This window comes from Oryzobacter faecalis (assembly GCF_046764005.1).
Lineage (GTDB): Bacteria > Actinomycetota > Actinomycetes > Actinomycetales > Dermatophilaceae > Oryzobacter > Oryzobacter faecalis.
Window position 1 is genome coordinate 1 of sequence record NZ_JBKOFW010000010.1, and the last position, 57671, is coordinate 57671.

Genomic DNA, 57671 nt, shown 5'->3' on the forward strand with positions numbered 1-57671 from the left:
ACGTCTTCTACCCGATCGGCTGGGACGACAACGGGCTGCCCACCGAGAAGCGGGTGCAGAACTACTACGGCGTCCGCGGCGACGCCTCGCTCCACCACGACCCCGGCTTCGAGCCGCCGTTCCGCGGGGACGCCCGTAGCACCAAGGCCGCCGACGAGCTCCCGATCTCGCGGCAGAACTTCATCGAGCTGTGCGACGAGCTGACGGTCAAGGACGAGGAGGCGTTCGAGTCGCTGTTCCGCCGCATCGGCCACAGCTACGACTGGACGATCACCTACCGCACCATCGACGACCACTCGCGCGCCACCGCGCAGCAGGCGTTCCTGCGCAACCTCGCCCGCGGCGAGGCCTACCAGGCCGAGGCGCCGGGACTGTGGGACGTCACCTTCCAGACCGCGGTCGCCCAGGCCGAGCTCGAGGCCCGCGACTACCCGGGCCACTACCACCGCGTCGCGTTCCACCGCACCGACGGCGGCGGCCCCGTCCACATCGAGACCACGCGCCCCGAGCTCATCCCCAGCTGCGTCGCCCTCATCGCCCACCCCGACGACGAGCGCTACCAGCCACTGTTCGGCAGCACCGTCACGACGCCCCTGTTCGGGGTGGAGGTGCCGGTGCTGGCCCACCCGGCCGCCGAGATGGACAAGGGCGCCGGCATCGCGATGTGCTGCACCTTCGGCGACCTCACCGACGTGCTGTGGTGGCGTGAGCTGCGCCTGCCGACCCGGTCGGTCATCACGCGCAGCGGCCGCCTGCAGACCGAGGTCCCCGAGTGGCTCGTCGGCACCGCCGGCGAGGCGCTGTGGACCGAAGGCCTGGCCGGGAAGACCGCGTTCGGCGCCCGCGAGGCGGTCGTCGCGGCGCTGCGCGAGTCCGGCGACCTCGAGGGCGAGCCGACCCCCACCAAGCGGATGGCGAACTTCTACGAGCGTGGCGAGAAGCCCCTCGAGATCGTCACCTCCCGCCAGTGGTACATCCGCAACGGGGGCCGCGACGCCGACCTCAACGCGGCGCTCGTCGCCCGTGGCGAGGAGATCGACTTCCACCCGGCGTTCATGCGCTCGCGCTACGCCAACTGGGTCAGCGGCCTCAACGGCGACTGGCTCGTGTCGCGCCAGCGGTTCTTCGGCGTGCCGATCCCGGTCTGGTACCCGGTCGACGCCGACGGGGAGCCGGTGTACGACACCCCGATCGTCCCCGACGAGGCGTCGCTGCCCGTCGACCCCGCGGCCAACCCCCCGGCCGGGTACACCGAGGACCAGCGCGGTGTCCCCGGCGGCTTCGTCGGCGACCCCGACATCTTCGACACGTGGGCCACGTCGTCGCTGTCCCCCCAGATCGCGGGCGGATGGCGACGGTTCGATGGCGCCGAGGGTTCGGAACCGCTGTGGGAGAAGGTCTTTCCCTTTGACGTGCGCCCCCAGGGGCACGACATCATCCGCACCTGGCTGTTCTCCACCGTGGTGCGCGCCCACTTCGAGCACGGCTCGGTCCCGTGGACCGACGCCGCCATCAGCGGCTGGATCCTGGACCCCGACCGCAAGAAGATGAGCAAGTCGCGCGGCAACGTCGTCACCCCGGAGGACCTGCTCAAGGAGCACTCCGCCGACGCCGTCCGCTACTGGGCCGCCAGCGGGCGCCTCGGCACCGACGCCGCCTACGACACCGGTCAGATCAAGGTCGGCCGGCGCCTCGCCATCAAGGTCCTCAACGCGAGCAAGTTCGCGCTGTCCTTCGGCGACGTGCGGGGCGACCTCGCGTCGCAGGTCACCGAGCCGATCGACCTCGCCCTCCTCGCCGGGCTGCGCGACGTCGTCGCCCGCGCCACGGCCGGGTTCGAGGCCTGGGACTTCACGCGCGCCCTCGAGGTCACCGAGCAGTGGTTCTGGTCGTTCTGCGACGACTACCTCGAGCTCGTCAAGGACCGCGCCTACGGCGGGCACGGCGAGGAGGCCGCCGCCAGCGCGCGGGCCACGCTGCGGATCGCCCTCGACGTCGTCCTCCGGCTCCTCGCACCGGTCCTCCCCTACGTCACCGAGGAGGTCTGGTCGTGGACCCACGAGCCCGGCGACTCGGTGCACCGGGCGAGCTGGCCGACCGTCGACGAGCTGCCTGCCGGCGGTGACGCCGCCCTTCTCGCCTCGGTCGGGGCCGCCCTCGCCGCGGTCCGCAAGGCGAAGTCCGAGGCCAAGGTCGGCATGCGCGCCGAGGTCCCCCGGCTCACCCTCGTCGGCCCCGAGGCCGCGCTCGCGCACCTGCGTGCGGCGGAGGGCGACCTGCGGGCCGCGGGCAAGCTGACCGGCAGCCTCGACCTCGCCGCGGGCGAGGAGGTCGCCGCCCGCGACATCGAGCTGGTCCCGGTCGCCAAGCCCACCGCCTGATCCCGAGGCCGCCGCCCACGCCCACCCCCGTCCGCGCGTGCGGGGTCGGGCGGGCCCTACGCCGGGGCCGGGCCGAGCTCCGTGGCGTACGCGCCGACACGCACCGGCCGCAGCCCGACCGGGCGCACCGCGATCCACGGGACGTCCCACCCGCTGAGCCGCAGCCTGCGCTGGACCATCGTGTCGCGGCGCAGGTGGTCGACCCGGCCGCTGCCGGGGTCGTAGACGTCGAGCATCCGGTCGCCGTCGCCGGGGAGGACGAGGACGACGTGCCGCGGGAGCAGCCGGTTGCCGACGTAGAGCAGGGCCGGCTCGCCGTCGCCGACGACGTCGACGAGGAGGTCGAAGGCCGCGACGAGCGCGTCCTCGCCGCCGGAGCGCATGACGTCGACGGTGTACGTGGTGCCCCGCCGGGCGGCTCCCAGCTCGAGCTCGCGCCGCGCCCCCCACGGCGGGGTCCCGAGGCCGCGCGGCCACGGCACGTTGAGCGGCTGCCCCGGCGTGTACAGGGCGTTGGTGCGGCGCATGACGACCCGCTCGTAGGCCGCGAACCGCTCGGCCTCGGTGCTCCCGGACGGTGACCCGGGCAGGCGGGGCAGGCCCGTGCGGACCCACGAGGCGAAGAGCGGGTCGACGAGCATCCGGGCGACGGTGAGGCAGGCCGAGCCGCACGTCACGGGCGACTGCTGGACGGGTCCGGTGTCGCCGGCGCGGAGTCGGTAGGCCATGACCACGACCCCATCGTCACCGCTCCACGGCGTCAGGGCCAGCACTGCATGTGGTTGGGTGTGTCCCGTGCTCGACGTCCGTGCCCTGCTGCTCCGGCTCCGCCGGCCCCGGGGGGTCCTGCTCGTCGGCGCGCTGGCGGTGCTCGTCGCGCTGTGGGCCTCCGCCGTCCCCCGACCGCCCGGCACCGTGTCCGGCGCCGTGTTCGGCGGACCGTCGGACCAGCAGGGCTACGACGACACCGAGAACCCGACCGTCAGCGAGATGCTCGGCAACGCGTACCGGGGTCCTCGCGAGGGGGCCTCGGTCCTCGAGGGGATCCTCGGGTACGCCGTCGTCGCGATGCTCGCCGCGATCCTCCTCGTGTGCCTCGTGCTCGTCGTCAAGGCGTTCGTCGCGACCCGCGACCGCCCGGCCCCACCGGCCGACGAGGCCCCAGACCTCGACCTCGAGGCGCTCGCGGTCGCCGTGGCCCGCGGCTCCGACGACCGGCTCGCGGCGCTGTCCGCGGGCACTCCGGCGGAGGGCGTCATCGCGGCCTGGGCCCACCTCGAGGCGGCCCTCCACACGGCGAAGGTGCCGCTGGCGTCCTCCCGCACGTCGACCGAGGTGACCCTCGACGTGCTGCGGCGGTTCGACGTCGACGACGCGACGGTCCGCGGGCTCGCGGCGCTCTACCGCGAGGCCCGCTGGTCACGCCACGAGCTCACCGAGGCCGACCGGGCACGGGCCGCCGCCGCCTACCGCGACCTCGAGGCGGCCGTCCGGCTCGCCACGGCGACGGTGCCGGGAGCCGGGGCCCGTGGCTGACCCCCGACGCCCGGCCTCGGGCGGCCGCCGCTCCTGGCTGCTCACCGGTGCGCTGCTCGTGCTCGTCGTCGTCCTCGTCCTGGCCCGCGGCCCCGTGGCGCTGCTCGCCGCCGCGTCCGTCGCCCTCATCGCCGCGTTCGTCATCGGGCTGCCGCCGCTGCTCCGCCCCGACGGCATCGACTGGGACTGGCGTCCGGGCCGGGCCGACGAGGTCGTGCCGGAGCCGGGGATCGCGGCCATCCGGCGCCTCCTGGCCCCCGCGAAGGGCGATGACGAGGCCGTGGCGCGCCTCCACGAGGTGCTCGGCGCCGTCGCCGCCGACCGGGCCCCGCGCGGCCTCCCGGAGGACAGCCGGCTCGCGGCGTACCTCGCCGGGCCTCCCCGATCCCTCTCGACCGACGAGGTCGACGCCCTCGTGACCGAGCTCGAAGCCCTCTCCCCGAAGGAGTCCCCGTGACCGACATCCCCACCGCCCACCGGCGGGTCACCGCGATCCTCGACGAGGTCGACACCGTCGTCGTCGGCAAGCGCGCCGCCACCGAGGTCGTCCTCGCCGGCATCCTCGCCGGCGGGCACGTCCTCATGGAGGACTTCCCCGGACTCGGCAAGACCCTGGCGGCCCGCACCTTCGCGGCAGCCCTGGGCCTGGACTTCACGCGGGCCCAGTTCACCCCGGACCTGCTCCCCTCGGACCTCACCGGCTCCTTCGTCTACGACCAGGGGCAGGCCCGCTTCGAGTTCCGGCGCGGACCGGTGTTCACCGGGCTGCTCCTCGCCGACGAGATCAACCGGACGCCCCCGAAGACCCAGGCCGCCCTCCTCGAGGCGATGCAGGAGCACCAGGTGACGGTCGAGGGCCAGACCTTCGCCCTCCCCCGGCCCTTCCACGTCCTCGCCACGGCCAACCCCGTCGAGTACGAGGGGACCTACCCCCTGCCCGAGGCCCAGCTCGACCGCTTCCTCGTCCGCGTGGCGTTCGGCTACCCGGGCGCCGAGGACGAGTGGGAGGTCCTCGGCCGGCGGATGGAGCGGCGACGCGAGGAGGCCACGGCACGCCAGGTCGTCGACGCCGCCGAGCTGCTCGAGCTCCAGGCGACGATGGAGGACGTCACGGTGGCGCCCGAGGTCGGCCGGTACTGCGTGGCGCTGGCCCGGGCCAGCCGCGAGCACGAGCACGCCCTCATGGGAGCCTCCCCGCGTGGCTCCCTCGCCCTCCTCCTCGTCGGCCGGGCGTACGCCGTCATCCGGGGACGCGACTACCTCACCCCCGACGACGTCAAGGCCGTCGCACCCTCCGTCCTCGAGCACCGCGTCGTCGTCCGACCCGAGCTGTGGATGAGCGAGGTGTCCTCGGCGAGCATCGTCGCCGACCTGCTCCGCACCGTGCCGACGCCCCGGACGCAGGTGCGCGCGTCGTGACCTCGCGCTGGCGCCCGACCCGGGCGCTCGGCCGGGCGGCCGTCGTCGGCCTCGTCCTCCTCGTCGCGGGCGCCACCCTCGGTCGGGCCGACGTCGTCGTGGCGGTCGTGCCGCTCGTCGGGCTCGTCGTGTGGTCGCTCGTCACCCGTCCGAGCAGCGACCCCCGGACGTGGAGCCGGGTCGACCGCCGGCTCGTCACCGAGGGTGAGGAGTCGGCGTGGCGGGTCGACGTCGAGGCGGTCCCCGGGCTGCGCGACGTGGTCGGACACCTGCCCGGCGACCTCTGGACGACGACCCGGCCGGCCCACGGCCACGTCGCCGGCGCCGCGACCGGGGCCGCGACGGCTGCGCTCGCGGTCGTCGCCCGGAGCGACCGGTGGGGCTCGCGCCGGCTGGGTCCGGCCCAGGTCGGCGCCCTCGGCGACTTCGCCTCCTTCGTGTGGCAGTGGCCCGAGCAGCGCGTCGAGGCCGTCGCCACCGTGCCGACGCCGGGCACCTTCACCTCACGGGCGGGCCTGCCGCACCCGGTCGGCCTCGTCGGGCAGCACCGCTCACGGCAGCCCGGCAGCGGCACCGAGCTCGCCGACATCCGTGCCTTCCGGACCGGCGACCGGCTCCGGCGCATCCACTGGCCGGTGTCGCTGCGCACCGGCCACCTCCACGTCACGACGACCCACGCCGACCAGGACGCCGAGGTCCGCCTCGTCGTCGACGCCGTCCGCGACCTCGGCGACCGGGACCGCGAGGCCGGGCACCGCACGAGCCTCGACGTCGCGGTCGAGGCCGCGGGGGCGCTGGCCGCCCACTACCTCTCCACGGGCGACCGGGTCGGCCTGTCCGTCCTCGGTGGTGCCGGCCACGTCGAGGTGCCCGCCGTCGGTGGCCACCACCAGCTGGCCCGCGTCCTCCTCGGCCTCGGACGGGCCGAGCCCAGCCGCGGGACCGTCGGCGAGGAGCGCGCCATGCGCGCACAGCTCGCCCGCCCCGTGCCCCCGGGCGCCCTCGTGGTCCTGCTGTCGGCGCTCGTGTCGCCCGAACCCCTCGCGCACGCGGTGCGGCTCTCCCGCAGCGGGCACGACGTCATCGTCGTCGACACCCTGCCGCCCGCGCTCTCCGGCGGCGAGGCACCCGCCGCGGTCCTGCGGTCCATGACGGGCCTCGATGACGCCCGAACGGCCCGTCTCGTCTGGCGCCTGCGGCTGCTGGAACGCGAGCGGGAGGCCCGCCGGTGTGCGACGGCCGGCGTGCCCGTCATCGCGTGGCGGGGCCCCGGGTCCCTCGACGTCGTCCTGCGCGGCGTGGGCCGCCGGGCGCGCGCCCCCCGGGTGGGGGCCCGATGAGCGCCGCGGCGGTCGAGAGCCGCACGTGGCGGCGCACCGCGGTCGCCACCGTCGTCGTGGCCGACGTCGTCGTCCTGCTCGCGGGCGGCGCGGCGATCGCCGGCTTCGTCCCCTTCGCGGCCGGCGCCCTGGCGCTGTTCACCCTGCTCGCGCTGCGCCGCCCGGGCGGGCACGCCGCGCTCGGGCTGCTCCTCGTGCAGGTCCTGGCGGCGACGGTGCCGTCCGGCGCGCCCGGCGACCTGCGCGGGTGGGCGCTCGCCGCGGCCGTGGGGACGGCCGTCCTCGCGACGCACCTGGCCCTCGCGCTCCTCGCGGCGTGGCCCGTCCGGGCGGCCCTGCCCCGCGAGACGCTGCGGCGCTGGCTCGCCCAGGGCGCGGCGCTAACGCTGCTCGGGGTGGCCGCGGCCGGTGCCGGTGCGGCGCTGTCGCTGACGCCGTCGGCATGGGGTCCGTGGGTGGCGGCGGGCGCCCTCGCCCTCGTCGCGGCGATGGCGTGGACCGTGCGGGAGGCGACGCGCCGCGGTTGACGGCGCCGGTGGTGGCGCCCGGCGCGCTCGAAGGTCAGGCGGAGCGCTTGCGCGGGGCGCGCTTGCGGCCCGTCTCGTCGTCGTGACGGACGATCGTCGGGTTGACGTTCTCGAGGACGACCTCGCGGCTCACGACGACCTTGGCGATCTCGTCGTCGGAGGGGACGTCGAACATCACGGGGAGGAGGACCTCCTCCATGATGGCGCGCAGGCCGCGGGCGCCCGTGCCCCGGGCGAGGGCCTGGTCGGCGACGGCCTCGACGGCGTCGTCGGTGAACTCGAGGGCCACGCCGTCGATGTCGAACATCTTCTGGTACTGCTTGACGAGGGCGTTGCGCGGCTCGGTGAGGATGCGCACGAGCGAGGCGTTGTCGAGGGGCGCGACGGTCGTGATGACGGGGAGGCGGCCGATGAACTCGGGGATGAGCCCGAACTTCATGAGGTCCTCGGGCATGACCTCGTGGATGCTCTCGGCGAGGTCCTTGGGCGTGTGCAGCTCGGAGCCGAAGCCGAGCCCCTTCTTGCCGTTGCGCGACTCGATGAGCTTCTCGAGCCCGGCGAAGGCCCCACCGACGATGAACAGCACGTTCGTCGTGTCGATCTGGATGAACTCCTGGTGGGGGTGCTTGCGCCCGCCCTGAGGCGGCACCGACGCCGTGGTGCCCTCGAGGATCTTCAGCAGCGCCTGCTGCACGCCCTCACCGGAGACGTCCCTGGTGATCGACGGGTTCTCCGACTTGCGGGCGATCTTGTCGACCTCGTCGATGTAGATGATCCCCGTCTCGGCCTTCTTGACGTCGTAGTCGGCGGCCTGGATCAGCTTGAGGAGGATGTTCTCGACGTCCTCGCCGACGTAGCCGGCCTCGGTGAGCGCTGTCGCGTCGGCGATGGCGAACGGGACGTTGAGCATCTTCGCGAGGGTCTGGGCGAGGTAGGTCTTGCCGCAGCCCGTGGGTCCGATGAGGAGGATGTTCGACTTGGCGATGTCGACGTGGTCGGGGTCCTTCTTGCCGAGGGCCGACTCACCCGCCTGGATGCGCTTGTAGTGGTTGTAGACCGCGACGGCGAGGGCCTTCTTCGCGACGTCCTGACCGATGACGTACTGCTCGAGGAAGTCGAAGATCTCGCGCGGCTTGGGCAGCTCGTCCAGGCCCAGCTCGGAGGACTCGGCGAGCTCCTCCTCGATGATCTCGTTGCACAGGTCGATGCACTCGTCGCAGATGTAGACGCCGGGGCCGGCGATGAGCTTCTTGACCTGCTTCTGCGATTTGCCGCAGAAGGAGCACTTCAGCAGGTCGCTGGTCTCACCCACGCGTGCCACGGATGCACCTCTCCTCGCCTCGGACGGACGTGGCCGACGCTACCTGTCGAGGTGCCCGGCTGTCCCCATTGAATCCCCGAGCGGGCGGGCGAGTCGCGCTTGTCCGCTGTCAGCGCAACGGGGCGCGTGAGGGCTCTCAGCGGGCGAGGCGGCGTCGCCGGAGGGCGAGGAGACCGAGGGTGACCAGCGCGGACGCCGCGGCGACCGGGCCCCAGAGGAGCGGGGAGCCGAGGACGTCCCGGGCGCCCGCGCCCACGAGCGGCACCTCCGCCACCCGCTCACCGCCGGACGGCTCGCGGGCTGGCCCGACCAGGTCGAGCTCCCCACTGGCCACGACGTGCTCGCGGGTTCCGCCGCACAGGTCGGCGCGCAGACCCTGGGCCGAGGCGCGCGCCACGACCACGTACGTCCTCCCCTCCACGACCTCGAGCCCGCAGGAGGCGCCCGACGCGGCGGTGAGGACCTCGGTGACCGCGGAGGCCTCGCCCTTGCGGACCTCGCTCACCTCGAAGCGCTTCGCGACGAGGTCGCTGCTCGAGAACACCCCGCCCGGGACCGCGCTCCCCGGGTTCCGGTGAAGGTGCCGACGAAGACCGCGTCGGCGGCCGCGGCGGCCTCGACCGGCGTGAGGGGTGCGGCACACGAACAGGCGCTGCACGAGGTGGCGGAGGCGGTGGCGAGTCCCACGAGCGTCAGGGCGGCGACGACGGCACCACGGGTCAGCAGGCGGGGCATGCCGCTGCGACGGGACGCGCGCCCCATCGGTTCCACCGGGGCCCGCAGCGGTGTCGCGCGACCCGCGTGCCGGTCACCCGGTGACGACCGACGCCACTCGGACCGTGGCGCGACGACGCCGCCCGCACCTCGGTGGGCGCGGGCGGCGTCGGCGTCGTGCGGACAGGACGGCCCGGCGTCAGCTGGAGGCCTTGCGCGAGCCGAGCACCTCGTCGATGAGCCCGTACTCCTTGGCGGCCTCGGCCGAGAGGATCTTGTCGCGCTCGATGTCCTTGCGGACGAGGTCGACCTCGCGGCCGGAGTGCTTGGCGATGGTCTCCTCCAGCCACTCGCGCATGCGGATGATCTCGTTGGCGTGGATCTCGAGGTCGGACGCCATGCCCCCCGTGCCCTCGATCGCCGGCTGGTGGATGAGGACCCGGCTGTTCGGCAGGGCGAAGCGCTTGCCCTTGGCGCCCGCGCCGAGGAGCACGGCCGCCGCGGAGGCCGCCTGCCCGATGACGAAGGTCTGCACGTCGGGGCGGATGTACTGCATCGTGTCGTAGATCGCGGTCATCGCCGTGAACGAGCCACCGGGGCTGTTGATGTACATGAGGATGTCGCGGTCGGGGTCCTGGGACTCCAGCACGATGAGCTGGGCGATGACGTCGTCGGCGGACGCGTCGTCGACCTGCACGCCGAGGAAGATGATGCGGTCCTCGAACAGCTTCGTGTAGGGGTCGAGGCGCTTCATCCCGTAGGAGGTGCGCTCCTCGAACTGCGGCAGGATGTAGCGGCTGCTGGGGCCGGGCACGTGGAGGCGGCCGGTCAGGTCTGCGTTCATGTCTCTCTCTCGCGTCGTCTCGGCCGTGGTCAGGAGGTCACCGGGTTGTCGACCCCGGCGCCGGCCATCGTCGCCTTGGTGATGACCTGGTCGACGAAGCCGTACTCCTTGGCCTCCTCGGCGGTGAACCACCGGTCGCGGTCGGAGTCGGCCTCGATCTGCTCGACGGTCTGACCCGTGTGCTGCGCGATGAGCTCGGCCATCTGCTTCTTGATGTGGAGCAGCTGCTCGGCCTGGATCTTGATGTCGGACGCCGTGCCGCCGATACCGCCCGAGGGCTGGTGCATCATCACCCGGGCGTGCGGGGTGGCGTAGCGCTTGCCGGGCTCGCCCGCCGACAGGAGGAACTGCCCCATCGACGCGGCCATGCCCATGGCGACGGTGGCGACGTCGTTGGGGATCCACTGCATGACGTCGAAGATCGCCATGCCCGCGGTGACCGAGCCACCGGGGCTGTTGATGTAGAGCCAGATGTCCTTCTCGGGGTCCTCCGCGGCGAGGAGCAGCATCTGGGCGCAGATCGCGTTCGCGTTGTCGTCGCGGACGTCGGAGCCGAGGAAGATGATCCGCTCCTTGAGGAGTCGGTTGTAGATGTGGTCGTCCAGACCGGCCTGGGGGCCCGGGCCGGCGGCGACGATCTCGGTGCTGGTCACGCTGGAGACGCTCCTCGCTCGAATCGGGTGCTTCTTGTCAGTGACCCTAACGCCCGGTTCCGGCACCCCACTCCCCGGTCGGCGCCGTGTTCGCCGTGAGCACAACACCCCGGAACCGCGCCTCCTGCCCCCGCCGCCCCCCGGCTCCGCACCCCGTCACGGGAGCCTGCCGCGACCTACCGCCTGGTCAGTGTCGCGATCGCGACACTGACCAGGCGGTAGGTCCGGCCGTGGGCGGAGGGAGAGCCTCGGCGTGGTCAGGCGGACGCGGCGGTGCGCGGCCGCGCGTCGGGCTCGCGGACCGAGGGGACGACGCTCAGGGCGAGGATGGCGAGGGCGCCGACGACGAGGAGGGAGTGCAGCACGCCCACGCGGTCGCCGAGGAAGCCGAGCAGGGGCGGGCCGGCGATGAAGGCGACGTACCCGATCGTCGCGACGACCGACATCCGGGCCGCAGCCCGCTGCGGGTCGTCGGCGGAGGCGCTCATCCCGACCGGGAAGCCGAGGGCCGCACCGACGCCCCACACGGCGGCGCCGACGAACGCCATCCAGTCCGAGCCGAAGATGACGAGCGCCGCACCCGCGACGGCCAGGGCGAAGCTGACCCGCAGGACCGGGACGCGGCCGTGGGTGTCGAGCAGGCGGGTCCCGAGCAGGCGCCCGACCGTCATGAAGGTGAGGAAGGTCGCGAACCCGAGGACGCCCTGCCACTCCTCGAGCTCGTGGCCGTCGACGAACGCGACCGAGAGCCAGTCGTTCGCCGTCCCCTCCGTCGCCGCGGCGGCGAAGACGACGACGCCGATGAGGAGGGTGCGCGGCTCGAGCCAGGCCGACCGGCCCCGCTCCACGGGCCCGGGGGCGGCGTCGGCGTGCTCGGCCTCCTCCACCGCGCGCGGGAGGAAGGAGCGCAGGGCCCACAGGCCCAGGCCCGCGGTGATCGCGGCGGCCGCGGCGAAGTGCGCGAGCAGCGGCACCTCGGCCTTGGACATCCCCGCCCCGATGAGCGCGGAGAGGACGGTGCCGCCACTGAACGCGGCGTGGAAGTGGGGCATGACCGACGTGCCGAGCGCGTGCTCGACCGCCGCGCCCTCGAGGTTCATCGCGACGTCCCAGAGACCGACGCCGAAGCCGAGGAGGTACAGCCCCGCGGCGAGCAGCGGCCGGGGCCCGGTGGTGTCGACGACGACCGCGACGAGCAGGAGCCCCGTCAGCGACACGCCGCCGCCGACGAGCACCGTGCGGGCCGCCCCGATCCGCTCGCTGACCCGGCCGGCGAGCGGCAGGCCGCTCACCGACCCGGCACTCATCGCCAGGAGGACGAGCCCGAGCTCGCCGAGGGTCAGGCCGAGGAGGGACTTGGTGTCCGCGATGCGCGACGCCCACGAGGCGAAGACGAGGCCCGCCAGCGCGAAGACGACGAAGACGGCGGTGCGCGCTCCCGTCACGGTGGCGCGCGGGAGGGCGGGGGGCGAGGTCGTGGTCGGGGCGGCGGTCACCGGTGGCTGTCCTTCGGGGTGTCGTGGTGGCGCGGGGCGCGCGGAGGGCGGGTCGGGCACGGTCGGGGCCACGGCGCTCGTCCTCGGGTCGGCGGTTCGATGCGGTCCGGTGGGCTCGACGGGCCCGGTCGACGTTCCCGCTGCGGCCGGGGCGACGGTCGAGACTACCGTCGAATCGATTCGATCGAATCGATTCGACTATGGTGTCACCCGTGGCCGCCCCCCGTCAACCGCGCCCCGACCGACGCCCCACCCTGCGCGACGTCGCCGGGCGCGCCGGCGTGTCGACCTCGACGGCGTCGCTCGTCTTCAGCGGCAAGGGCCCCGTCGCCGTGGCGACGGCCGAGCGCGTGCGGGAGGCCGCGGCCGACCTCGGCTGGACCGGTCCCGACCCGCTCGCCAGCTCCCTGCGCCAGGGCCGGGTCGGAACGGTGGCCGTCGTCGTCGAGGGCCGCCTCGGCAGCGCCTTCCACGACCCCTTCGCCCTGGGGGTGCTCGACGGCCTGGCGCAGGAGCTCGACGCCGCCGGGCGCTCGATGCTCCTCGTCGCCCAGCCGGTCGACGACCCCGACCGCGCCGTCGCCCAGCTGGCCACCATCGCCGTCGACGCCGTGGTCTTCCCCCTCTGCGGCGCGGCCGAGAACCCCCTCGTCGACCCGCTCGTCGCCCGCGGCGTCCCCCTCGTCGGCAGCGGTGCCCCGCAGCGGGCCGAGGTGGCGCACGTCCTCACCGACGAGGAGGCGGCGATCGGGCTGACGACGCGCCACGTCCTCGACCTCGGCCACCGTCGCGTGGCGCACCTGTCGATGCACCTCTCCCCCGGCGCCGAGACCCGGTCGGTGACCGAGGAGGACGTCACGGCCGCCCACTACCCGGACGCCGCCGGGCGCGTGCGCGGGTTCCGTGCGGTCGCGGGACCGGACGCCCCGGTCGTCCAGGCGCGCGACCTCACCGTCGAGGCCGGCCGCGAGGCCGCTCTCCTCCTGCTCGACGTGCCCGTCCACGAGCGCCCGACGGCGATCGTGGCCCAGGCCGACCTCCTCGCGGCCGGGGCGGTGCGGGCCGCGGAGTCGCTCGGGCTGCGCGTGCCGGAGGACGTCACCGTCACCGGGTTCGACGGGGTCGACCTGCCGTGGCTCGACCACACGCTGACGACCGTCCTCCAGCCGGGCACCGACAAGGGCCGGGCGCTCGGGGCCCTGGTGCGCCGCGCCCTCGACGGCCTGCCGGTCGGCGACGAGCCCTTCCCCGTCTCGCTGCGCGTCGGGACGACGAGCGCCCCTCCCCCGGCCTGACACGACGAGACCCCGCTCGCGCCGGGGCGCGGGCGGGGTCTCGAACCGTGCGGGAGGGCTCAGGCCTTCGCGGTCTCCTCGGCCTCGTCGGCAGCGTCGGTGGCGTCCTCGGCCGGCTCGACCGCCTCGACCGACCCGGCCTGCGGCACGAGCTCGTCGAGGTCGATGGCGGTGCCGTCGGTGTCCGTGACCTTCGCGCGGTCGAGGACGGCGGCGAGCGCCTTGCGGCGGGCGACCTCCTGGACCATCGAGGGGATCTGGCCCTGCTGGTCGACCGCCTGCGCGAACTGGTTGGGGTCCATGCCGTACTGCTGCGCCGACATCACGAGGTACTCGATGAGCTCGGGCTGCTCGACGCGGACCTCGAGCTTCTCGGCGATGGCGTCGAGGAGGAACTGGGCCTTGAGCGCCTTGCGCGTGCTCTCCTGGACCTCGGCGCGGTGCTCGTCGTCCTCGAGGCGGTTCTCGCCCTCGAGGTGGCTGTGGACCTCGGCCTCGACGATGCCGTCGGGGACGGGGATCTCGACGGTGTCGAGGAGGTGCTCGAGGAGCTTGTCGCGCGCGGCGATGCCCTGCTCGTACTTCTTGGCCTGGTCGGCCTGCCGGGTGACGTCGGCGCGCAGCTCGTCGAGGGTGTCGAACTCCGAGGCCAGCTGGGCGAACTCGTCGTCGAGCTCGGGGAGCTCGCGGACCTTGACCGACTGTACGGTGACGGTGCACTCGGCGTCCTGGCCCTCCCGGTCGCCACCGGCGAGCGGGGCGGTGAAGGTCCTGGTCTCGCCCGCGGTCATCCCGAGCAGCGCCTCGTCCATGCCCTCGAGCATGTTCTTGGTGCCGACCTCGTAGGAGACGCCGGAGACGGAGTCGATCTCCTCGCCGTCGATCTCGGCGCGCAGGTCGATGGAGACGAAGTCGCCGTCCTCGACGGCGCGCTCGACACCGACGAGGGTGCCGAAGCGCTCGCGCAGCGTGGTGAGGCGCTCCTCGACGTCCTCCTCGGACGCCTGGGCCGGCTCGACCTCGACGGCGATGCCCTCGAGCTCGGGGAGCTCGACCTCGGGCCGGACGTCGGTCTCGACGGTGAACTCGAGGTCCTGGCCGTCCTCGATCGGGACGGCGGTGACGTCGACCTCGGGCTGGCCGATGGCGCGGACGTTCTCGGCCTCCGCGGCCTCGGCGAAGAACTTCGGGAGGGCCTCGTTGACGGCCTCCTGGATGACGGCGCCACGGCCGACGCGCTGGTCGATGATCCGGTTCGGGACCTTGCCCTTGCGGAAGCCGGGGACCTGCACCTGCGAGCCGATCGTGCGGTAGGCCTCGTCGAGCATGGGCTTCAGCTCGTCGAACGGGACCTCGACGGTGAGCTTGACCCGGGTCGGGCTGATGGTCTCGACGGCACTCTTCACTTCGGGCACTCCACACCATGGGGGTTCGGGGACGGCTGTCCGGCGCCGGCGGGCCGGCCCTGGGGACCGGCGTCGCGACCGGGCCGCACGCGAGGGGCGGTTCCGGATCGGCACCAAGGACCCATGCTAGCGGGCGGCGCGGAGCCCTCCCAATCCGTGTCCGTGCGCTCCGGAGCCCCCACCGCGTCGCAGGCGCCGGTAGCGTCCCGCCGCAGTGTGCCCCGGACCGGGGCGCCCGTCAGGAGGGACCTCCACGATGACTTCCCCGCTCACCACCCCACGCCAGGTCGGTGTGGGTGCCGCCGTCGCCGCCGCGGCGGCGCTCGCGCTCAGCACGGCCGGCGTCGCCTCCCCCGCCGCCGCCTCGGTCGAGGCACCCGCCACGACGACCTCGGCAGTCGACTGCCCGCCGGGCCAGGTGCCCACCGGGTCGACGTCGGCCAAGGTCCGCGACGACGTCAAGGGCGCCAAGGAGCCGAAGCTCTACCCCGACAACGAGGCCAACGCCTACGGGGTGCTCCCCGACGCGCCCTACCTCGGCGACGGCGCGGTGACCGTGGAGACCGTGTTCCACATGATCGGCGAGGACGAGTTCACCGACGCCGAGAAGGCCCGGTGGAACCGGCTCATCGCCGACCAGATGACGGTGCTCAACAACTCCTTCTCCGGTGCCACCGCGCCCGGCGAGGCCGCCGACACCCCGTTCCGCTTCGAGCTCGCGAAGACGACGTGGACCGTCAACCCCACGTGGTACACCGTGACCCCCGGCAAGACCGAGCGCGACATGAAGGCCGAGCTCCACGAGGGCGACTCGCGCACCCTCAACGTCTACGCCGCGAACATCGGCGGCGGGCTCCTCGGGTGGGCGTACTTCCCGAAGGGCTACAACAACGGCCGTGGCTTCATCGACGGCGTCGTCCTCCTCGACGAGTCGATGCCCGGCGGGGTCAACCCCGACGACCCCACGAAGCCGTGGAAGTACGGCCTCGGCGACACCCTGACCCACGAGGTCGGCCACTGGCTCATGCTCGAGCACACCTTCGCCCACGGCTGCTCGGCCGCGGGCGACTACGTCGCCGACACCCCCAAGGAGGCGCAGCCGCAGTTCAACTGCCCCGAGGGCGCGGACACCTGCCCCGCCGAGGGCCTGGACCCGATCCGCAACTTCATGGACTACACGCAGGACTCCTGCATGGACCTGTTCACGAACGGGCAGGCCGAGCGGATGAGCGACGCGTGGGTCGCCTTCCGCGCGAGCGGGACCGGCGCGAAGCGCTGACCGCCCCCTCCGGCCGCTGACGCCGCGACGGGCCCCGGACCTCGCCGTCCGGGGCCCTTCGCGCGTCGCGGCCGCCCCGACCCTGCTGGGGGCAGACTGGGGCCGTGCTGTCGCTGCGCATCTCGGTCCCCGCCGACCTGACCGACGACGTCCTCGCCGTGCTCGAGGGCGCCGACCAGGTCACCGGGCTGGCCGTCATGCGCGGCGCCTCGGTCATCCCGCCCGGCGACGTCGTGACGGCCGACGTCGCGCGCGAGGGTGCCAACCCCGTCATCGAGGCGCTGCGCGGGCTCGGCGTCCACCGGGAGGGGGCGATCCGGGTGGAGCCGGTCGAGACCTGGCTCTCGCGCCCCGCCTTCGACGCCGAGGCCGAGGCACCCGGGGCCAGTGCCGACGCGGTGGTCTGGACCGAGGTCGGGAACCGCGCCTACGCCGACTCCGAGCTCAACTGGACGTACACGACCTTCATGGTCCTCGCCACGCTCATCGCCGGGATCGCGATCGTCCTCGACTCCCCGATCCTCGTCATCGGCGCCATGGTCCTCGGCCCCGAGTTCGGGCCGATCGCCGCCCTCGGGGTCGCCCTGGTCCGCCGCAAGGGGCAGCTGTTCGCCATCGCCGCCCGGACGCTCGTCCTCGGCTTCCTCGCCGGGATGGCGGCCACCTTCGTCGCGGGCGTCGCCGGCCGGGTCTTCGGCTGGGTCACGTACGAGGACATCGTCGGCGAACGGCCCAACACGGCGTTCATCTACACCCCCGACCGGTGGAGCTTCATCGTCGCGGTCATCGCGGCCGCGGCCGGCGTGCTGTCGGTGACGTCGGCGCGCACGGGCGGGCTGTCCGGGGTGTTCATCTCCGTGACGACGGTCCCTGCCGCGGCGAACGTCTCGCTGGGGGCGGCCTTCGCGGCGTGGCACGAGGTGACGGGGAGCCTGGCGCAGCTCGGTCTCAACCTCACCGGGATGGCGGTCGCGGGCTGGGCGACGCTCGCGCTGCAACGGGCCGTGTGGTCGAGGGTGCCGGCGCGCCGGGTCACGATGCTGCGCCGCCGGCCCGTGGTGGGCCGGCCCCCGGAGTGAGGCGCCCTCCCGGGGGCGACCCCACCGGGGTCGGTGGAGCGGGTGACGGGAATCGAACCCGCGTAGCCAGTTTGGAAGACTGGGGCTCTACCATTGAGCTACACCCGCGCACCTCGTCGGCGTGCACCGCGAGGGCAGCGATAGCCTAGGGCGCGCGCTCGCGGGATCCGAAATCCGACACCTCGTCGACCGGTCCGGTGCGCGTCATCGGGGTATGGCGCAGGTTGGTAGCGCGTCCGCTTTGGGAGCGGAAGGCCGCCGGTTCAAATCCGGCTACCCCGACGATCGGCCAGTGCGCGAAGCGCACTGCGCCGACGCCGGGGTACGCCGGATGCAGGGAGCCGGAGGGGGCACCGCGACGAAGGAGCGGAGGCCCCTCCGGCGGCGTCCGGCTACGCCGACCGACCTCTGACCTTCCGGAGGCCCTCCACGGAGGTCGAGCCGTTCGCGGTGGGATCCGACCGTCAGCGGGTCGTCCTTCACCTCGAGCCAGCGGGGTCGGCGGGTCAGGAGCGGAGGGTGGCGGTGAGCTCGGTGACCGCGCGACCGGCCCGCACGCCCTTGGCCTCGAACCCGTCGTCGGGGCGCCACGGCGGGCGCTCCCCCTCGACGACGTCCCAGCGGCCGTGGTGGGCCAGCTGGTCGCGGACGTGCTCGGCGTGGACGGCGTGGTCCGTGGCGAACCGCAGCACGCCGCCGGGGACCAGCCGCGACGCGAGCAGCGAGAGGGTGTGCTGCTGCACGAACCGCCGCTTGGCGTGCTTCTTCTTCGGCCAGGGGTCGGGGAAGAAGAGGTGCACGGCGGCGAGCGACCCCTCCGCCACCCGGTCGGTGACGAACGGCATCGCGTCCCCGGGATGGACCCAGAGGTTGCGCACGCCGGCGGACTCGGCGGCCGCGAGCATCCTCGCCACCCCGGGCACGTGGACCTCGACGGTGACGAGGTCGGCCTCCGGGTGCGCCCTGCAGAACGCGATGGCGGCCGCGCCGTGGCCCGAGCCGATCTCGAGCACGACCGGCCCGACGCGCCCGAACGCCTCCTGCGGCACGAGCGGGCCGTCGGGCAGCGAGCGCGACGGGAGCAGCGTCGCCATCCGTTCGTCGGTGAGGGGGCTGTTGCGCCAGCGGGGGGTGAAGGTGCGCACGCCCTCGCGGGGTGCGTGGTCGAGGAGCGGGTCGGAACCCACGGTGGAGCGTCCTCTCGAAGGGGTCAGAGACGGCGGACGGCGAGGGCCGCCCGGTCGTCATCCTCTCCCGAACGCGACGCCTCGCACACCTCGCGGGCGACATCACCGGCGCCGAGGACGGCCATCGAGGCGACGCCGAGCATGCGGTCGATGCCGTCGTCGAGGTCGCGGCCACGGGACTCGATGACGCCGTCGGAGTAGAACAGGAGCGCGTCGCCCCGCTCGAGCCGCCCGCTCTGCCGGGGGAAGGCGACGTTGGCGACGACCCCGAGCAGCGGTCCACGCGACCCCTCGAGCAGCGACCACCGGGCGCGACCGCCCGTGTAGCGGGCCGGCGCAGGGTGGCCTGCGTTGGCGACCGAGTACTCGCCGGTGCGCAGGTCGAGGTCGAGGTGCACGGCGGTGGCGAACCCCTCCTCCCACTCCTGCCGGACGAGGTAGTCGTTGGCCGCGCGGAGGAAGTCGGCCGACGGGACCGCGCCGAGCAGCGCGCCCAGGGCGCCCGACAGGAGGAGGGAGCGGGTGCCGGCCCGCGTGCCCTTGCCGCTGACGTCGACGAGGACGACCTCGAGGCGGTGCTGGGACGGGCTGAGGTGGGCCACGACGAAGTCCCCGGAGAAGCGCTCGCCGTGCGCGGACAGCACGCAGGAGTCGGTGCGCCACCCTTCGGGGAGGTCGGGCATCCGCCCCACGGAGGCGATGCGGTCACGCAGGTCGGCGAACATCCGGTCGCCGCCGAAGCCCCGGGTGCCGACCCGCGCGCGCGACTGGGCGGCGAGCGTCATCATCACCATGACGACGAGGATCGAGGAGACGAACAGGACGAGGCGCAGCGGCTCGAGACCAGCGCCGGGGACCCACAGGGTCACACCGACGAGGGCGAGCGCATAGACCCGCACGAGGCGCGTCGGCCCGAGGACGAGTCCCGAGACGACGACGAGCGGGAAGAGCAGCGAGATCGGGATGTCGGTGGGCCAGTACGTCGTCGCGAGGACGAGGAGGACGACGACGAGCGCCAGCAGGGCCTCGAGGAGCGGCTCGGACTCGACCGCCAGCCGGCGCAGGGAGGCCAGGCGACGGGCGAGGGGCCCGGGCCCTTCGCTGACCTCCAGGCGATCGGCGCCCGCCATTGACACCCCCTGGGATCGGTAGGGCGAGCGCCACCCTAGTGCGCGGCGCCGACCGTCGCCACCGGCTCGGAGCACCCGGTGGACCGTGGCCGATGCCGCAGGTCAGCCGGGTGCGGTCCGGGTCAGGCCGGCAGCGGGGGGAGGGTGCCGGCACCCTCGTAGGCCGTGACCATCGCGATGCGCCGGGCGTGGCGCTCGTCGCCGCTGAAGGGCGTCGCGAGGAACGTGCGCACGATCTCGCGGGCCTCCCCGACGGCGGTGAAGCGCGCACCGATCGAGACGACCCGGGCGTCGTTGTGCTCGCGGGCCAGCGTCGCCAGCTCGGCGGAGTACGCCAGGGCCGCGCGGATGCCGGCGACCTTGTTGGCGGCCATCTGCTCGCCGTTGCCGGAGCCGCCGAGCACGATCCCGAGGGACTGCGGGTCGGCGGCCACGGCCTCCGCCGCGCGCAGGACGAAGACGGGGTAGTCGTCGACGGCGTCGTAGCCGTGCGGGCCGTGGTTGGTGACCTCGTGCCCCTCGTCCTCGAGGAAGGCGACGAGGTCGTTCAGGAGGTCCCAGGCGGCGTGGTCGCCGCCGATGTGCACGCGCACCCTCAGGCCCCCGTGTCGAAGATCGGGCCGACGGTGCGGCTGCGCTTGAGCTCGAAGAAGCCGGGGGTGTTGGCGACGAGCACGCAGCCGTCCCACAGCCTGCCGGCGTCCTCGCCCTTGGGGGCGGGGCTGACGACGGGACCGAAGAAGGCGACGCCGTCGACGGCGATGACCGGCGTGCCGACGTCGTCGCCGACGAGGTCGATGGCGCGCTGGTGGCTCAGGCGCAGCTCCTCGTCGTGGTCCTCGGAGTCGGCGGCCTCGGCGAGCTCGGCGGGGAGCTCGAGCTCGGCGAGCGCGCCGGCGATCGCCGTGGGGTGGTCCTCGCCGCGGTGGTGGATCCGCTCACCGAGGGCGTCGTAGAGGGGCTTGACGACCTCGTCGCCGAACTTGTCGCGGGCCGCGATGACGACGCGCACCGGACCCCAGCCGGCGTCCATCAGCTCGCGGTACTTCTGCGGCAGCTCGTCACGGCCCTCGTTGAGGACGGACAGGCTCATGACCGACCACGTGACGTCGACGTCGCGGACCTGCTGGACCTCACCCATCCAGCGGGAGGTCATCCACGCCCAGGGGCAGAGGGGGTCGAACCAGAACTCGGCGGAGTGTCGCTCGCTCATGGCGCCATCCTGCCATCCGACGGGGACACGACCGGCGCCACGTCCCCCGTCTGAGAGGATGGTCGACGCCGCCGCCCGAGAGCGGGCGCGACCGCGCACGACCACCCCCCACGCCCCGCAAGGAGACCCCGTGCCCGGCACGAACCTCACCCGTGAGGAGGCCGCAGCCCGCGCGGCCCTCGTCACCGTCGACACCCACGACGTCGAGCTCGACGTCACCAGGGGTCCGGAGACCTTCGCAACGACGAGCACGATCCGCTTCTCGTGCGCCGAGCCCGGTGCCGAGACCTTCCTCGACTTCGTCGGCGCCTCGGTCGAGCGGATCACCGTCAACGGCGTCGACCTCGACCCGGCGGAGCACTACGCCGACAGCCGGGTCCGCCTCACCGGGCTCGCGGCCGACAACGAGGTCGTCGTCGCCGCGACGGGCAGGTTCACCAACACCGGCGAGGGCCTGCACCGCTTCGTCGACCCGGTCGACGACGAGGTCTACCTCTACAGCCAGTTCGAGGTGCCGGACAGCCGCCGGATGTACCCCGTCTTCGAGCAGCCCGACCTCAAGGCCGGGTTCGGGTTCACGGTCACCGCGCCGGCCCACTGGCAGGTCGTCTCGAACTCCCCCACCCCCCAGCCGCAGGACGCCGCCGAGGGCACCGCGACCTGGCGCTTCGCCCGGACCCCGCGGATCTCGAGCTACATCACCGCCCTCGTCGCCGGCCCCTACGACGTCGTCCGCGACACCGCGACCTCGCGCGCCGGCGAGGTGCCCCTCGGCATCTTCTGCCGCCGCAGCCTCACGCCCTACCTCGACGCAGACCGCATCTTCGACCTCACGAAGAAGGGCTTCGCGTTCTTCGAGGAGGAGTTCGACTGCGCGTACCCGTTCGCGAAGTACGACCAGCTCTTCGCGCCGGAGTACAACATGGGCGCGATGGAGAACGCGGGCTGCGTCACCATCAACGAGATGTACGTGTTCCGCTCGAAGGTCACCGAGGCCCTCGTCGAGCGGCGGGCGCTGACCATCCTCCACGAGCTCGCGCACATGTGGTTCGGCAACCTCGTGACGATGCGCTGGTGGGACGACCTCTGGCTCAACGAGTCCTTCGCCGAGTGGGCGTCGACGACCTGCCAGGCCGAGGCCACCGAGTGGACCGACGCGTGGACGACCTTCGGCACCCACGAGAAGGACTGGGCCTACCGCCAGGACCAGCTGAGCTCGACCCACCCGATCGTCGCCCCGATCCGCGACCTGCAGGACGTCGAGGTCAACTTCGACGGCATCACCTACGCCAAGGGCGCCTCGGTGCTCAAGCAGCTCGTCGCGTACGTCGGGCGCGAGCCGTTCCGCGACGGCCTGCGCGCCTACTTCGCCAAGCACGCGTGGGGCAACACGACCCTCGACGACCTCCTCACCGAGCTCGAGGCGACCTCGGGACGCGACCTGCGCTCGTGGTCCAAGCTCTGGCTGGAGACGGCCGGCGTCGCCACGCTGCGGCCCGTCCTCGAGGTCGACGACCGGGGCCGCATCGCCTCGGCCGTCATCGAGCAGACCGGTGCCCCGGGGTACGAGACGCTGCGTCCCCACCGGCTCGGCCTGGGGCTGTACGACGTGAAGGACGGTGTCCTGCACCGCGTCCAGCGTCTCGAGGTCGACGTCGACGGCCCGCACACCGAGGTGCCGGCGCTCGTCGGGCTCGACCAGCCCGACCTCCTGCTCGTCAACGACGACGACCTCGCCTACGCGAAGATCCGCCTCGACGAGCGCTCGCTCGCGACGGCCCTGGCGCACCCGCGCGGGTTCGCCTCGTCGCTGCCGCGCTCGCTGGTCCTCGCGTCCGCGTGGGACATGACGCGCGACGCCGAGATGGGTGCGCGCTCCTTCGTCGACCTCGTCCTCGCGACCCTCCCCGGCGAGTCCGACTCGACGCTGCTGAAGACGCTCGTCGGCCAGCTGCAGGTGTCGGTCTTCCTCTACACCGCACCCGAGCACCGCGAGGCCACCCGCACCGCGACGCGGGACCGCCTCTGGGAGGTCGCCGCGGGGGCCGAGCCCGGCAGCGACGCCCAGCTCCAGCTCGTCTCCGCCGCCGCGGCGTTCACGACCGTCGGCGACGACACGAGCCGGCTGCGCGCCCTCCTCGACGGGACCGAGACCCTCGAGGGCCTCGCCGTCGACTTCGAGATGCGCTGGACCCTCCTCACCGCCCTCGTCGCCTCGGGCGCGGCGGGCGCCGAGGAGGTCGAGGCCGAGCGCCGCCGTGAGGACACGGCCACCGGACGCGAGCGCGCGGCCCGGGCCCACGCCGCCGTCCCCACCGCCGAGGCCAAGGCGCAGGCGTGGGCCGCGGCGGTCGAGGGCGACGGCCTGCCGAACGCGATCGTCGAGGCGACCGGTCTCGGCTTCACCCGGATGGGCACCCCCGCCGAGCTCCTGCGCCCCTACGTCGAGCGCTACCACGCCGTCCTCGACGCGCTCCCCGAGCGCAAGGGGTCGCACGCGGTCGTCGAGAGCGTCGTCCAGGTCTTCTACCCGCGCCCCCTCGCCGACCGCGAGCTCCACGACGCGACCCAGGCGTGGCTCGACGCCCACCGCACCGCCCCGGCGGCGCTGCGGCGGCTCGTCGTCGAGAACCGCGACCCGGTCGCCCGGGCCCTCGCGGCACAGGAGCGAGATGCCCGTGGCTGAGCTCGTCAAGGCCCTCGCCGCCCTCTCGCCCGCCGACCTGCGCCTCGACGCCCTGTCCGGGTTCATCGACGACGCCCAGGCCTGGGCGCTCAGCGACGGCGTCCGGATCCTGTTCGTCATCGTCCTCGCCGTCCTCGCCCGCTGGGTGCTGCACCGCCTCATCGGCCGGGTCGTCGCGACGATGACGTCGAAGTCGGCCCGCCGCATCGCCGAGAGCGGCCGCGTCGGCCGCGCCCTCGGGTCGGCCACCGGCCTCGCCCACGAGCGGCACCGCCAACGGGTCGAGACGATGGGTGGGCTGCTGCGCAGCATCGTCACCTTCGTCGTCGCGACCCTCACCGTCCTCACGGTGATGGCGCTCGTCGGCATCCCGCTCGGACCGCTCCTCGCGTCGGCCGGCGTCGGCGGCGTGGCCCTCGGGTTCGGTGCGCAGAGCCTCGTCAAGGACTTCCTCGCCGGGATCTTCATGATCCTCGAGGACCAGTACGGCGTCGGCGACGTCGTCGACACCGGCGAGGCCATCGGCACCGTCGAGGAGGTCACCCTGCGGATCACCCGGCTGCGCGACGCCGACGGGGTCACCTGGTACGTCCGCAACGGCGAGGTCATCCGGATCGGCAACCGGTCGCAGGGCTTCTCGACCGCGATCGTCGACATGCCCGTGTCGTACGCGGAGGACGCCGAGCGCGTCATGGCCATCATCCGTGAGGTCGCCGTGGCCATGGGCGCGGACCCGGAGTGGGAGGACCGCCTCAGCGAGGACCCGAAGGTGCTCGGCGTCGAGACGATCACCGGGGCGACGATGACGATCCGCACCATCGGGCAGTGCGCCCCCGGCGAGAACTTCGCCGTGCAGCGCGAGCTGCGCGAGCGGATCAAGCGGGCCCTCGACGCCGCGGGCGTCAAGGCCCCGCCGCTCGGGCCGTTCGGCGGCCCGGTGACCGGGCCCGGCGCGGGGAGCCACCCGTGAGCGTCTACGAGGAGGTCGGCGGCGCGCCGACGTTCGAGCGGCTCGTCCACGCGTTCTACGAGGGGGTCGCCGGCGATCCCGAGCTGCGGGCGCTCTACCCCGAGGAGGACCTCGCCCCGGCCGAGCGCCGGCTGCGGATGTTCCTCGAGCAGTACTTCGGCGGGCCCACGGCCTACAGCCAGGAGCGCGGCCACCCCCGGCTGCGGATGCGGCACGCGCCCTACCCGGTGACGCTCGACATGCGCGACCGCTGGATGCGGCACATGCTCGCGGCGCTGGACACCCTGGACCTGCCGGAGGCCCACGCCGAGCTGATGCGCGACTACTTCCTGCGCGCGGCGCACATGCTCGTCAACACCGACGAGGGCCACCCCCCGCACCCCGGCCCCTCCCTCACCGGCTGACCCCCGCGTCGAGGAGGGGCCGCGTCTCGCAGGACGGCCCCGTATCGCGGGCGGCCACGCGTTTGGAAGCATGGGGCGGGTGAGCCAGACCACGACCGACGCCCCCACCGTGACCGTGACCGAGCCGGGCGTGACCGTCCACCCCGCCGAGGGCCCCGACGCCCCCTGGTGGCGCGACGCCGTCATCTACCAGGTGTACCCGCGCTCGTGGGCGGACTCCGACGGCGACGGGGTGGGTGACCTGCCCGGCATCACCGGCCGCCTGCCCTACCTGCGCGACCTCGGCGTCGACGCCCTGTGGATCAGTCCCTTCTACGTCTCGCCGATGCACGACGCGGGGTACGACGTCGCGGACTACCGCGACATCGACCCGGTCTTCGGCACCCTCGAGGACGCCGACGCCCTCGTCGCGACCGCCCACGACCTCGGCATCAAGGTGCTCGTCGACCTCGTGCCCAACCACACGAGCAGCGAGCACGCCTGGTTCCGGGCCGCCCTCGCCGCCGGCCCCGGCAGCCCCGAGCGCGACCGCTACATCTTCCGCGAGGGCCGCGGGCCCGACGGCTCGCAGCCCCCGAACAACTGGCCGTCGGTCTTCGGCGGCGTTGGCTGGACGCGCGTCACCGAGGCCGACGGGACCCCCGGTCCCTGGTACCTGCACATCTTCGACACGACCCAGCCGGACCTGAACTGGGAGCACCCGGAGGTCCGCGAGGAGTTCCGCTCGGTGCTGCGCTTCTGGTGCGACCGCGGGGTCGACGGCTTCCGGGTCGACGTCGCCCACGGCCTCGTCAAGGCGGCCGGCCTGCCGGACTGGTCCGGCCCGGTCGGCCTCTACGACGAGTTCGCCGAGAAGGAGCAGGACGAGCGGGTCGGGGAGGACGCCCTCGAGGACCTCGCCGTCGCGCAGCCCGGCCTGTCCGACCCCGACCCGGACGAGGACGCCCTGCCCCTCGACCACCACGGCACCGGTCGCGCCCCCATGTGGGACCAGGACGGCGTCCACGAGGTCTACCGGGACTGGCGCGCCGTCCTCGACGCGTACGGCGCCCCCGACCGCATCCTGTGCGCCGAGGCGTGGGTCAAGCCCGAGGAGCGGCTGGCCCGGTACGTGCGCCCCGACGAGATGCACCAGGCCTTCAACTTCGACTTCCTCGAGACGCCCTGGGACGCCGTCGCGCTCCGGGCCGTCATCGAGACGTCGCTGCGGACCAACGACGGTGTCGGTGCGCCCACGACGTGGGTGCTCTCGAACCACGACGTCGTGCGGCACGCCTCCCGGCTCGGCCTGGACCAGAGCCTCCCCCGGCCCAACGGCATCCGCGAGGGCGACCCGCAGCCCGACGCCGAGGTGGGCCTGCGCCGCGCCCGCGCCGCGACGGCCCTCATGCTCGCGCTGCCCGGTGGCGCCTACCTGTACCAGGGCGAGGAGCTCGGGCTGCCCGAGCACACGACGATGCCGCACGAGTTCCGGCAGGACCCGACGTTCCACCGCACCCACGGCAAGGTCACCGGGCGCGACGGCTGCCGGGTGCCGATGCCGTGGGTCAAGGGGGCGCCGAGCCAGGGCTTCGGCCCGGGCGACTCCCCCTGGCTGCCCCAGCCGGACGCGTACGCCGACCTCGCCGTCGACCAGCAGGAGGGCGTCGCGGGTTCGACCCTCGAGCTGTACCGCACGCTGCTCGCGACCCGGCGCGCCCTCGGCCTCGGGCGTGCCGCCCTCGCGTGGGACGCCCTCGCCTCCGACACGGTCGTCGCCTTCCGGAGCAACCCCGGCAGCGACGACGGCACGGCCCTGCTCGTCGTCACCAACACCGGCGCCGACCCGGTGGCGCTGCCCGAGGGCGAGGTCGTCGTCGCGTCCGGACCCCTCACGGCCGACGGCGCGGTTCCGACCGACACGACGGCGTGGGTCCGGGTCGCGGCCGGCTGACGTGCGCGCCACCGACTTCGCCTACCTCTCGACGCCGACCCCGCTCGCCCTCGCGCACCGGGGTGGCGCGGCGTACGGGCCGAACGTCGGGCTCGAGAACACGCTCGCGGCGTTCCGCCGGGCCGTCGACATGGGGTACCGGTACCTGGAGACCGACGTCCACGCGACGCGCGACGGGCACGTCGTCGCCTTCCACGACAGCGTGCTCGACCGCGTCTCCGACGTCACCGGCGAGGTCGCCGGCCTCGCCCTCGACGCCGTGCGCGGGGCCCGGATCGGCGGCACCGAGCCGGTGCCGCTGCTCGCCGAGCTCTTCGAGGAGTTTCCGGACACCTTCGTCAACATCGACATCAAGGCCGACGGAGCCCTCGGACCGACGATCCGCGAGATCCAGCGACACCGTGCGACCGAGCGGGTGTGCATCGGGTCCTTCTCGGAGCGACGCCTGCGCGCGGCGAGGGCCGCCCTGGGGCCGGGGGTCGCCACCGCCGCGGGGCAGGTCGGCACCGCGCTGCTCCGTTTCACCCCGGGCGTCCTCAGCCGGCTGCTCCACACCCCGGCCCCCGTCCTGCAGGTCCCGGCCCTGCACCGGGTGCGCGGACGCACCGTGACGCTCGTGACGCCGGGGCTCGTCCGCCGCGCGCACGCCCTCGGCAAGCACGTCCACGTGTGGTTCCACGCGTGGTCGCGGGAGGACGCCCCCGAGATGCACCGGCTGCTCGACCTCGGGGTCGACGGGATCGTCACCGACCACATCGACGTCCTGCGCGACGTCCTCGCCGAGCGCGGCCACCCCCTGACGCCCCGCTGAGCGCGGTCCGACGGCACGGCGCGGCACGTCGGGGGCCCGCGGATGGGCCGTTCGGCCGGTCGTGGCTCCCCCGGGCCCCGTCGCCACGCGCCCCCGTCTAGGGTGGAGCAGATGCGTGCCGAGACCCAGTCCCACGGAGGCGGACCGCTCAGCCGGACCTACCTCGAGGTCACCCTGGCGGCCCTCGCACTCGTCACCATCGTCGCGTTCGAGTCGATGGCCGTGTCGACGGCGATGCCCGACGTCGCCCGCGAGCTCGACGCCATCCGCTCCTACGGCTTCGCCTTCTCGGTCATGCTCACCGCCCAGCTGCTCGGCATCGTCCTCGCCGGGGTGTGGTCCGACCGGTCCGGGCCGCTCGTCGGCACCGTCGTCGGCCAGGCACTCCTGGGCGGCGGGTCGGCCCTGTGCGGGTTCGCGACGAACTTCCCCACGTTCCTCGCCGGCCGGGCCCTCACCGGGCTCGGTGGCGGCCTCCTCGTCGTCATGCTCTACGTCATCGCGGGGCGGGTGTACCCGGAGGACGTCCGGCCGCGGCTGTTCACCCTCGTGTCCGCCGCGTGGGTCCTCCCGTCGCTGCTCGGGGCCCCGATCTCGGCGTGGCTGACGACGCACCTGTCGTGGCGGTGGGTGTTCTGGGTGGTCGTGCCGCCCGTCGCGCTGGCGATGCTCGCGATCGCCCACGCCCGCCGCACCGTCGACACCGCCGACCTCGACGCCGCCGTGTCCGGCCGCGACCACCGCGCCCACGTCAGGGCCGCCTGGGCCGGGCTCGGGATCGCGCTCGCGGCCGGCGCCCTCCAGTACGGCACCCACCACCTGCGCCTGGAGTGGTCGCCGAAGACGGTGGTCGCGGCGCTCGGGCTCGTGGGGGTCGTCCTCGTCGCGCCGCGGCTCGTGCCGGCGGGGACGTGGGTGATGCGGCGCGGCCTCCCCAGCGTCATGCTCGCCCGCGCCCTGTTCACCGCCGCGTTCTTCGCCGGGGTCAGCTACGTGCCGCTCTTCCTCGTCGGGCAGCGCGGCACGAGCCTGCAGACCGCGGGGCTCGCCCTCGCCGTCGGGGCCATCGGCTGGGCCGCGGGGGCCTGGTACCAGGGCCACGACGCGCTGCACCTGCCCCGCTTCCGTCTCGTCGAGCTCGGCGCCGTGCTCCTCGCCGCCGGCCTCGGCGTCCTCGGCGCGGTCGCCGTGCTGCACCTGCCGTGGGTCCTCACCCCGCTCGGGCTGGTCCTCATGGGCCTCGCGATGGGGCTCGGTGTCACGACGACGACCGTCCTCGCACTCGAGCTGAGCCCGCTCGAGGACCACGGTGCCGCGTCATCCTCGCTCCAGCTCGCCGACGTCCTCGGCAGCGTCCTCGGGATCGCCGCGGCGACGGCCGTGTTCGCGGCGCGGCACGTCCCGGGGCAGGACGACGCGCTCTTCGGCTGCATCTTCCTCGGCCTCGCGGCGGTCTCGGCCGTGGCCGTCCCGGCGGGTCAGCGCATCAGCACGTGACCGCCGGGTGCGGTGAGGCGCACCCAGCGGTTCGAGCGCAGCACGCGCACCGTCGCCCCCGGCTCGAGGAAGCCGAGCGCGTACGCGGCGAAGGCGCCCCCGGCGCGGACGGTGACGTCGGCGGGCACGAGGCCCTCGCCGTCGAGGAGGTCCGGATGGGGACCGGCCGCCTCACGCACGTCGCGGGCCCACACGCGGTCGCGGACGAACCCGGCGGCGGCGCCGCGCTCACGGACGGCGTCGGACACCTCGGCGAGACCGTCGCGCGCGACGGTGGCGAGGAGGTCGCCGGGCAGGTCACCGGCCGGCTCCCACGGACCGCGCGGCGGGGTCACGGCCGCCCAGGGTGCGAGGGCTCGCGTCGGCGGGACGGGCAGCTCGACCGAGGTCGCCGACGCCCGGGCGGTGCGGTCGGTGACCGCCCCGAGCGGGAGCACGACGTCGATCTCCACGGGCTCGGCGAGCGCGAGGGTCCGCAGGCCGAGGACCGTTCCCTCGGCGAGGATGCCGGACCCCGGGAGCACGCCGACCCACGCCGCGAGCACGTCGCCGGCGGCCTGGAGGCGGATCGCGCCGTCGGCGTCGAGGGCGCGCGCCCTCGTCGCGTAGCGGCCGAGGTCGGCGAGCGCGGCGGCGTCGGTGAGGCGGAGGACGTCGGTCACCGACCGGCCCACCGGAAGCGCACCGGGTCGCCCGTGTGCGCCGCCAGGGCGGCGCGGTCGTCGGGCGTGAGCCGGCGGGGGCGGGCGGACGCGAAGTCGTAGTAGACGAGGCCGGTCTCGGCCACGGCGTACACCTGCTCCCCGGCGTCGGCCGGGTCGCGGACGACGTAGCCGAGGTCGAAACCGGCGCCGTGGACGTGCGTCACCCACATCTCCACCTCGACGGGGGCGGGCCGGTAGGTGAGCGGCGCGCGGTACTCGATGGCGTGGCGCGAGACGACGATCCCCTCGTCGAGCATCGACGGACGGCCGACGAACCACTCGCGGATGCCGACGACGCGGGCGTCCTCGAGCAGGCGCAGGAACTGCACGTTGTTGACGTGGCCGTACGCGTCCATGTCGGACCAGCGCAGCGGCACCTGGACCGTGTAGTGCTGGGAGTCGGTCGCCATGGCGCCATCCTCCCAGCACCGCATCGGAGGGCGAGCCCTAGGGTGGCCGGGTGACGCTCGAGCCCTCGACCACCCGCCGCCTCGACCACCGCCTCGCCACGGCCCAGCGCGACGCGCGCCTGCCCTCGGTCGTCGCCGGGGTGGTCCGCGGCGGCTCGCTCGCCTGGTCGGGGGCGGTGGGGACGGTCGACGGGCGCTCGGGCGGCCGCGCCCCCGACGCCGACACGCAGTACCGGATGGGCTCGATCACCAAGACCTTCGTCGCCGTGTGCGTCCTGCGGCTGCGCGACGCCGGGCGCCTCGACCTCACCGACCGCTTCGGTGTCCACGTGCCGGGGTCGCCCCTCGACGGGGTGACCGTCGAGCAGCTCCTCACCCACGCGGCCGGGGTGCAGGCCGAGACCTCGGGCCCCTGGTGGGAGCGGACCCCCGGCGGCGGATGGGCCGAGCTCGCGGGTTCCGGTGTGGCGCAGCGGTTCCGCGCCGGCCGACGGTTCCACTACACGAACGTCGGGTACGGCGCACTCGGGCGGCTGCTCGAGGTGCACCACGGCGCCGGGTGGTTCGACGTCGTCCGGTCCGAGCTGCTCGACCCGCTGGGGATGACGCGCACGACGACCCGTCCGTCGGGGTCCGCGGCCCCCGGGCTCGCGGTGCACCCGTTCGCCGACGTCCTCCTGCCCGAGCCGGAGCACGACGCGGGGGCGATGGCGCCGGCGGGCCAGCTGTGGACGACGGTCGCGGACCTCGCCCGGTGGGCGACCTTCCTCGGCGGCGACACCGCCGACCTGCTGTCCGCCGACACGCTCGCCGAGATGGTCGAGCCGCACCACGTCGTCGACGAGCCGGGCAGGCCGTGGACCGGCGCGCACGGGCTCGGCTGGCAGGTCTGGAACGTCGACGGCGTCCGGTCCGCTGGACACGGCGGGTCGATGCCGGGGTTCCTCGCGAGCCTGCGGGTCCGTCTCGGGGCGACGGAGTCGGGCGGTGGTGACGGCGTCGTCCTCCTCACGAACACGACGGCTGCCGGCCCGGCGCTGCGTGACCTCGCGGGGCAGCTCCTCTCCGACCTCGCCGAGTCCGAGCCGCCCGCCGTGGCGCCGTGGTCCGCCTCGGGTGACCCCGCGCTGCTCGAGCTCGTCGGCACGTGGCACTGGGGGCCGTCCACCGAGGTGGCGCGGGCGGTCGGCGACCACCTGGTCCTCGGGGAGCCCGGCTCGGGGCGGGGCTCGCGGTTCCGTCGCGTGTCGGCGGACCTCTGGGAGGGCCTGGACAGCTACTACGCGGGCGAGCCGCTGCGCGTGGTGCGTCGGGCCGACGGCACCGTGTCGCACCTCGACCTCGCGACGTTCCGGTTCACGCGGACCCCGTACGACCCCGGGGCCGACGTGCCCGGCGGGGTCGACGAGCTCGGCTGGCGCTGACCCGCGCGAGGGCCTCGTCCGCCGTTCGAGGTCAACTCCGACCCGGAGACGGTCGGGTTCCACCTCGAACCGCTCCGTGCCGCAGCACGCTCGGATGGCTCGACCGGGCCAGTGACGCCGGGTGGGCCGTCGGAGGACGATCGCGCCCATGTGGACCCCCGCCCGCCGCCTCGCCGGTGCCCTCGCCGCCGCCACCGTGGTCGCCGCCGGCGGTGCGTGCGGCAGCCCGGTCGGCGGCGCCGCCGCGCCGCGGGACCCGACCTCGCCCACCGCGGCCGCCCCGGTGCCGTCGGCCGCCGCCCCGGTGAGCCCGAGCCCCACCGGTGTGCCCGACGGACCGTTCGTGCTGGGGCTCGGCGACTCGGTGCCCGGTGCCGGCGGGCCCTGCCAGAGGGACCCGGGCTGCCGCAGCTACGTCCTCGTGCTCGCCGACCTCGCGACGCAGGCCCTCGGCCACCCCGTCGCCGCCGTCAACCGCGCCCGAAACGACGACGTGACGAGCGAGTCCCTGCTCGCGGACGTCCGCGGCAACCCGCGGGTCCGCGAGCTCGTGACGAAGGCGTCGCTCGTCGTCATCCAGGTGGGCAACAACGACTGGCAGGGGCCGTGCGTGTTCGGCAACGCGGCGCCGTGCCTGGAGGAGGGGCGCCGGAAGGTCGTGGCGAGGGTCGGGTCGATCCTCGAGGAGGTGGTCGGCCTGCGCGGCTCGCCCGCGGGGGTCCGGCTCGTGACGTACGCCAACACCCTCACCGAGGACCACCCCGCGGACGGGTGGGGCTACGAGGACACCGCTGCCAACGAGGAGGAGCTGGCCGCGGTGTTCGACACGGCGATCCGCCGTCTCGACGCCGGGCTGTGCGGTCAGGCCGAGGCGCACGGGGTGCGGTGCGTCGACCTGCTCCCGGCCGTCAACGGGCCGCAGGGCACGCAACCGTCGCACCTGGGCGGCATCCACCCGACCCGCGTGGGCCACGAGACGATCGCGGGGGTCGTCGCGGCAGCCGGGTTCGACGACGTGCGGTGACGTCCGACCACGGCGTCCCTGTGGACGGGGCCGGGTGGGCTGTCGGGCGCTCGGCATAGGTTGGTCGCACCATGACGAACCCGACCCGCACGACCGCCCCGCCCCCGTCCCCCGTCGACCCCGGGCTCGCCGAGCGGGCCACCACGATGCTGCGCCGGCTCGTCGGGCACGACGACGCGCAGTTCCGCGACGGGCAGCTCGAGGCGGTCAGCGCCCTCGTCGCCGACCGCAGCCGCGTCCTCGTCGTGCAGCGCACGGGGTGGGGCAAGTCGGCGGTCTACTTCGTCGCCACGGCGCTGCGCCGGGCCGAGGGCGCCGGGCCCACCGTCATCATCAGCCCGCTCCTCGCACTGATGCGTGACCAGGTCGCCGCGGCGGCGCGGGCCGGCATCCGCGCCGTGACGATGAACTCGGCCAACGCGCAGGACTGGGACGAGGTGCGGGCGGCCCTGGCCGACGACGCGGTCGACGTGCTCCTCGTCAGCCCGGAGCGGCTGAACAACCCCCGCTTCCGCGACGAGCAGCTCCCCGACCTCGCCCGGCGCTGCGGGCTGCTCGTCGTCGACGAGGCGCACTGCGTCAGCGACTGGGGGCACGACTTCCGCCCCGACTACCGGCGCATCCGCGACCTCCTCGCCGGGCTGCCCTCCGACACACCGGTACTGGCGACCACCGCGACCGCCAACGCCCGGGTGGTCACCGACGTCGTCGAGCAGCTCGAGGTCGGCGGACGCCGCGTCCTGACCGTGCGCGGCGGGCTCGCCCGCGACTCGCTGCGGCTCGGGGTGCTGCGGTCGATGTCGCCGGAGCAGCGGCTCGGCTGGCTCGTGGCGCACCTGGCGGACCTACCGGGCAGCGGCATCGTCTACACGCTCACGGTCGCGGCGGCCGAGGACGTCGCCGCGGCCCTCGCCGAGGCCGGCCACGAGGTCGTCGCGTACACCGGGCGCACCGACGCCGCCGACCGGGAACGGCTCGAGGCCCGGCTGCGCGCCAACGAGGTCAAGGCCCTCGTCGCGACGTCGGCGCTGGGGATGGGGTTCGACAAGCCCGACCTCGGCTTCGTCGTCCACCTCGGGGCGCCGAGCTCACCGGTCGCGTACTACCAGCAGGTGGGGCGCGCCGGGCGTGCCACGGAGCGCGCCGACGTGCTGCTGCTGCCCGGCCCCGAGGACCGCGACATCTGGCAGTACTTCGCGTCGGTGTCGATGCCGCGCGAGGACCAGGCCGACGCCGTGCTCCGGGCGCTGGCCGAGGCCGGGCGGCCGCTGTCGACGGCCGCGCTCGAGACGGCCGTCGACGTGCGGCGCACACGGCTCGAGCTGCTCCTCAAGGTCCTCGACGTCGACGGCGCCGTGCAGCGGGTCTCCGGCGGCTGGGTCGCCACCGGGGTGCCGTGGGAGTACGACGCCGAGCGCTACGGGCGCGTCGCCGAGGCGCGGCGGGCCGAGCAGCAGCTCATGGTCGACTACGAGCGCACCGACGCGTGCCGGATGGCGTTCCTCCAGGAGACCCTCGACGACCCGTCCGCCGTGCCGTGCGGGCGCTGCGACGGGTGCGCCGGGCCGTGGTACCCGACGGAGGTGCCCGACCGGGTCCTGGGAGCGGCCCGCGAGCGCCTGTCCCGGGCCGGCGTCGACCTCGAGCCGCGGGTCCAGTGGCCCACGGGCATGGAGCGGCTCGGCGTGCCGGTCAAGGGGAGGATCTCTTCGGACGAGGCGCTGCTGCCCGGCCGAGCGCTGGCCCGCCTGTCCGACCTCGGGTGGGGACAGCGGCTGCGGGAGGTGCTGCGGGAGGACGCGCCGGCCTCCCCCGAGCTGCTCCGCGCGTGCGTGCCGGTCCTCGCCGGGTGGGGCTGGGCCCAGCGGCCCGCCGGGGTCGTGGCGGTGCCGTCGCGCAGCCACCCGCAGCTCGTCGGGTCGCTCGCGGCCGGGCTCGCCGAGATCGGGCGCCTGCCGTTCCTCGGCACCCTCGGCCTCGACCACGGCGGCCCCACGGGCGAGCCCGGGGGCAACAGCGCCTTCCGCCTCGCGGGCGTCTGGGAGCGGCTCGTCGTCGGGCCCGAGCTCGCGGCCGCCGCGTCCTCCGCCGGGGGGCCGGTGCTCCTCGTCGACGACCTCGTGTCCTCGCGCTGGACCCTCACGGTGGCGGGGCGGGCGCTGCGGCTCGCGGGCGCCGAGGGCGTCCTCCCCCTCGCCCTCGCCGTCGACGGCTGAGGCGGCAGACCGGTCAGCCGCCGTGGACCGGCTCGCCGTCCCGTGCCGCCTCCACCGACGGCTCGGGGGTGTCGCCGCTCGGCACCGGGCGCTCGACGCGCACCGTGAGCATCGGCAGGAAGAGCTGGACGACCGGGCCGATGAGCAGGGCGTAGAGCACCGTCCCCACCCCGACGATCCCGCCGAGCAGCCAGCCGACGGCGACGACGGTCACCTCGATCGAGGTCCGCACCAGCCGGATCGAGCGACCGGTGCGGCGGTGCAGCCCGGTCATCAACCCGTCGCGCGGTCCCGGGCCGAGCTGGCTGCCGATGTACATCGCGCCCGCGACGCCGTTGCCGACGATGCCGACCAGCATGAGGACCACCCGCCACCCGAGCCCCTCGGCATCCGGGACGACCGCGAGCGTGAGGTCGGTCGCCACGCCGATGACGAGCGCGTTCGCGATGGTCCCCAGACCGGGCCACTGCCGCAGCGGGATCCACAGCAGGAGGATGACGAACGAGGACGCCACGACCATCTGCCCGTACGTCATCGGGACGTGCTGGATCAGCCCGTAGGTGAAGACGCCCCACGGCTCGAGCCCCAGGCCCGCGCGCAGCATCAGGGCCATCGTCGCCCCGAAGAGGACCAACCCCACGAGGAGCTGGGCGAGGCGCCGGGGCAGGCGCCCGGCGCGCAGCTGCTCGATCGGGTTCATCGGCACGAGCTCGACGCGCCGGGAGACACCGCGGCGGAGCACCTGGATCGGGGACATGGCTCCATCGTGCCGTGGAAGTGGCCTTCACTTCGATGGCCAATCCTGCGAGAGTGGCCACCATGGCCACTCCCACCGTCTCCGCCGCCCGGACCGCTCGGCTCGTCGGGGACCTCGCGCCCGGCCGGCCCGCCTACCGGGCCCTCGCCGACGCCCTGCGCCTGGCCGTCGCCGACGGCCGGATCGCCGTGGGCACCCGGCTGCCGAGCGAGCGCGAGCTGACCGGCGCCCTCGACGTCAGCCGCACGACGGTCACCCGGGCCTACGCCGTGCTGCGCGAGAGCGGCTACCTCGCCTCCCGCCGCGGCTCCGGCTCGGTCACGACGCTCCCTGCGGCGAGCCGCCGTCGCGGGACGGGCTCGCTGTTCCCCGCCGACCCGGCCGACGGCGTCATCGACCTCACCTGCGCGGCGACCCGGGCCCCCGCGGGCGTCGTCGAGGCCTACGAACGCGCCGTCGCGCGGCTGCCCGAGTACCTGTGCGGCGCCGGCTACCTCACCCTCGGCGTCCCCGAGCTGCGCGAGGTGGTCGCCGACCGGTACACCGCGCGCGGCCTCCCGACCGACCCGGACGAGGTCCTCGTGACGAGCGGCGCCGTCGCCGGCCTCGGCATCGTCCTGCGCGCGCTCGTCGGGCGCGGCGACCGAGTCGTCGTCGAGAACCCGACCTACCCGAACACCGTCGACGCGCTGCGCGCCGGGGGTGCCCGTCTCGTCCCGCTCGCCATGGACCCCGACGGCTGGGACGTGCCCGAGGCCGCCCGCGCCGTGCGGTCCGCCGGGGCCCGGGCCGCCGTGCTCATCCCCGACTTCCACAACCCGACGGGCGCCCTCCTCGGCGACGAGGGCCGCGCTGCGCTCGCCTCGGCGCTGCGCCGTGCCGGCACCGTCCCCGTCGTCGACGAGACGATCGCGGAGGTCTGCCTCGAGGAGGAGCTCGCCCTCCCCCTCCCGTTCGCCGCCCACGACCCGCGCGCGATCAGCGTCGGCAGCTCGTCGAAGTCGCACTGGGGCGGGCTGCGGACCGGCTGGGTCCGGGCCCCGCGCAGCGTCCTCCCGGCGCTGGTCGACGCGAGGGTCACCACCGACCTCGGCGCCCCGGTCCTCGAGCAGCTCGTCCTCCTCGAGCTGATGCGGGAGAACCCGGGCCTGACCGCCGAGCGCCGCGACGCCCTCCGCGCCTCGCGCGACACCACCGCCGACGCCCTTCGCGAGCTCGTGCCCGACCTGCGCTTCGGCCTCCCCCGCGGCGGGCTGTCGCTGTGGTGCGAGCTGCCCGAGGGCGTCGACTCCACGGCGGTCGCCGTCGCGGCGGAGGACGAGGGACTGCTCGTCGCGGCCGGCCCCCGGTTCTCCGTCGCCGGCGGGCTCGACCGCTGGCTGCGGTTCCCGTACGTCCTCGACCCGGCGACCATGACGACCGCCGCCGAGCGGCTCGCTCGAGCCGTCGACGTCGTGCGCTCCGGCCGCGCCCCCGTGCCCGCGCCCCGCCGGACCCGCTCGACCGCCCGGGCCGCGACGCGGCCGAACCGCCCGCTCGTCGCGTGACTATCGTGGCCGCGTGACGACCGAGCAGCCCGCGCCCCTCCTCGACCTCCTCGCCACGCTCGACCTCGAGGAGCTCGGCTCGGCACAGGTGAGCATCCAGCCGCACTCGACGACGGGTGACCTCGCCGGCGAGGACCCCGTGCGCCTCCCCGAGACGTTCGCCGAGGACATCACCCTCTTCCGCGGCCAGAGCCAGAAGCAGCCGCACGGGCGGGTGTTCGGCGGCCAGGTCCTCGCCCAGGGCGTCATGGCGTCAGGTCGGACGGTCCGGGCGACCGAGGGCGGCGAGAACCGGCGGCTGCACTCGCTCCACGCCTACTTCATGCGTCCGGGCGACGACACCCAGCCGATCACCTTCAGCGTCGAGCGGATGCGCGACGGGCGGTCCTTCTCGACGCGGCGGGTCCACGCCATCCAGCACGGCAAGCCGATCCTGTCGATGAGCTGCTCGTTCCAGGTCCCCGACTCCGGCCTCGACCACCAGGACCCGGCGCCCGACGCGCCCGACCCGACCTCCGTGCCCTCCCTCGCCGAGGTCTTCCGCGGCATCGACCACCCGGGCGCCCGCCACCTGGCCGAGGACCGGGCCATCGACCAGCGCCACGTCGAGGGCAACCTCTTCGTCGCGCCGGCGACCGAGCAGGTGGCCGACCAGCGGGTGTGGATGCGCGCCATCGGCGAGCTGCCCGACGACCCGCTCGTCCACGAGGCGGTCCTCGCCTACGCCTCCGACTACAGCCTCCTCGAGTCCATCCTGCGCCGCCACGGGCGCACCTGGACCAGCCGCGGGCTCCGGGCCGCGAGCCTGGACCACGCGATGTGGTTCCACCGTCCGGCCCGCGCCGACGACTGGGTGCTCTACGCGCAGCACTCCCCCTCGGCCCAGGGCGGGCGCGGACTCGGCATCGGCCGGATGTTCACCCGCGACGGCACCCTCGTCGCGACGGTCGCCCAGGAGGGCATGCTCCGGCTCCCCGACAGCGACTGACTGCGGCGGGGGCGGTCAGAGCGGCGACGGCTCGACGACGCGCCCGTCCACGAGCTCGACGACGCGGTCGGCGATCGACAGCAGCGCGGGGTCGTGGGTCGAGACGACCGTCGTCATCGACTCCTCCTTCGCGAGCCGTGCGATGAGCGTCATGATGTCGCGGCCCGTCTCGGAGTCGAGCTGTCCGGTGGGCTCGTCGGCGAGGAGCAGGGTCGGCCGCGAGGCGAGCGCCCGGGCCAGCGCCACGCGCTGTTGCTGACCACCGGACAGCTCGCCGGGCCGCTGGTTGACGTGCCCGCTGAGTCCGACGTGCTCGAGCGCCTCGGCGACCCGGGCCTCGCGCTCGTCGGCGTCGACGCAGGCGAGCCGCAGCGGGACCCCGACGTTCTCCCGGGCGGTGAGGATCGGGACGAGGCCGAAGGACTGGAAGACGTACGACACCGATCCCCGGCGCAGCGCGAGCAGTGCGGCGTCGTCCATCGCCGTGACGTCGGCACCGTCGAGCACGACCCGCCCCGCGTCGGGCCGGTCGAGGCCGCCGATGACGTTGAGCAGCGTCGTCTTCCCCGACCCGGACCGCCCGCGCACCGCGAGCAGCTCCCCGCGGGACGCCGTGAGCGACACCCCGCCGAGGGCGTGCACCTCCCCCGCGCCGGAGCGGAAGGTCCGGTGGACGTCGTGGACCTCGAGGTGGGTGCTCATGCGTCCTCCTCGTCGCGGCGGGAGGGCCACACGCCGATGTGGTCGGTCTCGAGGTCGAGGCGCACGCGATCGCGCATGTCGAGCGCCGCCGTGAACGCCTTGGGCAGCTGGAGGCGGCCGGCGCGGTCGAGGACGGCGAACTCCTCGGCGACGAGCCCCTCGTTCCCGTGCTCGTCGACCGCGGTGCGCCGCCGCACCTCCGAGGACGTCCGCCCGTCACGGATGCCGACGGTGCGGGCCACGTGCTCGCTGACCTTGGGGTCGTGGGTGACGACGAGGACGGTCGTGCCGAAGGTCGTGTTGGCCTCGCGCATCGCCGCGAACACCTCGTCGCCGCTGCGGCTGTCGAGCTCGCCGGTCGGCTCGTCCGCGAGGAGGACCGCCGGCCGGTTCGCCAGCGCGACCCCGAGCGCGACGCGCTGCTGCTGGCCGCCGGACATCTGGTCGGGTCGCCGGTCGGCGCAGTCGGCGACGCCCAGCACCTCGAGCGTCTCGCGGGCCCGTCGCGCCCGCTCACCGCGCGGGAGGGACGCGAGCGACATCGGCACCTCGACGTTCTCGAGCGCGCTGAGGTAGGGGAAGAGGTTGGCGCCGGCCTGCTGGTAGAGGAAGCCGACCGTGTGCCGGCGGTAGCGCAGCCGGTCGCGGGTCGACATCGCGAGCAGGTCGCGCCCGGCCACCTGCACGACTCCCGCGCTCGGGGTGTCGAGGCCGGAGAGGATCGCGAGCAGGGTCGACTTCCCCGACCCGGAGGCTCCGACGACGGCGACGAGCTCGCCCTCGTCGACGGTGAGGTCGAGCCCCTGGAGGGCGACGACCTCGACGCCCTCCGAGGAGAAGATGCGCACGAGGTTGTCGCACAGGATGTGCGGCGCCGTGGCGCCGGAGGTGGGGCGCCCCGAGGTGGTCGACGTCGTGGTGGTCATGCGGAGTCTCCTCTGCGCAGGTGCTGGGCGAGGTCGCCGTGCCGGGCGGACACGGCGTCGGACAGGAGCGCGAGCGCCCCGAGGACGAGCACGGCGAGCCCCGCGAGCGCCCCGGCGACGGGCCGGGGCTCGACGGGCAGGCGGGCGACGGCGCCGGTGAAGGGCGAGAGGTCGAGGGCGGCGGCGACGGCCACGGGGGCCACGACGCCGGCCGCGACCCCGGCGAGGACGCCGAGCGTGAGCAGCGGCATCACCTCGGTCCACGCGAGGCGTCGCTCGCCCCCGTGGGGCAGGCCGAGGGTCCGCAGCCGGAGGACGAGCTGGGTGCGTGCCGGGCGGGTCGTCGCGAGGAGGAGCAGGAGCGCGAGGAGGGTGAGGACCGCGGCGAGCACGGTCCCGCCGGCGTAGGAGGCGGCGACGAAGCGGGCGAGCGCCCCCTCGGACGCCGCCGCCCGCCGGCCGTCGACGGTCTGCACGGCGGTGACGAGCCCGCCGAGCTCGCGACGGTCGCGCGACGCCGTGGCGGCGAGCCCAGCCTGCGCCTCGGCGTCAGCCCGGAGCAGGACGGTGTTCGGCTGGGTCGTCGGCAGCGCGGCGACGAGGGCGTCGTAGGGGACGAGCGCGACCACTGCCTCGCGGCCGGACACCGAGCGGGCGAGTCCCGGCACCGTGGCGACCCGGCGCGCCTCCAGCGGCGTGCCGCGCACGACGAGCCGGAGCTCCACGGCCTCGGGTCCGCCGCTGAGGACGATGGGGAGGGGACCGCCCGATGTCGGCAGGGCGGGCAGCTCGACCTCGGCGGGCGTGCCGCGCAGCACCTCCTCGTACGCGACGGGGTCGACGGCGAGCAGGGTGAGGGCCGACTCACGGTCGTCGACGACGGCGCCCGCCGGCTCGAGGGCGGCCGGCAGCGCCGCCGTCACCCCGTCCCGGCCGGCGAGCCCGGCGACGTCGGCGGGGTCGATGCGCTCGGCGTCGACCCGGGCGTCGGCACCGACCGCCCGGTACGCCGCGAGGTCGCGGTGCGCGCCGACCGTGGCCGACAGGGTCGCGGTGAGGGTCACGAGGGTCGTGCCGACGACGAGCGCCGTGATCGGCACGGCCGCCGACGACCCGGTGCGGGCCGCGCGGGTGAGCCCGAGGTACCCGACGAGCCCGCGCCCCCGGGCGGCGAGCCGGGCGAGGAGGCCGACGGGCCACGGCAGGACGCGGATCGCGACCACCGCGGCCACGAGCGCGACGAGGACGGGGGTCACCGTGGCGAACCAGTCGGTGCGCCCGGCGGCGATGACCTCCCCCCGGCTGCGCACGGTCGAGACGGCGCTGAGCGCGAGGACGACGAGGACGAGCTCGAGGACGACGCGCCGGGCAGCGCGACCGAGGGCCCGCGTGTCGTCGGGCACCTCCTCGAGGCTCCGCAGCCGACGCCACGTCACGACCACGGCGGCGAGCCCCGGCAGGAGGGCGACGAGGGCGACCTCGAGGAGGGCCGGGCGCGGCACGGGCCCGGGCAGCGCGAGGGCCGTCGCCATGGCGGCCAGGGTGGCCACGGGCACCCCCAGGGCGGCCGTCCATGCCGCGACGAGCGTCACGACGAGGGCTGCCGAGGCCCCGCGGGCCCGCAGGAGCGCGACCTCGGCGGCCCGGCGGTCGGCGCCGACGAGCGCGGTGAGGCCGAGGACGAGGACGGCGAGCGCCGTGACGCCACCGGTGACGAACGAGACGAGCACACCGGTCACGGCGACGTCGCGGTCGTAGCGCTCCAGGAGGCGGCCCAGGCCCGACACGACCGTCGGGCGAGCGGGCGCGGCGAGTGGCTGCTGGACCTCGGGCCCCTGGGGCAGGGCGTCCCAGAGTGTCCGGTCGGTCGCGAGCCGGACGAGGAGGGCCCGAAGCGGCGCGGCGTCCGTGCGAACCAGCCGGTCGGCGTCGAGGCGGTACCGCCACGTGTGGTCGAGGGCGGGCGACGCGGCACCGTCCTCCCCTCGCTGGACCCGCCAGATCCCGTCGGCGAGGGCGGCGTAGCTCGCCACGGGAGCGACGAGGGCGGCCTGGTCCTTGGTCTCGCCGTCGCCGAACACGATCTTGGCGATCCCCAGCATCCGCGGCTCGGCGGTCCAAACGGGGTCGCCCGGATCGAGCGGCTCGTACGTGCCGGAGAGGACGACGGCGGTCGGCGTGACGCGGCGGAGCGCGTCGTCGGACGGCGTGAGGTCGAGGACGTCGCCGACCTCGACACCCCAGGCCTCCGCGGTCCGGGCGGCGAGCGCGACGGGCACGACGTCGACCGTGTGGCGCTGTCCGGTCGTGGTCGCGAGGGTGCGCCGGGTCGTCGGGGCCGCCGGGGCCTTGCCCGAGACCCACCGCACCCCGTCCGTCACGACGTCGTCGACCCGCACGACGGCCTCGACGACGGAGACGTCGAGCCCGCTGCCGTCCTCGCGGGCGAGGACGAACGGGTCGGTCTGCGCGGCGACGTTCGCCTCGCCCACGAGGTCGGCGACCCGGGGGTCCATCGCCGCGCGCACCGCGGTGTCGACCGCCGCGAACGGCGGCTCGGCGTCCTCCCCCCGCGACTCGCCCGGGACGGCGAAGCCGCTCACCGCGCGCGGGGTGAGCCGTAGCCCGAGGTCGCGCTCGTTCGCCGGGGCGGACGTGACCGCGTCGGCGATGCCGCGGTCCTGGGCGCCGGCGGCGAGCTGCGGCAGGGCGACGAGGAAGACCGTGGTGACGAGCGAGAGGGCGGCGAGGAGCAGTGCGGTGGCCCGGCCACTGGGCCACCCGTGGCGCAGGAGCGTGAGCCCGCGCAGCCCTGCCGAGGAGCCGGGGCCGATGCCCCGCCGCACCCGGGAGGACGCGTGGCGGCCGGTCACGACCCACCCCGCCGGAGCTCGGCCGCGACGTCGCTGCCCACCCGTCGCAGGACGAGGACGCCGACGGCCGCGAGCACGGCCGCGACGAGGGCGGCGAAGAGCACGAGTGGCAGCCACGGCAGGGAGACGAGCACCCCGGGCACCTGCCGGTGGCCGTCGCCGCCGACGAGGACCGGGACGACGGCGAGCGAGGAGAGCACCCCGAGCACGAGGCCGACGACGACCGTGAGGGCGACGACGGCGACCCGCTCGGCCTCGAGCGTGCGGCGGATCCGGCCGGGCGGCATCCCCAGGGCGAGGAGGACGGCGTTCTCGCGGCGCCGCTCGCGCCCGAGCGCGGCGGTCGTCGCCGCGAAGCCGACGGCCGCGAGGACGAGGGCGGCGGCGGTGACGAGGGTCATCCCCGCCCGCATCCCGGCGTTGACCGGGTTGGCGAGCCGGTCGTCGACGACCTCCGAGCGCAGCGCCACCGTGCTCCCCGCGGGGAGGTCGGCGCGCAGGTCGTCGGCGTCGACCGTGCCGTGCGGGTCGAGCCACCACTCCCCCGGCTCGACGACGCGGGGCGACAGCCGACGGTCGGCGACCGGCGGCTCGGGGGTGAGGAGCAGGGTCGGGAGGTCGACGACGACGGCGCGGTCGGGCTGGGCCGCGGTGGGGACCGCCTCGACGATCGCGACCACCTCGACGGGTACCGCCCTGCCGGCGACCTGGACCTCGAGCCGCCCGCCCACGGAGGTCTCCGTCGCGGAGGCCGCGGCCCGCGTCATCAGGGCGGGGACGGCGTCGATGGCCGGTGCGAGGACTGCACTCGACAACCCTCCGGGGGAGGGTCTCTCGGCGATGCGCTCGAGCCCCTGCACCGGGGTGCCGGCGGCCGCGGAGGCCGGCCCGGTCGTCAGCGCCTCGTCGATGACGAGACCGTACGCGGCCGTGCCCGGGTCGGTGGGCGTCACGACGGGCGGCAGGGACCCCCCGCCGAGGACGATGCCGCTGGAGACGGTCCCGGTCACGCCGACGAGCTGCCAGGGGCCGCCGCGCGGCGCCGGGAGGTCGACGGTGAGGTCGGCGGGCGCGGCGCGCACGGTCCCGAGCCGCAGGGTGGTGAGCAGGCCCGTCCCGTCGCGCAGCACCGCGTTGGCGGTGGCCTCGGCCCGGGCGCCGGCGCCGGCCCGGGCGTCGAGCCGCATCGTCAGGGTGAGCGAGGTTGCGTCGTCGGGGAGGGTGGGGGCGTCGAGGGACGCTCGCCCGGCCGTGAGGCGCTCGGTGAGCGAGGACCACGACTGCCCGTCGAGGGTGTCCGGGCGCGGGTCGACGACGCGCCCGGCCACCGCGGCGTCGAGCGCGAGCACCGTGACGTCGGTGACGGGTCCGAGGGCCACGGACTCGCGCAGGACGGGGGTCACCCGCTCCGCCCCGCCGGCGGCCGCGCCGAGCCGGCCCGCGACCTCGGCGAGGCGCGCCCCGCCGACCGCACCGGTGACGACCCGGGCGGGCGCGCCGGTCTCGAAGGCGGACTGGTCCTCGACGGCGCGCTCGGCGGTGGCCGAGTGCGCGAGCGCGAGCGACCCCATCGACACCGCGAGGAGGACGAGCAGGACGGTGCCCGACTGGGCGGCCAGGCGCCGGGAGAGCTGCCAGCCGCCCCAGGCGACGTCGAGCCCCGGGCGGGTGCTCGTCACCCGGGCCACCTGGCGGGACAGGACGGGGAGAAGGCGCAGGCAGAGGACCGCCGAGCCCGCGACGACGAGCGCTGGAGCGGCGACCGTCAGCGGGTCCGCGGCCGCACCGGCCGACCCGTCGTAGCGCCGCAGCTGGACGACGCCGAGGACGCTGAGCCCGACGAGGGCGACGTCCAGCCCCGACGAGCCGAGGGCGCGCAGGACGCGGGCCGCACCGCCCGCGCCACCACGGGCCCCGCCGCGCGCCCGGCCGACCCGCAGGGTCGTGGACACCACGACGGTGCCCGCGAGGACCGCCATGAGGGCGACGGAGAGCCACGGAAGCCCGGCGGTGCCACCGGTGGCGCCGAGCCGGTCGGGCGGGAGCCCGGCGCCACGCGCCACCGCCCGCGCGAGGAGCGGTGCCCCGAGGAGCGACCCCACGGCGCCGACGGCCACGACGGCGACCGCGTCGGCGGCGGAGAGGGCGGCGAGCCGGCCCGTCGAGGCACCGCGGGTCCGCAGCAGCCGGGTCTCGGGGTCGCGCAGCGCCGCGAGGAGCGCGGCCGCCACGACGAGGCTCGACGCGCCGAGGACCACGAGGAGGACGGTCGGCGCGAGGAGGGCCGACCGGACCCGGGTGCCCGACACCTCCGCCCGGTCCAGCACGGCGGGCAGGCTCGAGGTGAGACGCCCGTCGCGCAACGGTCGCTGCTCGCCCTCGGGCGCGACCGTCCCGGCTCCACTGACGCGCTCGAGCCGGTCGATGACGGCGTCCACCCGCTCCCGGAGCCCGGGGAGGCGCGCGCCCGTCATCCCGTCGAGGTCGGGGGTCCAGCGCCAGGTGACCGAGGAGGCGCCGACGAGGGCGGTGTCGAAGGCGCCCTCGGCGAGGACGACCGGCCCGTAGGTCGTGAAGTCGGTGCGCGTCACGCCGCGGAGCCCGAGCGGCTCGTCGGCCCAGCGCCCCTCCTCGACCCCGGTCGGCACGAACACCCCGACGACGGCGACCTCGAGGGGCGCGGTGTCACGGTCGATGAGGTCGGTGAGTGCGAGCCGGTCACCGGCCGAGACCCCGAGGGCGGCCGCTGCCCGCTCCGGGAGGACCGCCTCGACGGGCTGTCCGCCCGGTCGGGTGCCGGCGGCCGGCGCCGCCGGCCACGCGCCCGAGACCAGCCGGGCCCGCTCCCCGATCCGGTCGACCTCGGCGAGGAGGACCCGGTCGTTCTCCGCGCCCCCGCGCAGGCCCCGCGTGGTCGCGGTGGCCGTGCGGGTGAGGGTGGCGCTCCCTCCGTCGTCGACGGCCTCGCGGACCCGCCGGTCGGCGTCGGCGAGCTCGCCCGGGCGGAGCAGGGCGGTGAGGACGGCCCCCCGCTCGCGCGCCGGCACGTCGAGCTCGGCGCGGACGGCGGCGTCGGAGATCCCGACCGAGAGCAGCTGGAGCGTCGCGACGACGAGCATCGAGGTGAGCACGGAGGTCGCCACGGCGACGAGGGCGGTGCGGTGTGCTCCGACCCGATGCAGGAGCAGGGCCCTCACGACACCCGCCCTCCCCGCTCGACCACCGGACCGAGCCACCCTAACCGCGCGCCCGCGCGGGCGGGGCGGCCCGGGGCCGGGTCGTCGCCGGATCGTGACCCGGCTCCCGGGCCCGGCCGGCGCCCTCAGCCGAGGACGACGACGGCAGCGCTGTCGGGCGGGAGGACGACGCCGCCGGGCGCCACGGAGGTCGCGTCGGGGTCCCACGCGAGGACGACGCCGCGAGCCCCCTCCACGGGTACCTCGCGGACCCCACGGCCCAGGTTCGCGACGACGGCGTAGGCCGCGGCCGACCGGGGGCGGTGCTCGAGGACGACCCATCCCTCGGTGTCGTCGGCGCGGACGTCGACCTCCGCGAAGCGGGTCGGCCCGTCGCCGAGGAGCACCCGGCGCAGGGCCGTGCAGGCGGAGTACCACCGCAGGACACGGGCGTGCGGTTCGCGGCCGACCTCCTCCCAGCGCAGCACCGAGCGGTGCCGGGTCTGCGGGTCCTGGGGGTCGGGCACCTCGTCGGCGGCCCAGCCGTGCGACCCGAACTCGGCCCGCCGGCCGGTGCGGACCGCGTCGGCCAGCCAGTCCTCCTCGAAGCTCGTGAAGAACTGCCACGGTGTCGTGGCGGCCCACTCCTCGCCCATGAAGATCATCGGCGTCGTGGGGGCGAGGAGGTAGAGGGCGGCGCCGGCGGCCTGTCGCGAAGGCCCGACCGTAGCCGAGATCCGCTCTCCCACAGCGCGGTTGCCCACCTGGTCGTGGGTCTGCAGGTACCCGAGGAGGCGGCGGGCGTCGAGCGCCTCACGGTCGACGGGGGCTCCCCAGGGCCGGGCCCGGAAGCTGCTGTGGGTGCCGTCGTGGAGGAAACCCCGCGTGAGGACCTTCGCGACGACGGCGAGCGGACCGACCTCGTCGCGGCCCTCCCCACCGGCGAAGTCGGCGTAGTAGCCCTGTCGCTCGCCGGTGAGCGCGACGTGGAGCGCGTGGTGCACGTCGTCGTCCCACTGCGCCGTCATCCCACGCCCGCCCTCCGCGGTGGGCGTCACCATCGCGACGTCGTTGAGGTCGCTCTCGGCGACGAGGTCGAGGGGGCGGCCCAGCTCGACGGCGAGGGCGGCGACGGCATCGGACAGCTCGGCGAGGTAGTGGCGCGGCGAGGAGTCCTTGAGCTCGTGGACGGCGTCGAGGCGAAGGGCGTCGACGTGGAAGTCGCGGAACCACCGCAGGACGCTGTCGACGAGGAAGGCGCGCACCTGCTCGGCACCGTCGTCGTCGAGGTTGACCGCCGCACCCCAGGGGGTGTGGTGGCCCTCGGTGAAGTACGGACCGAACCGGCTGAGGTAGTTGCCGCTCGCCCCGAGGTGGTTGTGCACGACGTCGAGGGCGACCCCGAGGCCGCGCCCGTGGCAGGCGTCGACGAACCGCTGCAGCGCCTCCGGGCCCCCGTAGCCGTCGTGGACGGCGTAGAGGTCGACGCCGTCGTACCCCCAGCCCCACCGGCCGGGGAAGGCCGCGAGCGGCATCAGCTCGACGACGTCGACGCCGAGCGCGACGAGGTGGTCGAGGCGGGTCACCGCGGCGTCGAGGGTGCCCTCCTCGGTGAAGGTGCCGACGTGCAGCTCGTAGACGACGCCGCCGAGGACGCCGGCGCCCTCGCGTGGCCCGCGCCAGCCGTCGTCGGTCCAGGCGAAGCTGCCGGGGTCGAAGGTGCGGCTCGGGCCGTGGACGCCGTGCGGCTGGTGGGCACTGCGGGGGTCGGGCAGAGCCGGCTCGGCCCCGTCGAGGACGAAGGCGTAGTCGAGGGTCGCGTCACCGACCTCCGCAGGCGGTTCCCACCGCCACCAGCCCCCACCGACCGCCGTCATCGCCTCGCGCTGCGGAGCGTCCCCGTGGGACAAGATCGCCCAATTGGTCGAACCTGTCCCGGCGGGACGGTCTCCCGGGACCACGGACCACTCGATGTCGACGTGCTGCGGGATGGGGGCCCACACCTCGATGGCGCGGCTCACCCGGTCACCGCCACGAGGAGGGCGACGGGCCGGTCGGCGAGGAGGCCGGCGAGACCCACGGTCCCGTCGGAGTGGACGTCACGGTCGGAGAGCACGTCGCGCCACCTACCCGCGGGGACCTCGACCGATGCGTCGCCGAAGCCACCGGCCGCCGCGAGCAGGCCGGCGGCACGGGTCACGACGGTCACCGCTCGCGGGCCGTCGGCGTCGCCCCGGGCGAACGCCAGGGCGTGGTCGGAGGACGACGCCAGCCCGGCGTACGTGGTCGACTCCCCCACGAACGCCTCGCGGTGGTCGCGGCGCACCGCGAGGGAGCGGGCCGTGACGCGCAGCTTCTCGTCGTCGAGGTCGAAGGCGGGCTCGTCGGCGAGGGCGCGCTCGAGCCGCTCGCCGCGGTCGGTCCAGTCGACGGGCCGCCGGTTGTCGGGGTCGACGAGCGAGAGGGCGACGAGCTCGCAGCCCTGGTAGACGTCGGGCACCCCCGGCATCGTCAGCTGCACGAGCTTCTGCCCGAGCACCGTGGCGCGCACCGAGGGCTCGTGGGCCACCATCCAGGCATCGAGGTGCTTCTGGATCGCGCTGTCGTGCAACAGGTTCCGCGCATAGGTGACGACGGCGTCCTCGTAGGCGGGGTCGCCGTCGACCCACGCCGTGTGCACCTTCGCCTCGCGGACCGCCTTGAGCAGGTACTCCTCGATGCGCGCACCGGTGACGGGCCAGGTGCCGACGAGGGTCTGCCACACGAGGTACTCGGTGGGGTCGTCGAGCGCTTCCGGGCGGTGGGGCGCGGCCACCTTGCGCGCGGCCTCGAGCCAGGCCGCCCAGCCCTCGCCGTCCTCGGCGAGCGACACGAGCCGCGCGCGGACGTCCTCGGACCGCTTGGTGTCGTGGGTGGTCAGCGTCGTCATCGAGGTCGGCCACGACGCGACCTGCTCGGTGCACCACGTGTGGAACTCGCCCGCGTCGATGGACGCGTGGTCGGGGTGCCCGCCGACCTCGTTGGCGCCGGCGAGCCGGAACCACCGGTAGTAGGCGGTGTCCTCGATGCCCTTGGCCATGACGGGCCCGCAGGTCTGCTGGAACCTCACCCGGAACTCGTCGGCCACGGCCCGGGCGTCCGGGTTCGCCCCGGGGACGTCGCGGTCGAGGACGAGCGCGACGACGAGCCCGAGGGCCTCGTGGTCGCTCGGGGCGAGGAGGCCGCGCGCCCGCTCGGCCGCTCCCTCGACGACCGCCGCCTGCTCGGGGTCGACGCCGCGGCCCGGGACGAGGTAGGCGCGGTAGCGGTCCATCGAGACGAGCACGGCCTCGAGCGCGCGTCGCATCCCGGCGGCGTCGCCATCGGGCACGACCCGCCGCACGAGCCGCATGAGCCGGTCGACCTCGGCGGCCTGGACGTCGTCGACGACGAGGCGCTTGGCGTCACGGACCACGTCGGGCAGCGACACCCGCTCGGGCGCCACCTCGGCCCAGAGCCCGTCGAGCACGGGCAGCCCGGCCGTCGGCGTCAGGACCTGCTGGACCCGCAGCAGCGCGTCGTAGCCCGTGGTCCCCGAGCAGCGCCACGTGTCGGGGAGGCGCTCCTCGCCCTCGAGGATCTTCTCGGCGACGACCCACGCGTCACCCGTGGCGTCGGCGAGCCGCTCGAGGTAGCCCCCCGGGTCGGCGAGCCCGTCGGGGTGGTCGATGCGGAAGCCGTCGACCGCGCCGTGCCCGTGGAGGGCGAGGAGGAGGGCGTGGGTCGCCATGAAGACGACGGGGTCCTCGACGCGGACCGCGACGAGGGAGGTGACGTCGAAGAACCGCCGGTAGTTGAGCGCGTCGCCGGCCTCGCGCCAGCTGGACAGCCGGTAGGCCTGTGCCTCGACGAGCTCGGCCAGCGGCAGCTCCTCGGTGCCGGGGGCCACCGGGAACTCGTGGTCGTAGTACCGGAGCACGTGGTCGGCACCGGTGGGCCCGCCGTCGGTGGCCAGCACGAGCTCGCCGCCCTCCACGGCCTGCTCGAGGGTGCCGCCGAGGACCGGCATGAGGATGCGGTCGTCCTCGGCCACCCAGTCGACGTCGAACCACCCGGCGTACGGGCTGCGGCGCCCGTCGCGCAGGAGCGACCAGAACGGGGCGTTGAGGTGCGCGGGCTCGGGGACGGTCATGTGGTTCGGGACGACGTCGACGACGATCCCGAGCCCGTGCTCGCGGCAGGTCGCGACGAGACGGTCGAAGGCCTCCTGCCCGCCGGCCTCCTCGCTGATCCGGGTGTGGTCGAGGACGTCGTACCCGTGGGCGGAGCCCGGCGCCGCCTGGAGGACCGGCGACAGGTACAGGTGCGACACACCGAGGTCGGCGAGGTACGGCACCCGCTCGGCGGCGGCGTCGAAGCCGAACCCGGCGTGCACCTGGAGCCGGTACGTCGCGGTCGGGACGGGGCGGCCGGGCGCCGGCCGGTGCGGGGTCGCCATCCTCACGCCCGGGCGGTCGTCGAGGCCCCCGCCGGTACGGTCGGCGCCTCCCGCAGGTCGCGCAGGACGACGACGGAACGAGCCCGGACCGGGAGCTCGGTCCCGGCGGGGTGCCAGTCGTCGGCCATCGGCTCCGTCGCGCCGGTGTCGATCTCGACCCTCCAGTGGTCGCCGAACTCCTCTGCGGGCAGGGTGAACACGGCGTCCTCGTGGTGGGCGTTGAACAGGACGAGGAAGTCGTCGTCGACGACGCGGCGCCCACGGGAGTCCGGCGTCGGGATGGCGTCGCCGTTGAGGAAGACCATGACCTGCTGCGCGGTGCCGTCGGACCAGGCGTCCTCGCCCATGACGTCGCCCGAGGGCTGGAGCCACACGATGTCACCGAGCTCGGACTGGCCGCCGTGGTCGGCGCTGCCCGCGAAGAACCGGCGACGCCGGAACACGGCGTGGTTGTGACGCAGGGTGGTCACGGCGGCGGTGAAGGCCAGGAGCTCGCGGGCGTCGTCGTCGAGGTCCCAGTCGACCCACGACAGCTCGTTGTCCTGGCAGTAGACGTTGTTGTTGCCCTGCTGGGTCCGGCCGAGCTCGTCGCCGTGCGCGATCATCGGCACGCCCTGGCTGAGGAGGAGGGTCGTGAGGAAGTTGCGCTGCTGGCGAAGTCGCAGCTCGTTGACCTCGGGGTCGTCGGTGGGCCCCTCGACGCCGCAGTTCCACGAGCGGTTGTGGCTCTCGCCGTCGCGGCCGTCCTCGCCGTTCGCCTCGTTGTGCTTCTCGTTGTAGGAGACGAGGTCGCGCAGCGTGAAGCCGTCGTGCGCGGTGACGAAGTTGATGCTCGCGATGGGCTTTCGGCCGCTGTGCTCGTAGAGGTCGCTGGAGCCGGTGATCCGCGACGCGAACTCGCCGAGGGTGCGCGGCTCACCCCGCCAGAAGTCGCGGACGGTGTCGCGGTACTTGCCGTTCCACTCCGTCCACAGGGGCGGGAAGTTGCCGACCTGGTAGCCGCCGTCGCCGACGTCCCACGGCTCGGCGATGAGCTTGACCTGGCTGATGACGGGGTCCTGCTGGATGAGGTCGAAGAAGGCGGAGAGCTTGTCGACCTCGTGGAACTGGCGGGCCAGGGTGGCCGCGAGGTCGAACCGGAAGCCGTCGACGTGCATCTCGGTGACCCAGTAGCGCAGCGAGTCCATGATGAGCTGGAGGACGTGGGGGTGCCGCATGAGCAGGCTGTTCCCCGTGCCCGTCGTGTCGTAGTAGTGCTCCTTGGCGTCGTCGACGAGCCGGTAGTACGCGGCGTTGTCGATGCCCTTGAAGCACAGCGTGGGCCCGAACTCGTTGCCCTCGGCCGTGTGGTTGTAGACGACGTCGAGGATGACCTCGATGTTCGCCTCGTGCAGCGCCTTGACCATCGCCTTGAACTCGGTGACCTGCTCACCACGCGTGCCGCGCGCGTAGCCGTTGTGTGGGGCGAGGAAGCCGATGGTGTTGTAGCCCCAGTAGTTCGTCAGGCCCTTGTCCTGCAGGGAGGTGTCCTGGACGAACTGATGCACCGGCATCAGCTCGATCGCCGTGACGCCCAAGGTCGTCAGGTGCTCGATGATCGCCGGGTGGCCGATGGCCGCGTACGTGCCGCGGATCTCCTCGGGGACCTCCGGGTGCGTCATCGTCAGGCCCTTGACGTGCGCCTCGTAGATGACCGTCTCGTGGTACTCGTGCCGCGGCGGGCGGTCGTGGCCCCAGTCGAAGTACGGGTTGATGACGACGCTGAGCATCGTCTTGCCCAGGCTGTCGTCCGTGTTGCGCTTCTTCGGGTTCTTGAAGTCGTAGGAGAACAGCGACTGGTCGTTGCTCACCTGACCCTCGATCGCCTTGGCGTACGGGTCGAGGAGCAGCTTGCTCGGGTCGCAGCGGTGGCCGTGCTCGGGCGCGTAGGGCCCGTGCACGCGGAAGCCGTACCGCTGCCCGGGCTGCACGCCCGGCAGGTAGGCGTGCCAGACGAAGCCGTCGACCTCGGGCAGGTCGATGCGCGTCTCGACGCCGTCGTCGTCGACGAGGCAGAGCTCCACCCGGTCGGCCACCTCGCTGAACAGGGCGAAGTTCACGCCGCTGCCGTCGTAGGTCGCGCCGAGGGGGTACGAGGTTCCGGGCCAGATCTCCACGGGGTCTTCTCCGTTCATGGTCACCGCTGTACCCGGCGGCGCTGCCGGAAAGCGGTCAAGGGACCGCGGCGATGGTTCCGCGCCAACCTACCGGGCGCGGGCGACGGGTCGTGACGCGGCGTCGAAGGACGGGCAGCGGACGGGCAACGGACGGGTCGGGCTAGGGTCGGAGCGCGCCGGCGCCGCGTTCGGCGCCGCACCCGCCGTCCGAGGAGCCTGCATGACCAGCCAGCGCGTCGCCATCGTCACCGGAGCCGCCCGCGGGATCGGCGCGGCCACGGCCGAGCGACTCGCACGCGACGGGTTCGCCGTCGGGGTCCTCGACCTCGACGAGGCCGCCTGCGCCGAGGTCGCCTCCCGCATCACCGGCGCCGGAGGACGCGCGCTCGGGGTCGGCGTCGACGTGACGAGCGCCGAGCAGGTCGAGGCCGGGGTCGCGCGCGTGGCGGCCGAGCTCGGAGCGCCGGTCGTCCTCGTCAACAACGCCGGGATCATCCGCGACAACCTGCTGTTCAAGATGACCGAGGACGACTGGGACGCCGTCATGGGCGTCCACCTCAAGGGCGCCTTCCTCATGACGAAGGCCTGCCAGGCGTTCATGACCCAGGAGCGGTACGGGCGGGTCGTCAACCTCTCGTCGTCGTCGGCGCAGGGCAACCGGGGGCAGGCCAACTACTCCGCCGCGAAGGCGGGCCTGCAAGGCTTCACGAAGACCCTCGCCATCGAGCTCGGGAAGTTCGGCGTCACCGCGAACGCCGTCGCTCCCGGCTTCATCGAGACCGACATGACGCGGGCCACCGCCGAGCGCCTCAAGGTCTCCTTCGAGGACTTCCTGTCGCACACGGCGTCCCAGATCCCCGTCGGACGGGTGGGGCAGCCCGAGGACATCGCGGCGACCATCGCCTTCCTCGTGTCCGAGGAGGCCGGGTTCGTCTCCGGCCAGGTGATCTACGTCGCCGGTGGCCCGCTCGACTGACGTCGGCGGTCCCCCGACCGACGCTCAGAGGCCGAGGTCGCGGCCGATGAGCTCCTTCATGATCTCGTTCGAGCCGGCCCAGATCTTCGTGACGCGGGCGTCGCGCCACGCGCGGGCGACCCGGTACTCGTTCATGAAGCCGTAGCCGCCGTGCAGCTGGACGCACTCGTCGAGGACGTCGTTCTGCACCTGCGCGCTCCACCACTTGGCCTTCGCGGCGTCGACGGCGGTGAGCCGGCCCTCGGCGTGGGCCTCGATGCAGTCGTCGACGAAGGCCTCGGCGACCTCGATCGCCGTGACGAGCTCGGCGAGCTTGAACTTGTTGTGCTGGAACGAGCCGATCGCCTGCCCGAACGCCTTGCGCTCCTTGGCGTACTCGATCGTCTCCACAAGGATCTGCTTGGCGTGGGCGACGTTGGCGCACGCGGCGCCGACCCGCTCCTGGGGCAGGCGCTGCATCATCGCGACGAAGCCCATGCCCTCCTCGCCGATCCGGTTGCTGTCGGGGACCCGGACGTCGCTGAAGAACAGCTCGGCGGTGTCGGACTCCTCCTGACCGACCTTGTCGAGCTTGCGACCACGGGTGAAGCCCTCCATGCCGTCCTCGAGCATGAACAAGGTGATGCCCTTGGCACCCTTGCTCGGGTCCGTGCGGGTCGCGACGATGACGAGGTCGGCCTGGTAGCCGTTGGTGATGAAGGTCTTGGAGCCGTTGACGACCCAGTGGTCGCCGTCGCGGACGGCCGTGGTCTTCAGGGCCGCGAGGTCGGAGCCGCCGCCGGGCTCGGTCATCGCGATGGCGCAGATCTTCTCGCCGGCGGCCATGGCCGGGAGCCAGCGCTCCTTCTGCTCCTGGGTACCGAGGTCGACGATGTAGGGCGGGCAGACGTCGGAGTGGATGCCGAAGCACGAGCCGACGGCGGCGTTGAAGCCGTTGAGCACCTCGGCCGCGACGGCGTTGAAGCGGTAGTCGTCGGCTCCCATGCCGCCGAACTCCTCGGGGATGTCGAGGCCGAACAGCCCCTGGCTCCCGGCCTCCTTCCAGATGTCGCGGTCGATGGACTTGACCTCGAGCATCTGCTCGGCGCGGGGCTTGAGGGTCCGCTCGACGAACTCCTGGACGGAGGCGCGGAAGTCCTCGTGCTCGGACGCGTAGATGTTGCGGGGCATGGGTCTCCTCGGTCTGCTGGCGTTCGTCGTGCGGCGCGCGGACGTTGACTAAGCGCTTGCTTAGTCTCGCGGGGGTGCGGCATGCTGTCAACCGTGCCGAGCACCACACCGCTGAGCGAGACCGCCGTCCTCGCCGCCCTCGCCCCCGAGGGCGGTCGGGGTCCGGGGACCGGCGACGTCACCGACACCGCCGTGCGGATCATGCTCGCCGCCGCGGACGCCTTCGCCGAGCGCGGCTTCCACGCGACGACGACCCGCGACATCGCCTCGCGTGCCGGCCTGTCGCCCGCCGGGGTCTACGTGCACTTCGCCTCCAAGGAGGTGCTCCTCTTCGAGCTGAGCCGGCGCGGCCACGCCCGCGCCCGCGACCTCCTCGTCGCCGCCCGGGAGGCCGGACCCACCGCCACCGACGCGCTGCGCAACATCGTCGGCGGGTTCTCCCGCTGGCACGCCGAGCACCACGAGCTCGGTCGGATCGTGCAGTTCGAGTTCCGCCACCTCTCCCCCGAGCACCGCGACGAGGTGCTCACCCTGCGCCGCGAGATCGACCAGGTCGTCGCCGGGGTGCTCCACGACGGCGTGGCGTCCGGCGAGTTCGAGGTCGCCGACGTCCCGGCCACCTCGCTGGCCCTGCTCTCGATGGCGATCGACGTGGCCCGCTGGTACACCCCCGGCGTGCGCCGGACACCTGCCGCGATCGAGGAGACCTACGGCGACCTCGCCGTCCGCCTCGTGCGCGCGCCCTCGCGGTGAGTGCGGAGACGGCGGCCGGGGCCACCCACCGCACCCGTGGGCGATGCGTCCCGCGGCCGGGCCGCTCGGTAGGGTGACCGGCGTGAGCACGGAGCGGACCACGACCGAGGGGCACGGCGGCTCCGCCTCCATCGCAGTCCCCGACTACTGGTGGTACGTGGCGCGCGCCGACCTGCTCGAGGTCGCCCTGCGCGAGCGCGTCGAGGGCGCCGGCACGGCCCTCGACCTCGGCAGCGCCGACGGCCCGAGCGCCGCCTGGCTGCGCGACGCCGTGGGGCGCACCGCCTCCCTCGACATCGACCCCCGCGGCCTGGGCTCCGACGGCATCTGCGGGTCCGCCCTGGCGCTGCCCTTCGCCGACGAGTCCTTCGACGTCGTCGCGGCGTTCGACGTCATCGAGCACTGCGACCCGGAGGACGTCGCGCTCGCCGAGGTGCGGCGCGTGCTGCGGCCGGGCGGGCGCTTCCTCATGTCGGTTCCCGCGTACCAGTGGGCCTGGTCCGACTTCGACGTCGCCAACGGGCACCACCGGCGCTACACGCGCCGCCGGGCCGTCGCCGCGGTCGAGGGGGCCGGGTTCCGGGTCGACCGGGCGACCTACGGCTTCGCGTCGGTGTTCCCGATGTTCGCCGCCGAGCGCCTCGCGCGCCGGGTGGCGGCCCGCCGCCGCAGCAGTGCGGCTGACATCGTCGAGCTGCCCCACCTGCCGCGCCCGCTCAACACCGCGCTCACCGCGATCTCCCGGGCCGACCGCGTCGTCCTGCGGCGGGGCGACCTGCCGTTCGGCTCGTCGGTCTTCGTCGCCGCGACCCGCACCGGCTGAGCCCCTCTCCGGAGTCGTGTGCCGAAGTGGCCGCCCGGGCGGCCACCTCAGCACACGACTCGAAGGTGTTCAGCCGTCGAGCGGGCCGCCCGAGACGACCCTCGCCCGCACGTCGGCCGAGGTCGCGGCGAGCCCGGCCGGGAGGGCGGTGGCGGCCAGGGCGTCGACCTCCGGCCAGTGGCGCGAGCGCAGCCGCAGGTCGAGGACCTGGCCGGCGCCGCGTCCTCCGACGGGGATCGTCCGCAGCGGGCGGTGGAACACGCGTCGGGCCTCGGCGACGAGGTGGCCGACGGTGACCGGGGCCGCCGACGCGAGGACCTTGGCCACCACCGATCCCGGGGGCTCCCGCCGCGCGAGCTCGAGGCAGCGCAGCACCATCCGTCCCGCGTCGGGCGCGTAGAGGTAGTCGCGGATCGTGTCCATCGACACGAAGACCGGCAGCGGACGGCCGGTGGCGTCGGCGAGGCACAGCTGGGAGAGCAGGCCCTGCGGCTTGCCGAGCGTCTGCCCGGGGCCGTAGACGTTGGAGAGCCGGCCGAGGACGCCGCGCAGCCCGGTGCCCCCGACGAGGTCGCGGACCGCGTCCTCCATCTCGAGCTTCGCGCGGCCGTACGCCACGAGCGGGCGCGGGTCGGTGGCCTCGTCGAACGGGGGTGCGCTCGACCCGGCGTAGAGACCCCCGGCCGACGAGGCGAGGAAGACGACCCCGTCGCCGTCCGCGGTGGCCGACCGTGCCAGGGCGCCCGTCCAGGCCCGGAACACCCGGACCTCGGCGGCCAGCGCCTCCTCGGGCGTGGCGACGACGCCGGCGCCCGCACACCAGGCGACCGACCACGGGCGGGTGCCGCGCCGGACGGCGAACGCCTCGGCCTCACCGACGAGCACCTCGGTGCTCGCTCCCTCGTCGGCCCACGGGACGGAGGTCGTCAGGACCTCGTGGCCGGCGGCCCGGCAGGCGGCGACCACGTGCCGACCGACGAGCCCCCCGCCGCCGACGACCCAGGTGAGGGGGCGGTCGCCGGCCTCGCTCACGCCCGGTCCCGGCCCAGCGGGCCCTCGCGCGGGTCGCCCACCGGGAGGTAGAGCGGCTTGCCCATCGCCATGTTGACGGCCATGCCGACGTACTCGGCGATGACGCCCAGCGCGAAGAGGATGGCCCCGGTCGCGGCCATGAGCAGGACCATCGTCGAGGTCCAGCCGGGAGCCTCCCACCACCGGGCCGACCGGCCGACGAGGAGCACGACGGCGATGACCGGCGCCAGGACGATGGCGGCGGCCCCGGTGGCGCTGACCCAGCGCAGCGGCTTGGTGCCACTGGACAGGACGAGCCGCCAGAAGTGCGAGACGAGGCGGCGCAGGTCGTACCCGGAGGGCCGGTCGCCCTCGGAGCGCATCTCCACCGGGCTCGTCGCGACCCGGCGCGCGACCCACGAGATCGCCACGTCGAG

The 57671-nt window shown here is 74.6% G+C and carries 47 protein-coding genes and 2 tRNA genes (1 of these 49 running past the window's edge); 24 read left to right on the plus strand and 25 right to left on the minus strand.

The features are described from left to right. The coding region (gene valS, locus ACK8HX_RS15240) for a valine--tRNA ligase (protein WP_411941577.1) at window positions 1-2381 on the plus strand (2381 nt) is incomplete at its 5' end. A 56-nt stretch (window positions 2382-2437) separates the two neighbouring features. On the opposite strand, the gene ACK8HX_RS15245 is transcribed toward valS, so the two are convergent. Continuing rightward, the gene (locus tag ACK8HX_RS15245) at window positions 2438-3109 is read right to left on the minus strand and encodes a hypothetical protein (RefSeq protein ID WP_411941578.1); all 672 of its coding nucleotides are present in this window, start codon (window positions 3107-3109) and stop codon (window positions 2438-2440) included. Between the two features lie 67 nt (window positions 3110-3176). On the opposite strand from ACK8HX_RS15245, the gene ACK8HX_RS15250 reads away from it, so the two are divergent. Genes ACK8HX_RS15250 through ACK8HX_RS15270 form a run of 5 tightly spaced genes read left to right on the plus strand, consistent with a single transcriptional unit; the run spans window position 3177 to window position 7203 of the window. Continuing rightward, a complete protein-coding gene (locus ACK8HX_RS15250; RefSeq protein ID WP_411941579.1) occupies window positions 3177-3917 on the plus strand; it encodes a DUF4129 domain-containing protein in 741 nt (246 codons plus the stop codon). Beyond that, complete coding sequence (locus tag ACK8HX_RS15255; protein WP_411941580.1) at window positions 3910-4374, plus strand: hypothetical protein; 465 nt, start codon at window positions 3910-3912, stop codon at window positions 4372-4374. The genes ACK8HX_RS15250 and ACK8HX_RS15255 overlap by 8 nt, the downstream gene beginning before the upstream one ends. Further along, window positions 4371-5336 (plus strand): AAA family ATPase, encoded by a 966-nt coding sequence (locus tag ACK8HX_RS15260; RefSeq protein WP_411941581.1) that lies wholly within the window; start codon window positions 4371-4373, stop codon window positions 5334-5336. The genes ACK8HX_RS15255 and ACK8HX_RS15260 overlap by 4 nt, the downstream gene beginning before the upstream one ends. Further along, window positions 5333-6676 (plus strand): DUF58 domain-containing protein, encoded by a 1344-nt coding sequence (locus tag ACK8HX_RS15265; RefSeq protein WP_411941582.1) that lies wholly within the window; start codon window positions 5333-5335, stop codon window positions 6674-6676. Before ACK8HX_RS15260 ends, ACK8HX_RS15265 begins: the two co-directional genes overlap by 4 nt. Then, window positions 6673-7203, plus strand: coding sequence for a hypothetical protein (locus ACK8HX_RS15270; protein ID WP_411941583.1), 531 nt, complete (start codon window positions 6673-6675; stop codon window positions 7201-7203). Before ACK8HX_RS15265 ends, ACK8HX_RS15270 begins: the two co-directional genes overlap by 4 nt. 34 nt (window positions 7204-7237) lie before the next feature. Here ACK8HX_RS15270 and clpX read toward each other — a convergent pair whose 3' ends face one another. From clpX to ACK8HX_RS15295, 5 genes are all read right to left on the minus strand, one after another. Then, window positions 7238-8524, minus strand: coding sequence for an ATP-dependent Clp protease ATP-binding subunit ClpX (gene clpX, locus ACK8HX_RS15275; RefSeq protein WP_411941584.1), 1287 nt, complete (start codon window positions 8522-8524; stop codon window positions 7238-7240). A 136-nt stretch (window positions 8525-8660) separates the two neighbouring features. Continuing rightward, entirely contained in the window at window positions 8661-9068 is a 408-nt protein-coding gene (locus ACK8HX_RS15280; RefSeq protein ID WP_411941585.1) for a hypothetical protein, read from the minus strand. A 369-nt stretch (window positions 9069-9437) separates the two neighbouring features. Further along, on the minus strand, window positions 9438-10082 hold the full coding sequence (locus tag ACK8HX_RS15285; RefSeq protein ID WP_411941586.1) for an ATP-dependent Clp protease proteolytic subunit: 645 nt from the start codon (window positions 10080-10082) through the stop codon (window positions 9438-9440). 29 nt (window positions 10083-10111) lie between these two features. Beyond that, window positions 10112-10735: an ATP-dependent Clp protease proteolytic subunit gene (locus ACK8HX_RS15290; RefSeq protein ID WP_411941587.1), complete on the minus strand. Its 624-nt coding sequence runs from the start codon at window positions 10733-10735 to the stop codon at window positions 10112-10114. Between the two features lie 257 nt (window positions 10736-10992). After that, entirely contained in the window at window positions 10993-12231 is a 1239-nt protein-coding gene (locus ACK8HX_RS15295; RefSeq protein WP_411941588.1) for an MFS transporter, read from the minus strand. A gap of 212 nt (window positions 12232-12443) precedes the next feature. Here ACK8HX_RS15295 and ACK8HX_RS15300 point away from each other — a divergent pair, with 212 nt between their 5' ends. Then, window positions 12444-13526 (plus strand): LacI family DNA-binding transcriptional regulator, encoded by a 1083-nt coding sequence (locus tag ACK8HX_RS15300; protein ID WP_411941589.1) that lies wholly within the window; start codon window positions 12444-12446, stop codon window positions 13524-13526. Between the two features lie 59 nt (window positions 13527-13585). Here ACK8HX_RS15300 and tig read toward each other — a convergent pair whose 3' ends face one another. Then, window positions 13586-14932, minus strand: coding sequence for a trigger factor (gene tig, locus ACK8HX_RS15305; RefSeq protein ID WP_411941590.1), 1347 nt, complete (start codon window positions 14930-14932; stop codon window positions 13586-13588). A gap of 256 nt (window positions 14933-15188) precedes the next feature. Between tig and ACK8HX_RS15310 the strand changes: the two genes are divergently transcribed. Beyond that, window positions 15189-16211, plus strand: coding sequence for a zinc metalloprotease (locus ACK8HX_RS15310; protein WP_411941591.1), 1023 nt, complete (start codon window positions 15189-15191; stop codon window positions 16209-16211). Between the two features lie 104 nt (window positions 16212-16315). Then, window positions 16316-17290 carry a DUF389 domain-containing protein gene (locus ACK8HX_RS15315; protein ID WP_411941592.1) on the plus strand — a complete coding sequence of 325 codons (975 nt, stop codon included), beginning with the start codon at window positions 16316-16318 and terminating at the stop codon, window positions 17288-17290. Between the two features lie 34 nt (window positions 17291-17324). Here ACK8HX_RS15315 and ACK8HX_RS15320 read toward each other — a convergent pair. Then, window positions 17325-17398: transfer RNA gene (locus ACK8HX_RS15320), tRNA-Gly, on the minus strand. 100 nt (window positions 17399-17498) lie between these two features. Here ACK8HX_RS15320 and ACK8HX_RS15325 point away from each other — a divergent pair. Next, a tRNA-Pro gene (locus ACK8HX_RS15325) sits at window positions 17499-17572 on the plus strand. Between the two features lie 224 nt (window positions 17573-17796). Here the strand turns inward: ACK8HX_RS15325 and trmB are convergent. The 4 genes from trmB to ACK8HX_RS15345 all read right to left on the minus strand — a co-directional run bounded on the left by trmB (window position 17797) and on the right by ACK8HX_RS15345 (window position 20820). Further along, window positions 17797-18477: a tRNA (guanosine(46)-N7)-methyltransferase TrmB gene (trmB, locus tag ACK8HX_RS15330; protein WP_411941593.1), complete on the minus strand. Its 681-nt coding sequence runs from the start codon at window positions 18475-18477 to the stop codon at window positions 17797-17799. A gap of 23 nt (window positions 18478-18500) precedes the next feature. After that, the gene (locus tag ACK8HX_RS15335; RefSeq protein ID WP_411941594.1) at window positions 18501-19607 is read right to left on the minus strand and encodes a PP2C family protein-serine/threonine phosphatase; all 1107 of its coding nucleotides are present in this window, start codon (window positions 19605-19607) and stop codon (window positions 18501-18503) included. 122 nt (window positions 19608-19729) lie between these two features. Continuing rightward, window positions 19730-20200, minus strand: coding sequence for a ribose-5-phosphate isomerase (locus ACK8HX_RS15340; RefSeq protein ID WP_411941595.1), 471 nt, complete (start codon window positions 20198-20200; stop codon window positions 19730-19732). Window positions 20201-20202: 2 nt separating this feature from the next. Continuing rightward, entirely contained in the window at window positions 20203-20820 is a 618-nt protein-coding gene (locus tag ACK8HX_RS15345; protein ID WP_411941596.1) for a mycothiol-dependent nitroreductase Rv2466c family protein, read from the minus strand. 130 nt (window positions 20821-20950) lie between these two features. On the opposite strand from ACK8HX_RS15345, the gene pepN reads away from it, so the two are divergent. From pepN to ACK8HX_RS15375, 6 genes are all read left to right on the plus strand, one after another. Further along, complete coding sequence (gene pepN, locus ACK8HX_RS15350) at window positions 20951-23506, plus strand: aminopeptidase N (protein ID WP_411941597.1); 2556 nt, start codon at window positions 20951-20953, stop codon at window positions 23504-23506. Continuing rightward, a complete protein-coding gene (locus tag ACK8HX_RS15355; protein ID WP_411941598.1) occupies window positions 23499-24476 on the plus strand; it encodes a mechanosensitive ion channel family protein in 978 nt (325 codons plus the stop codon). Before pepN ends, ACK8HX_RS15355 begins: the two co-directional genes overlap by 8 nt. Beyond that, window positions 24473-24880: a globin gene (locus ACK8HX_RS15360; RefSeq protein ID WP_411941599.1), complete on the plus strand. Its 408-nt coding sequence runs from the start codon at window positions 24473-24475 to the stop codon at window positions 24878-24880. The genes ACK8HX_RS15355 and ACK8HX_RS15360 overlap by 4 nt, the downstream gene beginning before the upstream one ends. Before the next feature lie 70 nt (window positions 24881-24950). Continuing rightward, window positions 24951-26813: a glycoside hydrolase family 13 protein gene (locus ACK8HX_RS15365; RefSeq protein ID WP_411941600.1), complete on the plus strand. Its 1863-nt coding sequence runs from the start codon at window positions 24951-24953 to the stop codon at window positions 26811-26813. 1 nt (window position 26814) lies between these two features. Continuing rightward, window positions 26815-27624 carry a glycerophosphodiester phosphodiesterase family protein gene (locus ACK8HX_RS15370; protein ID WP_411941601.1) on the plus strand — a complete coding sequence of 270 codons (810 nt, stop codon included), beginning with the start codon at window positions 26815-26817 and terminating at the stop codon, window positions 27622-27624. A gap of 111 nt (window positions 27625-27735) precedes the next feature. Continuing rightward, window positions 27736-29121 carry an MFS transporter gene (locus ACK8HX_RS15375; protein WP_411941602.1) on the plus strand — a complete coding sequence of 462 codons (1386 nt, stop codon included), beginning with the start codon at window positions 27736-27738 and terminating at the stop codon, window positions 29119-29121. On the opposite strand, the gene ACK8HX_RS15380 is transcribed toward ACK8HX_RS15375, so the two are convergent. Next, on the minus strand, window positions 29103-29783 hold the full coding sequence (locus tag ACK8HX_RS15380) for a hypothetical protein (protein ID WP_411941603.1): 681 nt from the start codon (window positions 29781-29783) through the stop codon (window positions 29103-29105). The two genes, ACK8HX_RS15375 and ACK8HX_RS15380, sit on opposite strands and share 19 nt — an antisense overlap. After that, complete coding sequence (locus ACK8HX_RS15385; RefSeq protein ID WP_411941604.1) at window positions 29780-30235, minus strand: acyl-CoA thioesterase; 456 nt, start codon at window positions 30233-30235, stop codon at window positions 29780-29782. Before ACK8HX_RS15385 ends, ACK8HX_RS15380 begins: the two co-directional genes overlap by 4 nt. A gap of 50 nt (window positions 30236-30285) precedes the next feature. On the opposite strand from ACK8HX_RS15385, the gene ACK8HX_RS15390 reads away from it, so the two are divergent. The 3 genes from ACK8HX_RS15390 to ACK8HX_RS15400 all read left to right on the plus strand — a co-directional run bounded on the left by ACK8HX_RS15390 (window position 30286) and on the right by ACK8HX_RS15400 (window position 34899). Next, window positions 30286-31659, plus strand: coding sequence for a serine hydrolase domain-containing protein (locus ACK8HX_RS15390; RefSeq protein ID WP_411941605.1), 1374 nt, complete (start codon window positions 30286-30288; stop codon window positions 31657-31659). A gap of 148 nt (window positions 31660-31807) precedes the next feature. Continuing rightward, the gene (locus ACK8HX_RS15395) at window positions 31808-32683 is read left to right on the plus strand and encodes an SGNH/GDSL hydrolase family protein (RefSeq protein ID WP_411941606.1); all 876 of its coding nucleotides are present in this window, start codon (window positions 31808-31810) and stop codon (window positions 32681-32683) included. Between the two features lie 71 nt (window positions 32684-32754). Continuing rightward, a complete protein-coding gene (locus ACK8HX_RS15400) occupies window positions 32755-34899 on the plus strand; it encodes a RecQ family ATP-dependent DNA helicase (protein ID WP_411941607.1) in 2145 nt (714 codons plus the stop codon). A 13-nt stretch (window positions 34900-34912) separates the two neighbouring features. On the opposite strand, the gene yczE is transcribed toward ACK8HX_RS15400, so the two are convergent. Continuing rightward, window positions 34913-35656, minus strand: a complete 744-nt coding sequence (gene yczE / locus ACK8HX_RS15405) for a membrane protein YczE (RefSeq protein ID WP_411941608.1) — start codon at window positions 35654-35656, stop codon at window positions 34913-34915. 62 nt (window positions 35657-35718) lie between these two features. On the opposite strand from yczE, the gene yczR reads away from it, so the two are divergent. Both yczR and ACK8HX_RS15415 read left to right on the plus strand, forming a co-directional pair. Further along, entirely contained in the window at window positions 35719-37203 is a 1485-nt protein-coding gene (gene yczR / locus ACK8HX_RS15410) for a MocR-like transcription factor YczR (protein ID WP_411941609.1), read from the plus strand. A 13-nt stretch (window positions 37204-37216) separates the two neighbouring features. After that, window positions 37217-38191 (plus strand): acyl-CoA thioesterase, encoded by a 975-nt coding sequence (locus ACK8HX_RS15415; RefSeq protein WP_411941610.1) that lies wholly within the window; start codon window positions 37217-37219, stop codon window positions 38189-38191. 15 nt (window positions 38192-38206) lie between these two features. Here the strand turns inward: ACK8HX_RS15415 and ACK8HX_RS15420 are convergent, their stop codons facing one another. From ACK8HX_RS15420 to glgX, 7 genes are all read right to left on the minus strand, one after another. Further along, on the minus strand, window positions 38207-38893 hold the full coding sequence (locus ACK8HX_RS15420; RefSeq protein WP_411941611.1) for an ABC transporter ATP-binding protein: 687 nt from the start codon (window positions 38891-38893) through the stop codon (window positions 38207-38209). Beyond that, on the minus strand, window positions 38890-39819 hold the full coding sequence (locus ACK8HX_RS15425) for an ABC transporter ATP-binding protein (protein WP_411941612.1): 930 nt from the start codon (window positions 39817-39819) through the stop codon (window positions 38890-38892). The genes ACK8HX_RS15420 and ACK8HX_RS15425 overlap by 4 nt, the downstream gene beginning before the upstream one ends. Further along, window positions 39816-42692 (minus strand): hypothetical protein, encoded by a 2877-nt coding sequence (locus ACK8HX_RS15430; protein WP_411941613.1) that lies wholly within the window; start codon window positions 42690-42692, stop codon window positions 39816-39818. Before ACK8HX_RS15430 ends, ACK8HX_RS15425 begins: the two co-directional genes overlap by 4 nt. Next, window positions 42689-45889: an FtsX-like permease family protein gene (locus ACK8HX_RS15435; protein ID WP_411941614.1), complete on the minus strand. Its 3201-nt coding sequence runs from the start codon at window positions 45887-45889 to the stop codon at window positions 42689-42691. Before ACK8HX_RS15435 ends, ACK8HX_RS15430 begins: the two co-directional genes overlap by 4 nt. 125 nt (window positions 45890-46014) lie before the next feature. Further along, complete coding sequence (gene treZ, locus ACK8HX_RS15440) at window positions 46015-47889, minus strand: malto-oligosyltrehalose trehalohydrolase (protein WP_411941615.1); 1875 nt, start codon at window positions 47887-47889, stop codon at window positions 46015-46017. Next, complete coding sequence (treY, locus tag ACK8HX_RS15445; protein WP_411941670.1) at window positions 47886-50345, minus strand: malto-oligosyltrehalose synthase; 2460 nt, start codon at window positions 50343-50345, stop codon at window positions 47886-47888. The genes treZ and treY overlap by 4 nt, the downstream gene beginning before the upstream one ends. Window positions 50346-50347: 2 nt before the next feature. Next, window positions 50348-52501 (minus strand): glycogen debranching protein GlgX, encoded by a 2154-nt coding sequence (gene glgX / locus ACK8HX_RS15450; RefSeq protein WP_411941671.1) that lies wholly within the window; start codon window positions 52499-52501, stop codon window positions 50348-50350. Between the two features lie 220 nt (window positions 52502-52721). Here glgX and fabG point away from each other — a divergent pair, with 220 nt between their 5' ends. Then, window positions 52722-53477, plus strand: a complete 756-nt coding sequence (gene fabG, locus ACK8HX_RS15455) for a 3-oxoacyl-ACP reductase FabG (protein WP_411941616.1) — start codon at window positions 52722-52724, stop codon at window positions 53475-53477. Between the two features lie 24 nt (window positions 53478-53501). Here the strand turns inward: fabG and ACK8HX_RS15460 are convergent, their stop codons facing one another. Then, a complete protein-coding gene (locus tag ACK8HX_RS15460) occupies window positions 53502-54647 on the minus strand; it encodes an acyl-CoA dehydrogenase family protein (RefSeq protein WP_411941617.1) in 1146 nt (381 codons plus the stop codon). Window positions 54648-54740: 93 nt separating this feature from the next. On the opposite strand from ACK8HX_RS15460, the gene ACK8HX_RS15465 reads away from it, so the two are divergent. Continuing rightward, a complete protein-coding gene (locus ACK8HX_RS15465; protein ID WP_411941618.1) occupies window positions 54741-55400 on the plus strand; it encodes a TetR/AcrR family transcriptional regulator in 660 nt (219 codons plus the stop codon). An 82-nt stretch (window positions 55401-55482) separates the two neighbouring features. Continuing rightward, a complete protein-coding gene (locus ACK8HX_RS15470) occupies window positions 55483-56223 on the plus strand; it encodes a class I SAM-dependent methyltransferase (protein WP_411941619.1) in 741 nt (246 codons plus the stop codon). A 69-nt stretch (window positions 56224-56292) separates the two neighbouring features. Here ACK8HX_RS15470 and ACK8HX_RS15475 read toward each other — a convergent pair whose 3' ends face one another. Then, window positions 56293-57255, minus strand: a complete 963-nt coding sequence (locus ACK8HX_RS15475) for an NAD-dependent epimerase/dehydratase family protein (protein ID WP_411941620.1) — start codon at window positions 57253-57255, stop codon at window positions 56293-56295. Next, window positions 57252-57671, minus strand: the final stretch of a protein-coding gene (locus ACK8HX_RS15480) for a glycosyltransferase (RefSeq protein ID WP_411941621.1). It continues 582 nt past the right edge of the window; 420 of the gene's 1002 nt are visible here — the last part of the coding sequence; its start codon lies beyond the right edge, outside the window — the gene reads right to left on this strand; its stop codon occupies window positions 57252-57254. Before ACK8HX_RS15480 ends, ACK8HX_RS15475 begins: the two co-directional genes overlap by 4 nt.

What these genes read in the sequence shown, in the direction of transcription:
- ACK8HX_RS15335 (WP_411941594.1), bottom strand. Translation starts at nt 19,607, where the DNA reads ATGGCGGGCGCCGATCGCCTGGAGGTCAGCGAAGGGCCCGGGCCCCTC.
- ACK8HX_RS15425 (WP_411941612.1), bottom strand. Translation starts at nt 39,819, where the DNA reads ATGACCACCACGACGTCGACCACCTCGGGGCGCCCCACCTCCGGCGCC.
- ACK8HX_RS15270 (WP_411941583.1), top strand. Translation starts at nt 6,673, where the DNA reads ATGAGCGCCGCGGCGGTCGAGAGCCGCACGTGGCGGCGCACCGCGGTC.
- ACK8HX_RS15375 (WP_411941602.1), top strand. Translation starts at nt 27,736, where the DNA reads ATGCGTGCCGAGACCCAGTCCCACGGAGGCGGACCGCTCAGCCGGACC.
- ACK8HX_RS15285 (WP_411941586.1), bottom strand. Translation starts at nt 10,082, where the DNA reads ATGAACGCAGACCTGACCGGCCGCCTCCACGTGCCCGGCCCCAGCAGC.
- fabG (WP_411941616.1), top strand. Translation starts at nt 52,722, where the DNA reads ATGACCAGCCAGCGCGTCGCCATCGTCACCGGAGCCGCCCGCGGGATC.
- ACK8HX_RS15420 (WP_411941611.1), bottom strand. Translation starts at nt 38,893, where the DNA reads ATGAGCACCCACCTCGAGGTCCACGACGTCCACCGGACCTTCCGCTCC.
- ACK8HX_RS15310 (WP_411941591.1), top strand. Translation starts at nt 15,189, where the DNA reads ATGACTTCCCCGCTCACCACCCCACGCCAGGTCGGTGTGGGTGCCGCC.
- yczR (WP_411941609.1), top strand. Translation starts at nt 35,719, where the DNA reads ATGGCCACTCCCACCGTCTCCGCCGCCCGGACCGCTCGGCTCGTCGGG.
- ACK8HX_RS15365 (WP_411941600.1), top strand. Translation starts at nt 24,951, where the DNA reads ATGGGGCGGGTGAGCCAGACCACGACCGACGCCCCCACCGTGACCGTG.
- treY (WP_411941670.1), bottom strand. Translation starts at nt 50,345, where the DNA reads ATGGCGACCCCGCACCGGCCGGCGCCCGGCCGCCCCGTCCCGACCGCG.
- yczE (WP_411941608.1), bottom strand. Translation starts at nt 35,656, where the DNA reads ATGTCCCCGATCCAGGTGCTCCGCCGCGGTGTCTCCCGGCGCGTCGAG.
- ACK8HX_RS15400 (WP_411941607.1), top strand. Translation starts at nt 32,755, where the DNA reads ATGACGAACCCGACCCGCACGACCGCCCCGCCCCCGTCCCCCGTCGAC.
- ACK8HX_RS15395 (WP_411941606.1), top strand. Translation starts at nt 31,808, where the DNA reads ATGTGGACCCCCGCCCGCCGCCTCGCCGGTGCCCTCGCCGCCGCCACC.
- ACK8HX_RS15460 (WP_411941617.1), bottom strand. Translation starts at nt 54,647, where the DNA reads ATGCCCCGCAACATCTACGCGTCCGAGCACGAGGACTTCCGCGCCTCC.
- ACK8HX_RS15345 (WP_411941596.1), bottom strand. Translation starts at nt 20,820, where the DNA reads ATGAGCGAGCGACACTCCGCCGAGTTCTGGTTCGACCCCCTCTGCCCC.
- ACK8HX_RS15385 (WP_411941604.1), bottom strand. Translation starts at nt 30,235, where the DNA reads ATGGCGACCGACTCCCAGCACTACACGGTCCAGGTGCCGCTGCGCTGG.
- ACK8HX_RS15245 (WP_411941578.1), bottom strand. Translation starts at nt 3,109, where the DNA reads ATGGCCTACCGACTCCGCGCCGGCGACACCGGACCCGTCCAGCAGTCG.